The sequence below is a fragment of the Microbacterium karelineae genome (genome assembly GCF_009745985.1).
Lineage (GTDB): Bacteria > Actinomycetota > Actinomycetes > Actinomycetales > Microbacteriaceae > Microbacterium > Microbacterium karelineae.
The window spans coordinates 1-45,986 of sequence record NZ_WFIX01000189.1 but is presented as its reverse complement, the minus strand read 5'-3'; the positions used below and the strand labels follow the sequence as shown (position 1 = coordinate 45,986).

Below are 45,986 nucleotides of genomic sequence, written 5' to 3'. Positions count from 1 at the left end.
GAACCCCTCGCGCCGACGCCGGCGCCGTCCCTCCCCTCACGGAGGCGACGGCGCCGGCGTTCGCGGGTGCCGAACGGTCGTTCTGAGCGGCGGCAGCAGCCGTCCCGCACCCGCGAAACGAGTCCACGCGATCCATCGGTGCCGAACGGTCGTTCTCACGGGCGCAGGTGACCACCCGGCACCCGCGAGACGCGCAACGGGACGAGGCGGGCTTCACAGATCTCCGAAGCGGGTGCGGGGGACGTCGCGGAGCAGTGCGGCGCGTGAGCGCGCCGACACGACGCGCCGCAGGCCCTCGGCCGCATCGCCGAACACGTGCGGCGACGTCAGGTGGAGGTCCTGCCACCCGGCCTCGTGGAGCCGAGTCGTGCGGTCGATGTCATGCAGGAAGCGCTCCCTGTCACGATGGACCGCACCGTCGTACTCGATCGCGAGGCGCAGGTGCGGATACGCGAGGTCGCCGCAGGCCACGAACGCGCCGCGTGCGTCGAAGACGTCGTGGTCGAGCTCGGGCTCCGGGAGCCCTCCGTCGACGATGATGAGGCGCGTCCACGTCTCGGGACGCGACGATGCCCCGGTCCGCGCACGCTCGAGCGCGCGCCGCAGCAGCGGACCCCCGCGCCAGCGATTGGCCGCCAGGACGCGTTCGAGATCGGCACGTGTGGCGTAGGGCCGTGTGCGCGTGAGGCGGACGAGGCCTCCCGGGCTGCGGGGTATCCGCAGCAGGTGGTCGGTCGCCGCGACCATGTCGTACTCGCCGAGGTGCGGCGCGAGCGTCGCCCAGGTGGTCGCCGGATCCGCCAGGCGCAGCCCCGCCCGGAGGCTCGTCCCCGCGACGGAGAGATGTCGGCCGCGGAGACCCGGGCGACGCGGCGGCGTGCGCGGGTCGAGCACCCCGACGTGCAGCTCGTCGTGCAGGCCCGCCGGCAGCGGCACCCCGCCGATGAGGGCGGCCGTCGGCCCGACGAAGAACGCATGCTCCGGCATGACCGGGACGTAGGCGCGGATCCTCCGCCACGCGTCCGCCTCCTCGGCCTCCGCGGGCGCCAACGCACCGTCGCTCGGAATCGCAGTCGACCGCGCTCCCCGGAACGGCGCCGCGAGGTCCCCTCGTCGCAGGCGCGAGCGCCCGACTCCGGCGTGTCGGGCCTCCTCGACGGAGAAGTCCCCACCGAGCCCCTCCGGAAGCTCCCTCGGCGACCGCACGGCGATCACCGCCCCGCTCGCGGGTGTCGAACGGTCGGATTGCGAGGAGAGAACGACCACGCGGCACCCGCGGATCCAGCTCGGCAGCTCATGCGCACCATCGCGGGCGCCGAGCAGAGACCAGTTCCGTGATGGCCAGGGGGAACGGACAGCCGCTGTCGGTCCGTTCGGCCTCGGCGAGGTAGGCGAGCGCGACCGGACGCCTCCCCCGCGCCCACTGCAGCCACCCGATCGCGCAGAGCAGATGCGATCTCAGCTCGGGCGGAACGAGCGATGCCGCTCGCCGGAGGATCCGGATCGCGGTGCGCATGCGCTCGTCGTCCGGAGCTCGCCGCACCTCGCCGCGGAACATGCGCGCGGTGCGGTCGTGGGCGATGCGGCCCGTATCGGCGGCGTCGGCGATGTACTCGTCGACGCTGAGATTCCGCTGTCTCGCCCGCGCGAAGAGACGCTCGAGGTGGCGGACCATCTCCTCCCCGGCCCTCCGACCGAAGGCCGTCTGGATGACGACGATCTCGGGCACCGCCGGGTACTCGACCATGTGGACGATCTGGGCGCACGCGGCGAGAGGGAGCTCGTCGGGCGGGTCGTCCAGCAGCGATTCGAGAAACGGCACGATGTACGCCAGCGACTCGACATGCCCCATCGGTCCGCCGCTGTCGCCCTCGTCGGGCGCGACCGCCTCCGAGGCGGTCGCAGACCACATGTCGAAGAGGCGTTCCACCACCTCGTCGCGATCCGCGTCGGTCGCGAGAGGGAGATGCACCAGGCTCTCGTCGTCGAGGAATGTGTTCATGCCCCGAGTCAATCGCCGCGCCGCAGCCCGCGACGAAGATCCCCCAATCTGTGGATAACAGTCGGTTCGCGGGTGCGCCGCGGTCATTCTGAGATTCGCGGGTGCCGTGTGGTCGCTCCCCCTTCCGAGAACGACCATCCGGCACCCGCGGCGCGGCGTCAGCGGCGAGACGCGCGCAGCACGAGCGCCGCGTTGTGGCCGCCGAAGCCGAACGACGTCGAGAGGACCGCGCCGACGGTCGTCCGTCGCGGCGAGGCGACGAAGTCCCAACCGGGCTCGGGATCGTCGAGGTTGCGCGTCGGCGGGATGACGCCGCCATCGATCGTGAGGACCGAGACGATCGCGTCGAGTACGCCCGAGGCGCCGAGCAGATGCCCGGTCGACGACTTCGTCGCGGTGACCGGGATCCGTCGGACGCGCGCGCCGAGGGCGGCGTCGAGGGCCGCGAGCTCGGCGGCGTCGCCGATCGGAGTGCCCGTCGCGTGCGCGTTGACGTGATCGACGTCGTCCGGCCGGACGCCCGCGTCGACGAGGCAGGCACGGATGGCCCGTGCCGCACCCGCCCCGTCGGGGTGCGGCGACGCCGCGTGGTGGGCGTCGTTCGACGCACCGAAGCCGGCGACCTCTGCGATCGCGCGGGCGCCTCGATCCTGGGCGCCGTCCGAGGATTCCAGGAGCACCGCGGCAGCGCCCTGCGCCATGACGTAGCCCGTGCGCCCGCGGTCGAAGGGGCGCGAGGCCGCCGCGGGGTCGCCGGTTGCCGAGGCCAGCGCGCCGATGTTCGCGTTCGCCGCGAGGTTGACGGGGCCGAGCAGGTCGTCCATGCCGACGACGAGCACGGCGTCGGCGTAGCCGTGGCGGATCCGCCGCAGCCCGTCGCCGATGCCGATCGCGCCGCTCGCGCAGGCGGCCGAGACGCCGAGCGTCGCGCCCTCCCAGCCGTGCCGGCGCGCGACGAGCGTCGCGGCAGCGTCCGGCGAACCGTAGAGCGCGAGCGCCGCCGGCACGGCGCGCGGACCGCGCGCGTCGTGGGCCCGCGTCGCGTCCTGCATGACATCGACGGGCCCGGATCCGGTCGCCGCGATCACGTCGACGCGGCCCGGATCCCATGGCGACGCGACATGGTCAGGGTCCCGCACCGGCTCGCCGCCGGCCGCGCCCGCGTGCGCGAGTGCCTCGTCGGCCGCGGCGAGCGCCCACAGCAGCACGCGGCTGAGCCGACGGGCCTCCCGAGGATCGGCGACGCGGGAGGCGTCGAAGCCGCCGACCCGCGCGCCGATGCGCACGCGCTGGCCGTCGTACTCGGGGCCGTCCAGCCGGGCGACGGCGCTGCGCCCGCGCGAGATCGCGTCCCACGCCGACGGCACATCGAGCCCGCTCGGCGTCACGGCGCCGAGCCCCGTGACGACGACCCGGCGTTCGCCCGTCACGGCTGCTCCACCCCGCCGGCGGCGATCGGCGTCGTGACGGCGCTGGTCACCGCGCTCCGCCCTCGCCTCCCGCGCCGTTGGCCCCCGCCGCCCCGCGCGCGCACGCGCGGCCGATCGCATTCGGCTCCGGCGCGCGGCTCCCCCGTCACAGCCGCGTCCCGCCGGTCGGCGCGACGCGCTCGGCTGATGCGCTCGCTCCCCGTCACAGTCGCTCCGCCCCGCCCGCGGCGACGAGCTCAGCCGTCGCGCCGCGGCGGATCTTCCCGCCGACCGTGCGCGGCAACGCGGCCACGCGGTACCAGCGGCGGGGCGCGAACTGGGGCGCCAGGCCCGCGCGGGCGTGGGCGCGCAGCGCGTCCGCGGGCGCGGCGCCCTCGATCACGAGCGCGATGACCGACCCGAGCGCATCGTGGGGCTCGGCGATCGCGCAGGCCGCGCCGACCCCGCTGACGCCGTCGAACGCGCGCTCGACCTCGGCCAGCGAGACCTTGTGCCCGCCCGTCGCGACGACATCCCCCGCGCGACCGACGAGCTCGAGGCGGCCCGCGTGCATCCGGCCGACATCTCCGACCGTCGCCCACCCGTCAGCATCACGCAGCGCCGTGCCCGAGGCACCCGCCACGTCGATGGGCCGCGCCCCGCCGTCGGCGTCGGCGGACACCCCTCGTGCAGCCCCCGCGGCATCGCCGACTCGCACCTCGCTGTCAGCACCGGCCCCCGCAGCATCGCCGGCACGCGCCTCGCCAGCGGCATCGATCGGCGCTGCAGCCGCCCCTGCGAGATACCCCGCCGAACACGACGCCGCGCGCACCCACACCGTCCCGAGCGCGCCGTCGTGAACGACGGCTCCCGCGTCGTCGTGCACGCGGACCTCGACTCCCTCGTATGGGTCGATGAGCCCGTCCTCGCCGCGCCCGCCGATGAATCCGATCTCGGCGGCGCCGTAGTACTCGACGATACGGGCGGCGGGTGCCGCCCGCGCGAGGTCGGCCCGCAGCCCCGACGGCAACCGCGCGCCGCCCGCGACGACGAGGCCGAGCGATCGCAGCAGGCGGGGATCGCGGCGCCCCGCGTCCGCAAGCGCGCGGATCACCGCGGGCACGGCGACCAGCCGGTCGATCCGCTCGGCGCGGAGGATGCCGGGCGCGGCGCCCGTCTCGCCGAGGTGCACGGTTCCGCCCGTCGCGAGAGCCTCGACGGCGGCGTAGAGCGTGAGGCTGTAGGACGCGGTCCCCGGCGCGAGGGTCACCCTCCGGGGCTCGGCCCCGAGGTGCGCGCGTGAGACGCCGACGTTCGCGCGGTACTGACCGCGGGTCTTGACGAACGCCTTCGGCGCGGACGTCGTCCCCGAGGAGAACAGCAGCAGGAAGGGCTCGTCGGCCGACCTCGGCTCCGGCGGCGGCGCCGGGGTCGCGCGGCGCTCGGCGAGACGGAGCTCCTCCCACGAGACGAGAGCGCCCGTCCACCCCGCCTCCGCCAGCGCGTCCGCGAGCGCCGGGTCGTCGGCGACGACGACGCCCGCTCCCGCCGCGCGGATGGCGCGCACGCGATCCGCGAGCGGCCACAGCGGATCCAGGACCATCGCGATCGCGCGGTACCCAGCGAGCGCCGCGGCGATCCGCACCGTGTGGAACGGCGAAGCCAGGCTCACGGCGGTGATCGGGATCCCACTCGTCTCGGGCGCGGGGCGCGGCGGCGCGGCCTGATGCGCGTGCAGGTCGCCGATCGCGGAGAACGCCCGGCGGGCATCGGCGACGAGCTGACCGTAGGTGAGACGCTCGTCGTCGCCCGCGATCGCGAGGCGGAGCGGATGCCGTGCGGCGACGGAGAGGATCGTCGACGTGATCGGCATGCGCCCAGTCTAGGGAGCCCGCCCGCCACCCCACGGTGTGCGCCGTTGACACCGAATCTCTCACCATCTACGTTGTTTATAACGTGGAGAGGCGATGTTTTTCACATCCAGATCACACGATCGATGAGGAGAGACCATGACCGAGCAGCTGCGCATCGTCGTCGGGTCGGACGACGCCGGGTACACCTACAAGGAGGCCCTCAAGAAGGACCTCGAGAGCGATCCGCGCGTCGCCGAGGTCGTCGATGTCGGCGTCGACGCCGATCAGCACACGCCCTATCCGCGCGTGGGGATCCGCGCCGCGGAGATGGTGCGCGATGGAGGGGCCGACCGCGCCCTGCTCGTGTGCGGGACGGGCCTCGGCGTCGCCATCTCGGCCAACAAGGTGCCGGGGATCCGTGCCGTCACGGCCCACGACAGCTTCAGCGTCGAGCGGAGCGTGCTGAGCAACAACGCGCAGGTGCTGACGTTCGGGCAGCGGGTGGTCGGGCTCGAGCTCGCCCGCCGCCTCGCCCGCGAGTGGATCGGCTACACCTTCGACGCGCAGTCGGCGTCGGCGGACAAGGTCGCCGTCCTCGACGAGTACGAGCAGACGGGCAGCTGTGGCTGACGCGCCGACTGTCCTCGGTGTCAGCCTCAAGCTCTATCTGAGCGTCGCGGAGACCGCCGCGTGGGCGCGCTCCGTCGCGGAGATCGCCCGGACGCGCCCCGCAGTCACGGAGGGCCGCGTGCGGCTGTTCGCACTGCCGTCGCTCCCCGCCTTCCCCGCCGCGCGCGACGCCCTCGCCGGATCGCCCGTCGCCGTCGGCGCGCAGGATCTGCACGGCGACGACCGCGGCGCCTGCACCGGCGGCGTCAGCGGAGCCGACCTGCACGAGGTGGGGTGCCGCCTCGTCGAGGTGGGCCACGCCGAGAGGCGGCGCGTCTTCGGCGAAGATGACGGCGTCGCTCGCCGGAAGCTCGCCGCCGCGCTCCGCAACGACCTGGTCCCCGTGCTCTGCGTGGGCGAGCCGGATGAGGTGGCACCTGACGAGGCGGCGCGCGCCTGCGTCAGCCGGCTCGACGCGCTCCTCGACTGCGCCCGGCCGCCGACCCCCGGCCGCGAGCTCATCCTCGCCTACGAGCCCGAGTGGGCCATCGGCCGCGCGGATCCGGCCCCGCCCGCCCACATCGCGACCGTCGTCACCGCGCTGCGGCGCCGCCTGGAGCAGGTGCCGTGGATCGACTCCTCGCCCGTCATATACGGCGGCAGCGCCCAGCCGGGCAGCCTCACGGCGCTCGGCGGCGCCGTCGACGGGCTCTTCCTCGGGCGGTTCGCGCACGACCCCGACGCCCTCGCGCGCATGATCGACGAGGCCGACGGGATCCGCTGAGGTACGCCCTAGGCTGAGACGTCGGAGGAGGGATCGATGGGCGTGAACGACGACGGTGCAGACGGCCGGGCCGGATCGCGGCAGGGTCGACAGGCGGCGCGCCAGCGCGCGATCACGGAAGCCGTGATGGCGGAGGGCGCGGTGCGCATCGAGCAGCTCGCCGAGCGCTTCGACATCAGCGTCATGACGGTGCATCGTGATCTCGACGAGCTCGAAGCCCGCGGCCTCCTGCGCAAGAGCCGCGGCGTCGCGACCGCGATGTCGACGGCCCTCGTCGAGTCGAGCGATGTGTATCGCGCGAGCCGCCAGCTCGCCGAGAAGGACGCCATCGCGCGCGCCGCGCTCGAGTTCGTCGAGCCGGGGCAGGCGCTCATGCTCGACGACTCGACGACGACGCTCGCGCTCGTGCCGCACCTGCAGGCGAAGCGCCCCCTCACCGTCATCACGAACACGCTCACGATCATGGAGCAGCTGCGCGACGCGAGCGGCATCACGATGCTCGGCGTCGGCGGCCAGTACTACAACTGGTGCAGCGCGTTCATGGGCGGCATCGCGACGGCCGCGATCGAGGCGATGCGCGCGGATGTGCTCGTCATGTCGACCGCCGCGATCGTGGGAGACGTCGCGTTCCACCAGACCCTCGAGACGATCGACGTGAAGCGGGCGATGTTCGCGGCGTCGAGCCGGCGGATCCTGCTCGTCGACCACACGAAGTTCGAGCGGCGCGCCCTGCACGCCCTCATGCCGCTGACCGAGTTCGACACGGTGATCGTCGACGCCGCCACGAGCGCGACCGACGTCGAACGGCTGCGCGACAAGGGCGTCGAGGTCGTCGTCGCCCGCCGCTCCCCCGCGCGCTGACGCGCTCCCGCTGTCAGCGCCTCCGCGCGAACAAGACGTGCAGCAGCGGCAGGGCCGAGGTCGCCATCATGACGGTGCCGGGGACCTCCTCGGCCCCGCGGAGCACGGCGCCCGCGATGAGCAGGCCGGCGAACAGCACGGCCGAGACCGCACGGCGCACGCCGGCGTCGAGCCGCGACAGCCGGCGCTCGACCTCGGGAGACGACACGTCGACGGATCCGTCGTCGATCCGCCCGATGAGCGCGTCGAGCCTCCTCGGCAGGCGCCACGCGATCCCCGCGATCTCGACGGCCTCCTTCGCGACGTCGCCGAGGATGCCGGCGCTCTCGTCGCTCACGAGCTTCTCCGCGTACGGCTCGACCGAGTCCCAGATGTTGAAGCGCGGGTCGAGCGCCATGGCCACGCCCGAGGTCAGCGCGCTCGCGCGGAACACGAGCAGCAGGTTCTCGGGCAGCTGCACGGGCAGGGTGCGCACGGTGTCGCCGAACTCCTTCGCGAAGTCGCGGAACTCGCGCGGGTCGACGTCGCGCAGCTCTGCGAAGCCCATGCCGCCGAATCTGTCGAACAGCGCGGCCAGGGCGCGCTCGAGCTCACGGGTGTCGGCTGACGGCAGCAGCACGCCGATCTCGCGCGCCGCCGCGACGAGCCCGCGGCCGTCGCGCGCGGCCATCGCGATGACGAGCCGGCGCAGGCCCCGGCGGGTCGCGGCGGGGACCTCGCCCATCATCCCGAAGTCGACGAAGGTGAGCGTCCATGCGCCGCCCTCGCGCGGCGTGACGAAGATGTTCCCGGGGTGCGGATCCGCATGGAAGAAGCCGTGGGAGAACAGCTGATCGAACATGACGCCCGCGAAGGCGGGCGCGACCTCGGCGGGGTCGATGCCGGCGGCGCGGAGCCCGTCGACATCGGTGATCTTGATCGCCGCGACATCCTGGAGGGCGAGCACCCGGCGCGTCGTGCGCTCCCAGACGACGTCGGGCGCGGACACTCGCTCATCGCCGTCGAAGTCGGCGGCGAACCGCTCGCAGTCGGCGGCCTCGTGCAGATAGTCGATCTCGTCGTGGCAGATCTTCGCGAACTCGTCGACGAGCGCGGGGGCATCGACGCGCGATGCGACGAGGCGCACGCGGCTGAGCCAGCGCGCGACACGGCGCAGCGCCGCGAGGTCGACGTCGACGATCCGGCCGATGCCGGGCCGCTGGATCTTCACGACGACGCGCTCGAACCCCATCTCGGTGGCGATCTCGGGCGTGAGGCGCGCCCGGTGGGCCTGCCCGAGGGACGCGGCCGCGACGGGCGCGGAGTCGATCCACGCGAACGCGCGCGCGAGCGGGACGCCGAGCTCGGCCTCGGCGAGACCGCGGATGTCCTCGAACCGCTCCGCGGGCACCTCGTCCTGCAGGCCTTCGAGCTCCTTCGTCAGCTCGGGCGGCAGCACGTCGAGCCGCGACGACAGGAACTGGCCGACCTTGATCATGAGCCCGCCGAGGCCGATCGCCATCTCGCGGAACCCGCGCGCGAAGCGCATCATCCGGCGGGCGCGGGTGCGGTCGGCGATGCGCTTCAGGCCGATCCGCGGCAGCACGAGCTCGTGCCACCACTCGATCACGAACTGCCGCGCGGCGAAGCGCAGGATCCGCCGATACCGAGCGCGCTCGCGCGCGGACCCGCGGGGTGTGCGCGCCACCGGGCTCAGCCCTCGGCCAGGATCGCGTAGATCCGGCGGCGCGCATCGTCGAGCACCTCGACGGCGCGCTCGACCTGTTCCGGTGTGCCGGTCTGGGCGACCTGGCCGGCCGCGTGGGCGAGGTCCATACCGGCCTTCGGCAGGGCGGGGATCCGGCGCTCGCCGGATCCCACCTCCCCCCACGGCACGGACGCCTTCTCGGCCTCGGCGCGGCCTGCGTCGGTGAGGGCGTAGGTCTTGCGCCCGTTCGACTCCGAGGCCTCGACGAGGCCTTCATCCGCGAACAGCTGCAGCGTCGGGTAGACGGATCCCGCGCTCGGCGTCCACGTGCCGCCGCTGCGCGCGGAGATCTCGCGGATGATCTGATAGCCGTGCATCGGCTCCTCGGCGAGGAGGACGAGGACGGCGGCGCGCACGTCGCCGCGCGCCTTCCTCGTCCCGCCCCCGCGCCGGTCGAACGACCCGCGGATCTGATCCATGACCTGCCAGAGCCCGTCGCCGGGGAACGAACCGCTCATGATGCTCTCCTCACTCCTGCGAACGATACTCAACGATATGTCGTCGATCGATCGGAGGGAAGAGGGCGGAGCGGATCCGTCAGCCCTTCACACCCCCTGTCGCGAGGCCCGACTGCCAATAGCGCTGCAGGAAGAGGAAGGCGACCACGAGCGGGATGATCGAGACGAAGGATCCCGTGATCACGGTCGAGAACAGCGCCTGCGACCCGCCGCCCGCCGAGGCCGCCGACTGGATCTGCGCGAGCCCCACCGTGATCGGATACAGGTCGGAGGTGTTGAGCATGATGAGCGGCAGGAAGTAGTTGTTCCACGTCGCCACGAGCTGGAACAGGAACACCGTCACGAGCCCGGGGCCGAGCAGGCGCAGGCTCACCTGCCAGAAGATGCGGAACTCGCCCGCGCCGTCGACGCGCGCCGCCTCGATGAGGCCGTCCGGGATCGCGTCCGCCGCGTACACCCGCATGAGGTACACCCCGAACGGGCTCACGAGCGACGGCACGATGATCGCCCACAGGGTGTCGGTCAGGCCGGCCCGCGAGAACAGCAGGTATGTCGGCAGGGCGAGCGCCGTGAGCGGGATCATGATCGCCCCCAGCGTGATGCTGAACAGCGCGGCGCTTCCGGGGAATCGGTACTTCGCGAACGCGTATCCGGCCATCGTCGCGAGCAGCGTCGCACCGCCCGCCGAGACGACGGCATAGAGCACCGTGTTCGCCATCCAGCGCAGGAAGATGCCGCCGCGCAGCGCGAAGAGCTCGCGGAGGTTGTCCCACAGCGACACCTCTCCCCCGAACCACAGCCCGAAGCTCGCGAACAGGGTCGAGTTGTCCTTCGTCGCCGACACGAACAGCCACCACAGCGGCAGCACGAAGTACAGCACGCACACCCACAGCAGGATCGTCAGCAGCGTGCTGCGGCGCCTGTTCGGATCGTAGGCGCGCACACGGCGCAGACTCCGGCGGCGGCCCGACCTGGCCGTGTCGATCGTGATGGCGGCGCGGGTCTCGGCGGAGGTCATGCCGTCCCCCTCTCTCGGCGCTCGCGCCGCTGTTCGCTCAGCTGCACGACATACGACACGATCGCGATCACGAGCCCCAGGAGGAACGCGATCGCCGCCGCGTAGTTGAGCTCCTGATTGATGAAGGCGAGGTTGTACGCGTAGTAGTTCGGCGTGAACGCGTTCGTGATGGCGTCGGGCGCGATCGAGTTCAGCAGGCTCGGCTCGTTGAACAGCTGGAAGGTGCCGATGATCGAGAAGATCACCGTCAGCATGATCGCGGGCCGGATCGCGGGGATCTTGATGCTGAACGCGATGCGCGTCTGGCTCGCGCCGTCGATCTCGGCGGCCTCGTAGAGTTCCGAGGGGATCGAGCGCAGCGCGGCGTACAGGATGATCATGTTGTAGCCGACGAACTCCCACGTGACGATGTTCATCATCGAGCCGAGGATGTTCCCCGGGCTGAGGAACTCGGGGGTGCCGAGCCCGATCGTGCGGGCGATCTGCGCGATCGGCCCGAAGTCGGGTCCGTACAGGTACCCCCACATGAGGGTTGCCACGACGGCGGGAACGGCGTACGGCATGAAGATCAGCAGGCGTGCGCCCTTCGCCCAGTGCGCGCGACCGCTGTCGATCGCGAGGGCGAAGAAGAGCGCGAGGCCGAGCATGATCGGCACCTGCACGATGAGGAACAGCACCACGCGGCCGAGGCTGCCGAGGAACTGCGCATCCTGCAGGGCCCGCACGTAGTTCGCGATCCCCGCGAACACCTCGCCGCCGATGAGGCGGCTCTCGAACAGACTGAGGTACCCCGCGTAGACGAGCGGCACGACGAGCATCGTGACGAACACGACGAAGAACGGCAGCACGAACAGGTACGCGGTGAGTGTGAGCTTTCGCTGGGTGGCGCCACGGCGCGCGCGCCGGGCGGGTGGATCCGGGCGCGTGGACGCCCGGGCGGCGGTCTCGTTCACGATCACTCCTCGCTGTGGGGAGGACGTCCCGGCCGGGAGCCCGCGCCGTCGCGGGCGCCCGGCGAGGCGTCACTCGACGGTGAAGCCCTGGCTCTCGGCGTAGTCGACGAGCTGCTCCTGCCACGCGTCGAGCGCCGCGGAGATGTCGCCGGCATCGGCGATCACGGTCCCGACGGTCTCCTCGTAGCTCGAGTACACGAAGTCCATGAAGGGCAGCCACTGGAAGTCGGTGTCGACGGTCTCGGAGATGTCGGCGAACAGCGCGTTCACCTGCTGGCCGCCGTAGAACTCCGACTCGAAATCGGTGAAGGCGGGATCCTCGAGCACCGACAGCTGCGGCGGGTAGAGGAACTGCTGGGTGGCGAAGAGCATCGCCGACTCGGGATCGTGGTTGATGAACTTCGCGAGCTCGTATGCGGCGATCGGGTTCTCGCTCGTCGCAAGGACGGCGTCGGAGGATCCGCCCCAGTTTCCCGCGACGTTCTCGCCCTCGCTCCACTGCGGGAGGGGCGCCGCGCGCCACAGCCCGGACGTGCCCTCGGCCGTGCCCTGCAGGAACACGGGCCCCCACGCGGCGGTCAGCCATCCGGCGTACTTGCCGTTCGCGAGGCCCTGGTACCACTGATCGTTGAAGTCGACGTCCGTCGAGACGAGGTCGTCCTGGATCAGCGCCGTCCAGTAGTCGGCGACCTCCTTCGCACCGTCGCTGTTGACGTCGATCGACACCGTCTCGACCCCGTCATAGGCGAACGGCTTGACGCCGGCCTGCCAGAAGAAGCCGATCATCTGCCCCGCCTGGGTCGCGCCGAGGTTCGAGATGTACGCGCCCGTCTCCTCCTTGACGTCGGCGGCGGCCTCTGCGAACTCGTCCCACGTGGCGGGCGCCTCGTCGATGCCTGCCTCGCTCAGCAGGTCCTCGCGGTAGAGGTTGCCCATCGGGCCGACGTCCTGCGGGACCGCCCACACCTCGTCGCCCGGCGACACCTGGTTCCACGCCCAGCCGACATAGTCCGATTCGATGTCGTCTGCGCCGTACGGCCCGATGTCGAGGAGCGCGTCGGAGAGGACGAACGAGGGGATGTACTGGTACTCGATCTGCGCGACTTCGGGCGCGCCCTGCCCGGCCTCGAGCGCGCTGCGCAGCTTCTGATAGTGCTCCAGTCCCTGGCCGACGTTCTCGACCTTCACCTCGATATCGGGATAGGCGGCCTCGAACAGCGCGACCTCGTCCTCGATGTCGGGCACCCAGGTCCAGAACGTCAGCTCGGTGGGCGTCGACAGCGCCGCTTCGCGCTGCTCATCGGTGATCGACTCCACGGATCCGCCGCCGTCCGACTCGCTCGGCGTGCATCCGGTGAGGACCAGCGCCGCGGCGGCGGCGCCGGAGAGCAGCGCCAGTGCTGCTCGAGTGTGCTTCTGCATGTCCTTCTCCTGTTCGTGTCGTGTCGTGTCAGGCGCGGTCCGTCGCGGACCGGTCGATGAGGAGGGCGGATCCCCACGGGGGCAGCGGGAGCCCGGTGCCCGCCGCGAGCGCGTCGCCCGTGACGGCGTCGCGCACATCGCGCGCGATGCGCACCTCGACCGGATCCCCGCTCCAGTTGAAGACGAACCACGCCCGCTCGCCGGCCGCCAGCGTGCCCGACGAGACCGTGACGGGGCGGCCGCGTTCCGGCGCGAGCGCGTCCGCGATCCGCTCGGGCGCGGCCCACCGCACGATGTCGGCCGCAAGGGCGGGGTTCGGGACGGTGCCGACCGTCGTGATGCGGCCTGCGCCATGCGGGGTCGTCGCGATGGCGGGGAAGGCACCGAAGCGCGGATGCGCGTAGTCGGCGAGCGCCTCCGCCCCGTCGAGGATCAGGCCGTCCGCCCAGGCCCGTCCCGCGGCGTCGCCCGAGAGGCTCAGGTCCGCGCGCGCGGTCACGGCGATCTCGTCCTGCAGGTTCGAGAACTCCTCGTACCAGACGCCCGCCGCGCCCGCGAGCCGGCCCGGCGCGACATCGATGCGGGCGCGCGCCTCGTCGTCGCCGTACCCCGTGCGGATCCCGATGACGAGGTGTCCGCCCGCCGCGGCGTAGTCGCGCAGGAGGTCGAGATCCTCGTCGGCCGCGACGTAGAGGCCAGGGACGATGAGCACGGGGAAGCGGCGCGCGAGGGCCGCCGCCCCGATACCGCGTGCCTGACGCGCATGCAGGATCCGCGCCTGCGCGCCCGCGTCGACGACCCCCCGGTGGTACGCATCGAAGATCCGCTCGTAGGAGGCGGGATCCGGCTCGCCGTCCGCGCGAGCGAGCGGCGGGAAGAACTCCATCGCGTAGCGGCTGTCGTTCGACCAGAGGAGGGCGACGTCGGCGTCGGGCTCGAAGCCGTCAAGCGCGTCGCCGATGGTGCCCAGGCGGCGCCCGATCTCGGCGACCTCGCGGTACACGCGACCCGGGCGCAGGCTGTGTGGCAGGACGCCGCCCCAGTACGTCTCGGTGCCGTAGGGCAGCGTGTGCCAGTGCCAGTACTCGATCATGCGGGCGCCGCGCGAGATGAGGGCGAACGCCGACTGCGACAGCTGGCCCGGATACGGCGGCAGGTTGAAGGCCGAGCCGCCGATCGACTGCGCGTCGGTCTCGGTGACGAGGAACCGCCGCTGGTTCGACGAGAACAGGCGGTCGGCCTGTCGCAGCAGCCCGGCGACGCCGGAGGTCGTCCAGTGGGTCACGGGATCGGGCTCGCGGTTCGCGTCGAGGTGGTCCTGCATCGCGTAGTACGGGTTGCCCGCCGTCACGTCGAGGGCCTCGACGAGGGACTCGTCGTCGACCGCGGGCCGCGGGTACGCGATGCACGTCGTCACGAACTGCTCGGCGCTCGCGTACTCGCGCACGATCCCGGCCTGCCAGGCGATGAACTCGGTTGTGAGCTCGGCCTGATATCGGCGCCACGCGAGGTCGTACTGGGGCAGCGTGTTGCCGTCGGGGCGCCACAGCTCGGACCAGTCGGCCAGGCGATGCGACCAGTAGGTCAGGCCCCACTCGCGGTTCAGCGTGTCGACGTCGCCGTAGCGCGCCTTCAGCTGATCGACGAAGCGCCCGAAGACGTGCTCGTTGTGGAACAGGTGCAGGCCCGGCTCGTTGTCGACCTGGAAGCCGATGACGGCGGGGTGGTCGGCATAGCGCTCCACGACCCGCCGGATGATGCGCTCGGCATGGAACAGGAAGGCGGGGTGGGTGAAGTCGACCTCCTGGCGACCGCCCCACGGCTCGCGCTGGCCCGTGCGGGTCTCGGCCGCGATCTCGGGGTGCGCGACCTGCAGCCACGGCGGCACCGCGTATGTCGGGGTGCCGAGGATCACGGCGATGCCGCGCGCGTGCGCGCCGTCGAGCACCGGCCGCAGCCAGTCGAGCTCGAAGCACCCGTCCTCCGGCTCCCACGTCGACCACACGGACTCCCCGACGCGGATCACCGTGAAGCCGGCGTCCTTCATGAGGTCGAGATCGAGTTCTGTGCGCTCCTCGCCGTGGTACTCCGCGTAGTACGCGGCCCCGAAGAGGGTTCTCGCCGTCATCGAGTGATCGATCACATTCATACGCGCTGTGGACTCCTTCGTCGCACCGCCGGCCTCGTCGCGGGCGGTTGACCGAGAACCTACGCGTGTATGTGATCGATCACAATACGCCGTGATGAAACCGTGATCTCGGCGCCGGCGGGGCGGATCAGGACGGCGGCGGCGCCGTCGAGCTGCGCACGATCAGCTCGGCCCGCTCAGGCGGAACGTCGGCCGAATCCGGCCCGTCGAGCAGGAGCAGGAGCTGCGCGAACGCCCGCCTCCCCTGCTGCTCGAAGTCCTGCTGGATCGTTGTGAGCGGCGGACGGAAGTACGCCGACTCGGCGATTCCGTCGAAGCCGATGATGCTGATGTCGTCCGGCACACGCCGGCCCCGTTCCTCGAAGGCGAGGATCGCGCCGAGCGCCATCTGGTCGTTCGCCGCGATGACCGCCGTCGCGCCGCGCGGCACGGCGGCCGCCGCGGCGTAGCCCGATGCCGATGACCAGTCGCCCGGCGCCTCCCCCGCCGGTTCGAGGCCGTGCCGTGCGAGCTCGCGGCGATACGCGGCCGCGCGGTTCCGCGCGGAGCGCCAGCCGTCGGGGCCCGCGATGTGGAAGATGCGGCGGTGCCCGAGCTCGGCGAGGTGTGCGACCGCCGCCCGCAGGCCGATCGCCGGCGCCGTGATCGGCGCCTCTGGCCGCGGCTCGTCGTCCTCGGTCACGATGAACGCGGGCGCGTGGAAGCGCATGCCCGCGAATGCCTCGGCCACTTCGTCGGTCGCCGAGAGCGCGAGCACCCCCGCGAGGTCCTGGCGGGCGATGAGCTCGAGGGCATCGTCGACGGCCGTCCGATCCCGGAAGTCGAGCGAGACGAAGTCGAGGAGGTAGCCGGCCTCGCGCGCCGCGTTGCTGGCGCCCTGCGCCGTCTTGCTCGGGCCGACCTGGGCGATGTCGTGCGTCAGGGCGGCGATCCGATTCGATCGGCGCGTGCGCAGCGACCGCGCCGTGAGATTCATGCGGTAGTCGAGCGCCGCCATGGCGGCCTCGACGCGCTCGCGCGTCTGCGGGCGGATCCGGTCGTCGCCACGGATGAAGCGGCTCACGGTCTGGTGCGAGACCTCGGCGGCGCGCGCGACGTCGTAGATCGTCGCGGGCCGGCCGTCAGCCCGACGCTCCGGGCTCGTGGCGGGATCCGTCGCCCCCGTGGCCCCCATGGATCCCTCCTCCCGCGCGCATCCCTCGTCAGATGCGCGTAGGGCGACTCTAGTCCGAGCGCGACCCGATCCGGATCTCTCCCTGACCGCCCGCTGACCCCGATGCCGGATGCAGGCGGTAGCGTCGCGGGGGACCCCAACCGCTATCCGGAGGCCCGCATGTCGATCACGCGAAAGATCCTCGCCGCTTCTGTCGTCGCAGCCCTCGCCCTCACAGGCTGCAGCGTGAACGGCGAAGACGCGGACGAGACCCCCGCCCCCACGGCGTCCGCCGACGCCCAGTCCGGCGCGCCCGAGGCGGACCTCGACGGCCTCCCCGACGTCGTCGCCGTCGTCAACGGCGAGGAGATCGGGCTGGAGGAGTTCTCCACCGCCTACGAGACGCAGTTCCAGCAGGCCGCGATGAGCCAGCAGCAGACCGGCCAGGAGATCGATCAGGATCAGCTGAAGCAGCAGGTCGCCGAGCTGCTGATCAACAACCGGCTCCTCACGCAGGCCGCGACAGGTGCCGGGATCGAGCCGAGCGACGACGACATCGAGGCGATCCTGAAGGACGCGGCAGAGCAGAACGGCATGGGCTCCGTCGAGGAGGTCATCGAGGCGTTCGGCGAGCAGGGGGTCTCGGAGGAGCAGGTGCGTCGCGATGCCGCGAGCCAGTTCCAGATCGACGGCTACATCGAGGCCGAGACGGACATCGAGCCGCCGAGCGACGAGGAGCTGCGCGAGCAGTACGACGCGGTCGTCGAGCAGGCGACGTCGCAGGGCGACGGATCCGAGGAGGCGGGCGAGATCCCGCCGTTCAAGGACGTCAAGGATCAGCTCGCCCAGCAGGCGATGACGCAGAAGCAGAACGCGGCGATCGAGGAGATCCTCGGCGAGCTCCGCGAATCGGGCGAGGTCGAGATCAGGCTCTAGGCGCCCGCGCCGGGGAGGCCCGGCCGATGTGGCTCATCGTGACCCATACCGGCCATCCGATGAGCCAGACCGCCGCCACGATCCAGATGCGGGCCACCCACCCCAGCAGCTCGGCGGTTCGGGCCGAGTCGCCGACGAGGATCACGATCCCACCGAGCACGACGGTTGTGATCCCCGCGCACAGCAGCATGCGCAGCCATTGAGTCCATTCGAACCTGACCCGTCCTGGCCCGGCCTTCGGCGGCGTGTCCGGGACAGGCCCCCCGGCGAATCGATACGCGAACCAGGCGTCGACCCGCTGAATGATCTGATGCCCGAACGCGACGGTGAAGCCGAGGTAGACGGCGCCGAGACCGTGGGTGAAGTCGGCCGACGCACCGTTCGCGAGAAGATCCCACGTGATCAGCGACAGCAGCGCGACGTCGAGCAGTGGCACGCACAGCAACAGGACGCGCGAGACTCCAGGCATTCGCAGCGGGTACCGTGCGACGAGTCCGAGCGCGAGGACGACCCAGAAGCCGATCTCGCAGGCGATGATTCCGGCGACGATGTTCATCTGGCCACCTTCACCCAGATCGGATCGGCACGGATCCTGCGCAGGGCCGCCGCGCCTCCTCCGATCGGATGAGGCGCGGCGAGCGCCCGCTCGGGCAGGATGAGTTCCATGACGCGACGAGGACGGTCGGACCTCTGGCCCCGTCGGCTGAGCTCCCATCCGCGCGGACGCGATGCGATCGTCGCCGCGGTGATCCTGCTCATCGGCCTCGCGCTGCTGCAGTTCGGCCTGTTCCCGATGTCAGCACGCGCCGCCGTGCTCCCGCCGGACGGAACCGTCTTCCTGCTCACACTGGGAGGCATGACCGCCCTCGCAACGCAGCGGTCGACGCGGCCGATGCTCGTGCTCGCGCTCGGCAGCGCGATCACCGTCCTCGATCTTCTGCACGGCAGCAGTCCGGGCGTCGTGCTCGCCTTCACCGATGTCGTCTACTGCGCGATCAAATACGGGAGCGTTCGCGGGGTGCGCATCACGATCGGCATCGCCGTCGGTCTCGCGATCGCGGCGGGCGTCGCGATGTTCGTCCTGCGTCCCGACGGCCCCGTCACGGTGGTCGCATTGCAGTGGGCGCTCATCGTCCTCATCGGCGGGCTGTGGGGATGGAACGTCAGGAGCGAGCGCATGCGCACCCGAGCGGCGATGAGCGATCAGCACATGCGGTCGATGCTGCGCATGCGCCAACGCATCGCGCACGACCTGCATGACCTCGTCGCGAACCAGATCGCCGTCGCCGGGCTGCACGTCGAGGCGGCCCGGCTCCGAATCGAGAGCTCCGGAGCGTCGACCCCTGAGATCGAGCGCAGCCTCGACCAGGTCACGAGCGGAACCGAGCAGGCTCACCAGCAGCTGCGCCGACTCATCGCCGTCCTGACGACGGTCGACGACCTCGCGGAGCCCGCGCCGCCCCACGTCGCCGAGGCGCTGGCCGCGCTCGCTCGGCTCCCTCCCGCGGGGCGTTCCCTCGTCTGGACCGGCGCCGGCGCATACGGGGTCGCCGATGCGTGCGTCGGCCTCTCCCCTCGCGAGCGGGGAATCGTCACGCGCGCGCTGCAGGAGCTCGTCGCGAACGCCGTGAAGCACGGGATCGGCGATGTCACGGTCGACGTGTCGGCACCGTCCGACTCGGCGCCCCTGACGGTCACCGTCGAGAACGCCCTGGCGTCGGATCGTGCGCCTGCGGCGGGCAGCGGCATCGGCATCACCGGCGCCGCACTCCTGCTCCGGACGATCGGCGCATCGCTCGACGCGTCCGCCGACGCACTGAGAGGCCGCTGGCGTGCGCTCGCCACCATCCCGATGACACGCGATCGGGCCACACTTCCAGACGGAGAGGAACATGCATGAGCGAGAACGTGCGCGTGGCGATCGCCGACGACCACGAGGCGATCCGCAGCGGCGTCGCCGCGATCCTCGCTACGGATCCGTCGCTCGAGGTCGTCGGCGAGGCGGAGAACGGATTCGACGCGCTCGCGCTCTGCGTCCGGCATCGACCGGACGTCGTCCTCGTGGATCTGCGCATGCCGCACTCGGACGGCATCTGGGCGACAGAGCGGATCACGGCCGAGACCGCGACGCGGGTCATCGTGCTGACGACGTTCGACTCCGACGAACTCATCATGCGAGCGCTCGAGGCCGGCGCGCACGGCTATCTCCTGAAGACCACACGCGGCGGCGAACTGATCCAGGCCGTCCACCATGTCGCCGAGGAGCGCCATGTCATCGATCCCGCTGTCGCTGGCGGCCTCATCGAGCGGCTGAACGAAGCCGGTCGCTCGTGGTCGACGAGCGAGGAGAACGCCCTCGACCGCGCCGCTCTCACGGCACGCGAGGCGGAGGTCCTCGGCCTCATCGCTCAGGGCCTCTCCAATCAGGCGATCGCCGACCGGCTGGGCATCGGGATCACGACGGTGAAGACGCACGTCGGATCCCTTTATGCGAAGACGGGGACGACCTCGCGCGTGCAGCTGGGGCGGCTCGGCGCGGTCAGGTGAAGCGCTGTCCGGCTCCCTCGACGGGGCCATCCTCCACGTGCACGACGGTGAGGCGGATCTCCGGCTCGGGCCGCCCCGGCTCGTCGAGGACGGCGCGGATCGCGGCGCGAGCGGCGCGGACCACGTCGCCGGCGCCGTCGCCCGCGCGCACGCCGATGGCGGCCTCGACGCGCACGCCTGCGCCGTCGTCGACGCGCACGAGGGGTGCGTCGCCGTCGCGCACGCCGAGAAGGCGTGCCCCCGCATCGACGATCCGCGACGCGAGCGCTCCCGTCGGATAGACGTCCGCGACGCCGGGCACGGCGCGCACCGCAGCCTCGATCCGGGCGGGGATGCCCTGCCGGTCCTCTGCGCTCATCGGTCCTCCTCCTCGGACGACGGGAACAGCTGGATGTCGTGCACCGTCACGTCGACGCCATCGACGTTCAGATCGGTATGGCGGCGCAGGCGCTCTGCGATCTCGGCCCGCAGCCGGTCGGCCATCTCGGGGATCGGGAGGCCGTAGGGCACGCTCGCGTCCACGCGAACCCGCACGGGCTCGCCGGGCGCGGTGACATCGCCGTCGAGCCGGCAGCGCCCGATGAGCGCGCCGGGCACCGCGCCCTCGGCGGCCCGCACGATGCCACGCACGGCGCCCTCGGTGATGCCGAGATCACAGCTCTCGTCGGGGATGCCGAACGGGATCCGCCGTCCGGCTCGGGCGTCGATAGCGATGCCGGCGAGGATCCTCTTCACCCAGCCGTCGTCGGCCGCCGGTTCCGCCGATGCATCGCTCTCGATCAGGTCGGGCGCGAGCCCGTGCAGCCGCTCCAGCGCATCGAGCGCGATCCGGCAACCGGGCGAGTCCTCGATCGATGCGTCACGCGGTGCGCGCCCCGCCTCGAGATAGTCGGTGAGCTCCTCGATCGTGTGTCCGTCGAGGGCCGCGGGCTCGAGATCGAGCCCAGGGATGTCGGGGGTGTCGTGTTCGTCGGTCATCGCCACTGCTCCATCCGGACGAGGATGTACTTTCGTGCACGGGCGAGGAGCCCGCGCACGGTGGACGTCGGGATGTCGAGCTCACGGGCGATCTCCTCGTATGAGCACCCGCCGATCTCGCGGAGCACCCAGCACTGGCGCTGGTCATCGGGGAGTTCCCCGAGCGCGCGGCTCAGCGCCGCGACGCCCACGCGCGCCTCCACCACCCGCGGCGGCGCCGCGTGGGTCGGCGCCGCGACCTCGACGTCGTCGATGTCGGCACTGGGCCGGGCCGCCCGCATCCGATCGACGGCTCTGCGGCCCGCGATCCGCATGAGCCAGCTCTTCACCTTCGCCGGATCGTCGAGTCCCGGCAGGCGCTCCCACGCCGTGATGAAGGTGTCCTGCACCACGTCGTCCACATCGGCCGATCCGGAGAGGATCCTCCGGACGTAGGCGCGCATCATCGGCGTGTACCGGCGCACCAGCACGGCGAACGCCGCCGTGTCGCCATCGGCGGCGCGGCCGGCGACGATCCGGTCGTCTGCGGCCTCCAGCGCGCCACGATGTCGCTCGTCGCTCATCGCCCGGCCCCTCCTCCCCGGATCGCGTGCAGCCTCACCTGGTCGTGCGGCGTCCTGTGATCAGACCGTAGACGACGAGCACGATCAGCGAGCCGCCGATGGCGAGCAGCCAGGTCGACAGCGAGAAGAACGACCCGAGGTCGACGTCGAAGATCAGTCCGCCGAGCCATCCGCCGAGCATCGCGCCGACGACGCCGAGCAGGAGCGTGACGATCCATCCACCGCCCTGCTTGCCCGGCATGATGAGCTTCGCGATCGCGCCGGCGATCAGCCCGAGGACGAGAAAGCTGAAGAATCCCATGATGTGTCCTTGTCTGTTGTCGTGCGGGTTCCGGGGCGGGCTCTGAGCGAGCCCGCCCCGTAGCGGACTCACTTCTCGAAGGAGTCCTTGACGTCCTTCGCGGCGTCCTTCACCTCGCCGGCGGCCTCGCGGGCGTGGCCCTTGGCCTGGTCCGCCTTGCCCTCGGCGACGAGCCCCCGGTCGTCGGTCGCCTTGCCGGCGACCTCCTTGGCCTTGCCCTTCGCCTTGTCGGCAGCGGCCTTGATCTTGTCCTCAGCGCTCATGGCGTTGTCTCCTTCTCTTCGTCGCGCCCCGATCTCGGGGCGACTCGTCAGAGGCGCGGATGCGCCTCCGGGTCCTCGAACGCGCGTCGCCGAATGCCAGCCGTCGACCCATCGCGGGCCGGCGAGATGGACGAGGATCGGCACCTCCCGGCCCGCGAACGCGTCCCACTCCTCGATCGCATGCTCCGCGGCGCGCACGATCTGCGCCAGGTCCGCGCCCCGCCGTGCCCGGAGAGTGAGGCCGATCACCGGCGAGCGCCTCACCTCCGCGCTCGTCGTGCGCACGGAGAGCACGTCGGTCCTGTCACGCAGCGCACCGGCGATCACGGCGTCGGCGACGCTCCGGTCGACGCTCGTGCCGCCCTCGTCCCACGCCACGGTCGTCGTGTGCCCGCGGCCGCGCGTCGCGATGAACGCGATGATCCCGATCACCGCGACGAGCGCGACGGCTGCGGCGATGACCCCCGCCATCGGCACACGGACCCCCGACGCGACGTCCAGCGTCGGAGCCATCGCCGCCGCGGAGGCGTCCACGATCGCACCGCGCATCCCTCCGAATCTCTCCGGCGGAGCGCTGACGACGACGAGGGCGGCGCCGACGGACGCGAGCAGCGCACCGACCAGCAGAAGCAGACCGCGGTTGAGGGCGCGATTCGTGGCGTTCATGACACCACTCCTCTCTCGGCGAAACGCACCCTCACCGGTGACGGGAATCCCATCTCCTCGAGCGCGGCGGATGCCGCGCCCCTGACCGCGCCGTCGTCGATCGCCACGCCGCTCGTCGGCGTGACCCTGACGTCGCACCGGCGACGCGAGATCGTCGCCGAGACCTGAGAGCGTCCGATCCCGCATCGTCGCGCGACCCTGTCGGCGACGAGATCCGCGAGCACCCCGTCGTCGACGAGCACCGCCATCCGCTGCGTCGCGCGCCCGCGCCGGGCGCGTCGCCCCGGAAGCACCGCGAGCGCGATGAGGACGACGGCCGCGACGATCGCGCCGACACCGAGCGGGATCCCGATGGCCGCGGCGCTCTCGGCGGCGCGTTCTGCCGCCGCGCGGGCCGCCGGGTCCACGAGAATCCACCCACCCGCGGCGAGCGCCACGATGAGGATCAGCGCGCTGGCGACGGCGACGGCGACGGCCGGTGCCGTGCGCGCGCGGTGCGTCTCGCGCCGCAGCAGGCGGCGGTGCACACCGGTCGCGACCGTCATGTCACCCGCCTCCCCCGCGGGCGGTGCACGCCCGCATAGCGCACGGCGACGGGATCCACCTGCCGCGCGGCGAGCGCCGCCATCCCCGTCGTCACGGAGGCCCGCAGCGCGGCCCCGCGGTCCATGAGAGACCCGCCCGCGGGATCGCCCACGAACGCCGGCAGCGTGATGTCCGCGGCCAGGAGTCCCGCCTCGTCGCGGAGCGACACGTCGACGCGCGGCGCCGGGACGCGCGCGGCGTCCGCGACGATCGCGGTCGCGAGGCGTCCGAGAGCGCGCGCCGAGACCGTCGTGCGCCCCGGCACCCCCTCGACGCTCTGCACGACGCCGGTCATGATGACGAACGTCGCCCGCGCAGGGCGTCGCCGACGGCACGGACGTCGATGCTCCCGTCGAGGACCCGGCCGATGATCGCCCCCACGATCATCGCGACGCCGACGAGGACGAATGCCCAGAAGCCGAGCGCGATCCAGGTCACGACGAGGGTGGCTCCGACGGCGGCGCCGACGACGGTGCCGTTCATCGGACTCGCGCCTCCTGTGCGCCGTCCTCGTCGTCGTCCGACGGGATGTGGACGTCGTTGATCGTGACGTTGATCTCGGCGACGTCCATGCCGATGAGATCCCTCATCGCGCGGTACACCGACTCTCGCACGCCGTCGGCGACGTCCTGCAGCGCGACGGGGTACTCGGCGACGACGTTCACGTCGACCGCCACCTGCTTCTCCCCCACCTCGACGCTGATGCCCTGCGCGAGATCCGTGGTGTTCAGCGCGTCTCGGATGGCGCCCATGACTCGGGCGGCACCGCCGCCGAGGGCGTAGACCCCGGTCGCCTCGCGCGCCGCGATGCCGGCGACCTTGGCGACGACGCCGTCCTCGATCGTGGTCCTGCCGGTCGGGCCTTCGGCGCTCTGGCGTGGTTTGCCGTCCGGGGTGGTGTGGGAAGCGTTCGACATGGTGGACTCCTCGAATGGTCGCCGCGTGGATGACGCGGGTCGCGGAGAACTGCGACATGGATAGGACGTGCCGAGAACGGGGAACGTCACGAATTCATCCGATCGAGCCGATTCACGGCATGACTCCGGCGATCGCGGGCCGCGGGTCACCGCCCGCCTTCGCGCAGCAGCCCGGCCGGCACACGTCGTACCAGGGCCCGATCGCCGTCACGTTCGCGCGTGCGGTGACAGCCCGGCCGTCGGCCCGCTCTCGGACGAGATCGACGAGCGCGTCGACGAACGTCGGATGCACTCCGGGCGTCGCGACACGCGTGATCCACGTCCCCGCGCGCTCGGCCGTCTCGCGCGCCTCGCGATCGAGATCCCAGAGAACCTCCAGGTGGTCGCTCACGAATCCGATCGGCACGATCAGCACGGCGGTGCGATCCGAGAGCGAGATGATCGCGTCGTTGACGTCGGGTTCGAGCCACGGCGTCGACGGAGAGCCGGAGCGTGACTGGTAGACGAGCTGCCACGTCACGCCGGGCGCCGCGGCGGCCATGACGTACTCGGCCACCGCGCGGTGCTGGGCCTCGTACGCCCCGCCGGAGACACCGTCGAACGCGTCTCCGCCGGACAGCATGGCATCGGCGGAGGGGATGCTGTGCGTCGTGAAGAGGACCTCGATCGCTTCCGGTCGATGGCCGGCGCCCTCCGCCGCCGCTATGCCGTCTCGCACACCCTCGACGAACGGCTGCACGAATCCCGGGTGGGAGAAGAACTGGCGCACCTTGTCGATCTGAATCACGTCCTGCTGCTCGGCCGCCTCCAGCGCGTCCGCCCAGTCCTCCCGATACTGACGGCACGACGAGTACGAGGAGTACGCACTCGTCGGGATGGCGATCATGCGACGCACCCCGTCGCGTGCCGCCTCGGCGAGGACATCGTCGAGGTAGGGCTCCCAGTTGCGATTGCCCCAGTACACCGGAAGGTCGAGCCCCGCTGCGGCGAGCGCCGCCCGGAGTGCGTCGCGGAGTTCGCGGTTCTGGTCGTTGATCGGGCTGACGCCGCCGAACGCGCGATAGTGCTGCGCCACCTCCTCGAGCCGCTCGTCGGGGATGCCCCGTCCCCGTGTGACGTTGCGCAAGAAGGGCAGCACGTCGTCCTGTCCTTCCGGTCCGCCGAATCCCGACAGCAGCACCGCGTCGTAGGTCACAGGCTCCGTGACATGCGGCGGGCCGTGCTGCGCCGCCGCGGTCGCCGCCGCCACGACCGCTCCCGGCTCGACATGCAGGCCGCGGGCCTGCGGCGGCTTGGTCTCGCGGCGGAATGCCGCAGCATGTGCATCGGTCATACGTACCTCCGGAGGGTTGGGAAGGGTCACGATCGGGCGCTGCTCGAGGATCCGGGATCCGACTTCTCCCAGTCGGCGATCGGTCCGTCGACGACGGAGAAGATCGGATGGGGATCGGGCGCCGACAGGTCCCGCCAGCGTCCCCAGACATCGGGGCTGCGCCGGCGAAGCTTGCGCGTGAGGTGGGTCCACTCGTAGCCGAGCTGCCCCGTGGTGATGGTGAGCGGCGCGAGCGATCCCGTCTCGCGGATCTTGTCGCGGGCGAAGCGGTAGCCGCGCGCATCGGCCTCGTCGACGATGGCGAGGAGGAAGTCACCGATCGCACGCGCTGGCTCCTCGGCCTCGCGGAAGCGGATCAGCTGCGGATGGTGTGAGTAGCCGCGCTCCGGGTCTGCGATCACGGCCTGTGCGAGGAGCGCCTCGCGCCACGCGGCGACGAGGCCGATGCGATCGAGGTGGCGCGGGTGGAGGGACCAGAGCCTCATGCTCGCTCCTCGCCCGACCGTTCGGCCGCGTGCAGGATGCTCGCGACCATGCCCCCGAATATGATCCCGTGGAACGGCAGGAGAACCGCCCAGTACAGTCTCCCCGCGAGCCCCTTCGGAATGAACACCGCTCGCTGGCGGTACACGCTGCCGGTCTGGGCCGGCTCGACGCCGAGCTCGAGCCACCCCCGCCCCGGCATGCGCATCTCGGCCCGCAGACGAAGACGCCGCCCGCGGTCGATCGATTCGACGCGCCAGACGTCGATCACATCTCCCGTAGCGAGACGTGACGGGTGCCGCCGTCCGCGGCGCATGCCGACGCCGCCCGCGATCCGGTCGATCCACCCCCGCACCGCCCAGGCGATCGGGGACGAATACCATCCGTTCGCGCCGCCGATCGACTCGATGATCGCCCAGACCGACTCCGCGGATGCGCCGCTGCTCCGCTCGCGCTCGTCGATCCGGACCGCGTGTCCGGACCAGTCCGGGTCGCTCGGCAGCGGGTCGCTGGGGGCGCCGGGGACCGTCGCGCTCTGCCAGCTCGTCTCGACCTTGCCGTCGCGCTCGCGACGCAGTGCGAGCCGCACCGCCTCGCGATACGACAGCAGTCCCTCCGCCGGCGGCGGGATCACGCGGTCGATGTCGTGCTCGTCGGCGACGCAGTCATTCTGCAGCGACGCGATGATCGGAACGGCGATCCTGCGTGGGACCGGCGTGACGAGATTCACCCATTGCGAGGCGAGCCATGGCGTGAGCACGGGCAGCGCTGCGATCGGGCGCTGCCGGAGCCCAGCCTCCACGGCATAGCCGTTCATCATCTGGCCGTATCGCAGCACGTCCGGGCCGCCGATGTCAAAGGGGCGGTTGATGTCGCCCGCCAGGGTCACGGACGCCGTGAGGTAGCGGAGGACGTCGCGCACGGCGATCGGCTGGACGCGATGAAGCACCCAACGCGGCGCCGGCATGTACGGCAGCACCTCGGTGAGGTGACGGATCATCTCGAACGATGCGGAACCGGATCCGATCACGATGCCGGCCTGGAACACGACGGCGGGCACGGCTCCGTCCAGGAGCACCCGGCCGATCGCGGCCCGGGAGGCGAGATGGGGGGACAGACGGGCGCCGGCCGGGTGGAGTCCGCCGAGGTAGACGATCCGTCCGACGCCGGCATCCGCGGCCGCCGCGGAGAAGACCGTGGCATCGCGCTTCTCGGCCGCGCCGAAGTCCGTCCCGGCCCGCATCGAGTGCACGAGGTAGAACGCCACGTCGACGCCCGCCATCGCACGACGCACGGCATCGGCGTCGGACAGGTCTCCTTCCACGACGCGCACGCGATCCTCCCAGGGCACGTCGGTGAGCTTCCACGGTGAGCGCACCAGGCACGTGACCTCGTGCCCCGCCTCGAGCAGCTGGGGCACGAGACGGCCGCCGATGTAGCCGGTCGCGCCGGTGACGAGGACGCGGGTCATGAGAAGAGGCCTTCCGTCGCGCCGACGATGAGGAGGATGGTGACCGCGGCGCCGGCGGCGTAGTTGATCACGAGGAAACGGCGCCACGCTCGGTGCACGCTTCCCGACCGCTCGTCCGACACACGGATGTAGGGCAGAGCGCTCGCCACGTACGGCACCGCCACGGCCGCGACGAGCGCGGCCGGCCACGGCGTGAACAGCATGAGCGCTCCCGCCCCGGACCACAGGGCGACGGTGAGGCGCACGGTCGGCGCAGCGCCCAGCGCCGTCGCGATGGATCCGATGCCGGCTCGCCGGTCGGGCACGATGTCCTGCACAGCGCCGAAGGCATGACTCGCCATCCCCCACAGGAAGAACGCCGTGAGGGAGACGATGAGCGGCGTCGTGAGCGTCGTCCCGGCGAGCGCGATCGCGCAGAGCGCCGGCGTCACGAAGTGCGTGCTCGACGTGACCGAGTCGAGCAACGGGACCTCCTTGAACCGCAGCCCCGGTGCCGAGTACGCGATCACTGCAAACAAGCTCACGCCGAGCATCGCCCAGCTCTCTGGGCGCTCGGCACCGAGCCAAGCGAGCGCGACGACGAAGGGAGCGGTCAGTGCGGTGGCCGCGAAGAGCGTCGTGCGGTGAAGTCGCGGGGGCAGCATCGCGCCCTCCACGCCGCCTTTGCGGGGATTCGCGATGTCGGAGGCGTAGTCGAACACGTCGTTGACCCCGTACATGAGCAGGTTGTACGGCACGAGGAAGAACAGCGTGCCGACGACCGTCGTCACGTCGATGTCGCCCGTCGTGAGAATCATGACCGCTGCGAACGGATACGCCGTGTTGATCCAGCTCAGGGGGCGGGAGGCGACGATGAGAGCACGCGCCGCGGTCAGTACGCCCGTCATGCGCGCTCCCCTCGTCCGCGGCCGTCGAGCAGCTCGAGCGCACCTGCCAGGAGGAGAGACCCGACGGCCGGGTACAGGAGATCCTCAAGCGGGATGAGTCCCAGTCTTATGCCCGTGGTGTGACCGTCGCCGAAGTCGAAGAATCCGGCGGCCATCATCGCGTTGTCGAAGATCGCGGTGAGGATCAGCAGACATGCCGCCGCCCCGGCCCACCCTCGGAGGTACTGCGGAAGGTCGTGGCGGCGGGACGCGCGGACAGCGCCGAGCGCGAAGACGACCATGCCGACGGCGACGAACGGGACGGACATCAGCAGGTAGGTCATGCCCCGTCCTTCCGATGGTCGATCTGTCGCCATGCGCCGAGCAGCACGAGGGTGAGGTAGGTGAGGAACGTGACGAACATCACCTCCTCGAGCGGGAGCTGCGGTGCGACCATGATCCCCGTCGCCCACCGCGAGTCGAGGTGTCGGAAGACACCGAGTGCGATCCCGACGGCGTCCCACGCGAGGAAGAATGCGACGCCGATGCCGAGCAGCACGGCGGTGCGACGCGGCGCCCGGCCGAACGCGAGATGGAATCGCCGGTCGAGCACGGCGATACCCGTCGCGCTGAGCACGATCGCGATCGCGTACACGATGCTCACGGTTCCTCCAGCGGGCCCACGGAGCTGTCTCCGCGCACGTGCTTGAGGACGAGCTCCGCGCCGATCAGGCACATGGGCACGCCCACGCCGGGCACCGACGTCGCTCCCGTGTAGTAGAGGCCGGGGACCCGGCGCGACCGCGTCCGCCCGCGGAGGAAGGCGCTCTGGCGCAAGGTGTGCGCAGGACCCAGCGCGCTCCCTCGGTACGAGTGGAAGTCGTCGGCGAAGTCGCCGGGGCCGACGGTGCGCCGGACCACGATGCGCTCCGTGAGGTCCGGGATCCCCGCCCACGCGGAGAGCTGCTCGATGGCGCGGTCGGCGATCTTCGTGACCGCGGGATCGCCGTAGCCGCCGACACCGCCACGGCCGATCGTGACGTCCGGCGGGACGGGCACGAGGAGGAAGAGATTCTCGTGGCCCGACGGCGCGACCGCGTCGTCGGTCGCGCTCGGCATGCACACGTAGAAGGACGGCGTGTCGGGGACCCGTGGGGTGTCTCCGAAGATCGCATCGAAATTGTCGCGCCAGTCGTTCGAGAAGAGCAGTGTGTGGTGTCGCAGCTGGGGCAGCTCGTCCGCGACGCCGAGCATGACGAGCACCGCCCCAGGGCCGGTCACCTGGTTCCGCCAGCGGGCTTTCGGATAGGAACGGTCGCTCTCCGCGAGCAGAACGGTCTCGGTATGGTGCTCGTCGATCGCGGACACGACGATGTCCGCCTCGAGGACGCGACGGCCGCCGGACTGCTCGACGTCGACCCCGCGCACGTGCGACGCGTCCCGGCGGATCGCGACCGCCTCGCAGGCTGTCTCGATGGTGACGCCGTTCTCCCGCGCGATCTCGACGAGCGAGTCCGCGAATCGGCGGAACCCTCCGAGGGGGTATCGCACTCCGTCGACGAGATCCATGTGGCTCATCAGGTGGTAGAGGGCCGGCGCGTCGAACGGCGACGTCCCGAGGAACACGGCCGGATACCCGAGGATCTGACGGAGTCTCCGGTCCGCGAAACGACGCCGGATCATCGTCCAGAGCGAGCGGGACAGCAGCGGGAGGATCGCCGGTGCGTTCTTCAGCACGCTCGGGGCGAGAAACGTGCGCCACGAGGAGAACGGGTTGTACAGATATGACGTGCGCGCCGCCTCGTATGCCCGCGTCGCGGACCGGAGGTAGCGTCGGGCCCGCCGCCCCGCGCCCGGCTCGCGGCCTTCGAACAAAGCGGCGACGGCGTCCCGGCCCGCTCGTACATCGATCGCGTTGTCCGCCGCTCCCTCGCTCGGCTCACCGTAGACGCGGTATCCCGGGTCGAGATCGACGAGCCGGAGGTGCTCGGCCGTGGTGGAGCCGACCATCCGGTAGAAGTGCTCGAACACCTCGGGCATGAGGTACCAGGACGGGCCCGTGTCGAAGACGAAGCCGTCGCGCTCCCACGACCCCGCGCGCCCGCCGAGCACCGGACGGCGCTCGACGAGGGTGACCTCGTGGCCGTCCCGAGCGAGCAGGCTGGCCGTCGCGAGTCCGCTCACTCCTCCCCCGATGACCACCGCACGCGAGCGGGTCATCGCGCGGCCCTCCGCGCGAGGGCTCGGATGAGGATCCGCGCCTTGACGGAGTCGGGCACCCGCACCCGCTCACGCACGAGGGTCGAGACCGGCACGCGATCCACGCGATCGACGAGTTCGCCGAAGAGCGTGCGCGCGGCCCACACCGCCGCCCGTGCGGACGGGGCGATGAGCGGGATCGCGGCGTCCGCGCAGGCCAGATCGCGCCGGATGTCGCGCACCGTCGCTGCCTTCACGGCATCCGTGAGATCACGGTCGACGCCCGGCAGATAGCACCGACCGAGCTCATCGCGGTCGTCTGCGTAGTCGCGCAGGAAGTTGATCTTCTGAAAGGCGGCGCCGAGCCGTCGGGCCCCGTCCTCGAGCAGCGCGCGGTCGCGATCCGACCGCGTCCGACCATCTTCGAACACTGCCAGGCACATGAGCCCCACGACCTCGGCCGACCCGTGGATGTAGGCCGCCAGGGCGGTCTCGTCGAAGTCGACGGGCTCGATGTCGGCCCGCATCGACGCGAAGAACGGCGCCGCCAGCTCCGCCCCGAAGCCGTGCTCGCGCGCCGTGATCGCAAACGCGTGGACGACGAGGTTCGTGCTGTATCCCCGCTCGATGGCCCGCATCGTCTCGCGCTCCAGCGCGTCGAGGAGCGTGCGCCTCTCCGCCCGGCCGACGCCCGCCGCCTCGGCTGGGCCGTCGACGAGTTCGTCGGCGACCCGGACGAGCGCGTAGATGCGGGCGACGTGTGTGCGGACCCGGGGAGCCATCAGACGGCTCGCCCACGCGAACGATGTCGAGTACCGACGGACGACGATCGACGCGCTCTCGGTCGCGGCCCGGTCGTAGAGGTCCAGGTCGGTGGCGCTCAGAAGCGGCGCGCGCTGCACGATTCGCTCACCTCCGTCAGTCGGGAGACCAGCTCGGAGGGAAGATCCGACGCACGCAGGCGTGCGGTCACGGCGGCGCGTCGCTCGCCGATGAGCGCCTCCACGGCGGCGCGGGCGCCGGAGGTCTCGACGACGGTCCGCACGCGCTCGCCCTCGTCCGCCGTGAGACGTGCGTCTCCGACGTACGATGCCACTCCGGGCCAATCCGGGTGCGATCGCGCATACGAGATCAGGAGGGTCTCCTTGCCCTCGCGGAGATCGCTCAGCACCGATTTCCCGGTCTCGCTCTCGTCGCCGAAGGTGCCGAGGACGTCGTCGCGCAGCTGATAGATCACGCCGATGTCGCGCGCGACGCCGTCCAGCGCGTCGAGGGCGCCTCCCGTCGCTCCGGCGAGGAGCGCGCCGAGCAGAAGCGGCGCCCGGAAGGAGTAGGGCGCGGTCTTCTGTTCGGCGGTCGTCAGGATCTCGTCGGGCGAAGCCGTCCCCAGGTGCATGCTGAGCCGGACGTCGGAATGCTCGCCCGCGGCGCTCTCGAAGACCGTGTCGTCGAACACCGCCAGAGCGGCGGCGCGGCGAGGCGCATCCACGTCGAGTCCTGCGATGAGGCCATGCGCCGTGGTCAGGAGCAGATCGCCGGCGATGATCCCGGACGCATCACCCCAGGTCCGCGCCGCATGTCCGGAGGCGCCCGCCCGCCGCGCCCCGGCGCTGAATCGCCCCGCCACGTTCTCACGACCGCGTCGCGTGAGATCTCCGTCGATGACGTCGTCGTGCGTGATCAGCGCCGCGTGCAGGAGCTCCACAGCGCACGCGGCGTCGATCGCGGCGCTCTCGTCGCGTCCGCCCATCGCGCGGTACGCGTCGAAGAGCAACCGCGGTCGGATCCTCTTTCCGCCGCGCACGACCGACTCGATCGCGTTCCACAGTTCGAGGAACGATGGCGCGAAGCGGCGAGAACGCGCACGCGCGCCCGCGAGGATCTCGTCGAGCCGACGTTCGAAGGCCGTGTCGAGCGGTTCGTGACCAGCCGGGCGCGCCGCGCCGGTCAGGTGCGGCAGCACCGCCTCGAGATGTTCGACGAGCCACGGGCTGAACGCCCACGGCGCGGCACCGACACCCACGGAGAGCTCCCCTGGGTCGACCCATCGCGTCTCCGCGACCTCGTCGGGGTGGGGCGACGGCTCAGAGAGGGCGCGCGCGACGAACACCGGGCAGTGCTCGTTCTCCTCGATGCCTGAGGCGTCCCGGGCGACGTAGCCGAAGTCGGGCAAGGGGCACGACAGGATCTCGATCTCGAGGCCGAGCTCGAACGCGGCGCGCCGATGCACCGCTTCCTCGCGCGGCTCCCCCGGCTGCGGATGTCCGCAGAACGAGTTGGTCCAGACGCCAGGCCAGGTTCGCTTGCCGAGGGCGCGTCGGGTCATCAGGACCCGGCCGTCCTGGCCCACCACGTGGCAGGAGAACGCGAGATGACGAGGCGTCGACACGCCGTGGACGGTCGCCTTGGGGTGTGTGCCGACGGGCACTCCGTCCCCATCGACCAGGACGACTTCCTCCACGATCACACCCTTTTCGTTAGCTTGGCAAGAATTCAACCTAGCATAGAAAAGGTAGGATCGAGAGATGGTCGAAGATCAGCATCCGTCGATGGGCGCACGCCGCGCGTCGATCGACCCCGACCTCGTCGACCTGCACGGACTCGCCGAGGGCGACATCGCACAGGCGTTCGATGTGATGGAGGCGCTCGCAGATTGGCAGAGCGCAGCCCGAACGCTCGCGGAGCTCTCCGCCCGCTACATGCATCTCAACGAGACCGATATGCGGGCGATCCGCATGATCATGCGGGCGCAGCAGCGCGGAGAGATCGTCACCCCGAAGGACATCGCCCACGGTGTCGGCATCTCCAGCGCGTCGACGACGAAGCTCATCGACCGACTTGTCGACGGCGGACATCTCGTTCGCACGGCCCACCCATCAGATCGCCGCACGACCCGGATCCGCGTCACCGCGTCCACTCGGCGGGTCGCGCGAGAGACGGTCGGCCGGCAGCACGCACGCCGCTTCGCCGCCGCGGCCGCGCTGTCGGGCGGCGAGCGCGCCGCGGTCATCCGCTTCCTGAAGTCCCTGACCGAGGCCGACGCGCCGCAGGGACATCTCCTCGATCCGCCAGAGGGTTCCGGACGCTGAAGGCTCTAGCAACCGACCATCACGATCCGTCCAGCCGCGGGTACCTCACCGTCGAATGCCATGGAGACGGCGCACGCGGTCATCGGATCCGCTCCGCTCATCGCCTGTACGTGGAGGTGTGGCTCGGTGCTGTTTCCCGAGTTGCCGCACTCGGCGATGCGCTCGCCGGCCCGGACCACGTCTCCGCGCACCGGGAGCACGCTGCCACGTCGCAGGTGGCAGAGGGCGATCACCACCCCCGGATCAGTCGAGATGAGCACGTGGTTGCCGGCGAGCCCCTCCCATCCCTCGGTGAGGCGCCGTCCCTGGGTCAGCGCATATGACATCGATGTGAACCCGCGATACGCGGGATGATCCTCGAACGCGTCGACGGCCGACACGACGCGGCCGTCGACGGGCGCGACGATCGGACGCCCGAAGCCGGGGAACGATCCCGGGTCCTCGGTCCAGAACAGCGTCCGCACCGTGACCGGCGCCGAACGCCCGTCTGCGCCTACGGGCACGAAGTCGATCGCGTGGGCGGATCCGAATCGCGCGGTGCCGTGGCTCGGCACGCGATCGGCCGGACTGTTCTGAACAAGCCAGCGGCCCGAGAAAGGGTAGGAGACATCGATCGTGGTCGATGCCGCCCAGGAACCCGTCATGGCGCCAGCCTGCCGGACGCCGGGCGCCGCGTCGATGGGCTCACCCAGACTTCCGGCGTGCACCTCCCGGCTCAGCGCGTCGCGTGCCCCGTGATCGGGGTGCGGAGCGCGCCGAGGCGCTCGACCTCGACCTCGACGACGTCGCCGTCCCGCAGCAGCCACTCGGGGTCGCGCGCGTAGCCGACGCCCGAGGGGGTGCCCGTGCAGAGGATGTCTCCGGGGCGCAGCGTGAACGTCTGCGAGATGAGGGCGAGCGTCTCACCCGCCTCGTAGATCTGGCGGTCGGATGTCGACTCCTGCACGACCTCGCCGTTGACGCGCGTCGTGAGGCGCAGGCCGTCCCGCAGGTCCCCCGCCTCGTCGGCGGTGACGAGCGGGCCGATGGGGCCGGAGCGGTCGCCGTTCTTGCCGAGGATCCACTGCGATGTCAGCTTCTGAGCGATGCGCGAGGTGAGGTCGTTGAACGTCGAATAGCCGAGGATCGCGGCACGCGCCTCATCCGCCGTCGCTTCGCACAGGTCGGCGCCGACCCACGCGGCGATCTCGCCCTCCCAGTCGAGGCCGCGCTCGTTCGCGTTCGTCGGCGCGCTCACGCCGCCCGCGACGAGCGATCGGGTCCAGCGGGCGAAGAGAGTCGGATACGGCGGGTGCTCGACCTCCGCGAACGATCCCTCAGCGATGTGATCGCGGTAGTTCAGCCCGATGCAGATGACGCGCGCCTCGGGCAGCACGGGCGGCACGACGCGCGCTCCGTTCTCGCCGCCGACCTCGACTGCACGTCCGTCGGGCGCGGACATCGCGGCGCGCGGATCCGCCCAGAACACGCGCAGGGGCGCGATGAGCTCCGCCCGGCCGACGGTCGGCGTGTCGAGGCCTCCGACGGCCGCCGCCCACACGCCGTCTTCGATGCCGGCCGCGCCGACGAGATCCACTCCGATTACCCGCATGAGACCACCCTGTCGCTGAGGAGGCCCGCGCTGTTGCGCGGACAAAGTACTTAAACATTCATACCTTATGCGTCTATAGTGGGGCACATGACAGTGACGTCGCATCTCGATCAGCTCTCGGTCGCCGCGCCGCGCTCGCGCGCCGAGCAGCTCGCCGACACGCTCCTCGCCCACATCCAGGAGCGCTCCCTGCGCCCCGGCGACCGCCTCGGAACGCTCGACGAGATCCGCGACGAGGTCGGCTTCGCCCGCACGACGGTCAGCGAGGCGGTGCGCCTGCTGCGTGAGCGCGGGATGCTCGAGATCCGTCCCGGCCGCGGCGGCGGCCTCTTCATCGCCGCCGAGACCCCCGTCGTGCGGATGCGCCACACACTCCTGACGGCGCGCGGATCCGCCGACGCGGTGCGCGACGCGATCCAGCTGCGCGAGGCGCTCGAGGAGCCGATCGCGCTCGGCGCCGCCGAGCGCTGCCGCGAAGCCGACGCCGCCTCTCTCCGCGCGGCCGTGCGGGCGATGGCCGAGCCCGGCATCGGGTACGAGGAGTTCCTCCGCCGCAACTGGCACTTGCACGAGCTCATCGCGGAGCTGGCCCCGAACGCGATGATGAGCGCCGTCTACATCAGCTGCCTCGGGTATCTCGAACGCAGCGAGCCGGCGTACGGCGACTCGGATCTCGAGGCGGCGTACATCGCGGACCGCGCGGCCGTGCACCGCGATCTCGTCGAGGCGATCGCGGACGGTGACGCCGCCGCGATCCGCCGGGCCGTGCGCTCGCACGACCACCGCGACGAGGACGCGCGATGAGCTTCCGCGACCACCTCTTCCCCGCGGACCACCCACGGATCGCCGAGCTGCGCGGGCTCGACGCCTACGCGTATGCCCCCGTCGCGCGCCACGACGACTTCACGGGCGACCTCATCGCAGGCTGGAAGGCCCTCTACGACGAGCCGTTCTCGGGCGTCACCTCGGACGGCGCGCTCATCCCCGGCCTCTACGAGCTGCGACACCCGAACCCCGGGGACGCCGCCCCGGACGCCGCCATGGTGGCGGCCGCCGAGCGGCTGCTCGCCCTGCTCGACGACGACGCCCGCGCGCGGATCCTCCACCCGATCGACTCGCGCGAGTGGCAGCACTGGGCCAACCCCGAATTCCTGCAGTTCGACACGGGGCTCCGGCTCGAGTTCCAGCCGCCGGCGGTCCGCGAGGCGTTCCTCGATCTCGTCGACGCGAGCCTCAGCACCCGCGGCGCCGACGATGTGCGCACCATGATGCGCATCAACGGCTTCCTCGGCGACGTCGTCGGCCTCCCGGGCATCATGAACGAGTTCTCGTACAACGTGTCGCTCTACGGCACGCCGGGACACGAGGATCCCTGGGGATGGCAGCTGTTCGGGCACCACTGCGCCGTGAACTGCGTCGTGATCGGCGGCCAGATGGTCGTCTCGCCCGTCTTCCTCGGCGCCGAGCCGAACGAGATCGACGAGGGACCGCACGCCGGGACCGTCGCCTTCACGGAGCGGATCGCCCTCGGCCGGCGCGTCATGGCCGAGCTGACCGACGCGCAGCGCGCGGACGCCGTCGTGCACGAGAGCATGACGGACCTGCCCGCGGGCCGGCTGCACCCGGGCGACGAGCGGCACCTCGCCGGCGCCTTCCAGGACAACCGCGTCATCCCGTATGAGGGCGTGCGCGCCGATGAGATGTCGGCCACGGCGCGCGACGCCGTCCTCGCCCTCGTCGCGGACTTCGTGTCCATCCTCCCCGACGGGCCGGCGCGGCTGCGCATGGCCGAGATCCGCGCCCACCTCGACGAGACCTGGTTCTCCTGGATCGGCGGGACAGGCGAGACGGATCCGTTCTACTGCCGGGTGCAGAGCCCCGTCGTGATCGTCGAGATCGACCACCACTGCGGCGTGTTCCTCGCGAACGATCAGCCTCAGCCATTCCACATCCACACGGTCATTCGCACGCCGAACGGCAACGACTACGGTCGCGAGCTCGTGCGCCAGGCCGGACACGCGCACTAGCGCACGAGAGAAGGGCTCGACGTTGAGCACTCCGCACACCACCTCCGCCGCGACGACGAAGCGGTCGTCGCTCGGCATCTTCCTGCTCTGCTGGCTCGCGATCGTGGGCGACGGCTACGACCTCGCGGTCTACGGCGCCACGCTCCCCGGGTTCCTCGGCCCCGACAACTGGGGCGTCACGCCGCAGCAGGCGGGGCTGGTCGGATCCATCGCTCTCGTCGGCATGCTCGTCGGCTCGCTCGGATCCGGCATGCTGTCCGACCGGATCGGGCGCCGGCGCGTGCTCGCCGCCTCGGTCATCACCTTCTCGGTGTTCATGCTCGCGTGCGCCGTCGCGCCCGACTTCACGTGGTTCGCGGTGTTCCGCCTGCTCGCCTGTCTCGGCATCGGCGGCCTGCTGCCCGTGGCCGTCTCTGTCGCCAACGAGTTCGCCCGCCCCGAGCGGAAGTCGATCGCCGTCGGGCTCGTCCTCACGGCGCCGGCCGTCGGACTCCTGCTCGCCGCGACCGCCTCGATGAACCTGCTGCCCGAGTTCGGCGTGCGCCCGGTCTACGCGCTCGGCGGCCTCGCGCTGGTTCTCGTGCCGTTCCTGCTGAAGGCGATCCCCGAGTCGCCGACCTTCCTGCGCGCACAGGGGCGCACCGACGAGGCCGCGCGGATCGCCGAGGCGTACGGCCTCCCCGCCGACGCGCAGTCCACCCGCACGATCCGCACGGCCGATCGCGGGCGCATGTCGGAACGCGTGGCCGCGCTCTTCGGCGGCGGCATGGGCGGGGCGACCGTGCTCATCTGGGCCGCCTGCATCATCAGCCTGCTGACGATCTTCGGCCTGACGACCTGGCTGCCGCAGATCATGCGCGAGTCCGGCTTCGGCACGAGCGCCGCGATCGCCTTCCTGCTCTGGTACTCACTCGGCGCGATCGTGGGCACCATCATCGGATCGATCGTCAGCCAGCGCACGTCGCCGAAGCTCGTCATGGGGCTCGGCTTCCTGTCCGCGACGATCGCGCTCGGCGCCCTCCTGCTCGGGGTGACGGGGTGGCCGCTCATCGTCGCGGTCGTCCTCGCCGGCTTCGGCGGCATGGGCACCCAGAACATGATCAACGACCACGTCGCGCAGTACTACCCGGGTGACATGCGGGCGACGGGCCTCGGCTGGGCGCTCGGCATCGGCCGCATCGGCGCGATCGCGGGGCCCTACTACGGCTCGCTCGTGATCGGATCCGAGGGCGCGATCGCCTCGGCCGCCATCGCCTTCGGCATCCCCGCTGCGGTCGGCGTCGTCATCACCCTCCTCCTCCCCCGACGTCGAAAGGCCCCGCGCGCGTGAACGCCTCCCCCACGGAATCCCCCCTCGCGGCGCTCCCCCGCGAGATCCCCGTCCTGATCGCGGGCGGCGGGCCGTCCGGTCTCATGATGGCTCTCGACCTCGCGCGGCGCGGCGTGCGCTCGCTCGTGGTCGAGCCGCGCGTCGACGTGGATCCGTTCCGCCCGCGCGCGAAGACGACGAACGCCCGCACCATGACGCTGCTGCGCGGGCTCGGGCTCGCCGACCGGCTGCGTGCCGTGGCGCCGCTCGACGCGGAGTACTCGGAGGACGTCGCCTTCTGCACGGGCCTCGACGGCTACGAGCTGCGGCGTTTCCGGCACGCCTTCCAGCTGTACCGCGACGGCTTCGCGCACTCGCCGGAGACCGGCCAGCAGGTGCCTCAGCCGACCGTCGAGCGCGTGCTGCGTGAGGCGGTCGACGAGGATCCGCTCGTCACCGTCGCATACGGCCTGCGGGTGCGCGAGGTCGAGGACCCGGACGCGCCCGTCGCGATCATCGAGGAAGCGGGCGCCGAGACGGGCGCCCCCTCCCGCCGTGTGCGCGCCGAGTTCCTCGTCGGCGCAGACGGAGGCGCCTCGGCCGTGCGCCGATCCCTCGGCATCCGCCTCGACGGCACGTCGGCGCCGCGGCCGAACTTCAACGTCGTGTTCCGCTCGCGCGCCCTCGTCGAACGCGTCACGATCGCGCCCGCCGTGCAGTTCTGGGTCGTCGGCGAGGTGTCGGGCATGATCGGCCAGCTCGACCGCGACGAGCTGTGGTGGACGATCGTGCAGGGCGTCGACCCGGACGAGTGCACGGATCCCGAGGGGCTCGTGCGCCGCCTCGCCGGAGTCGGCGACGACATCGACGTCGAGGTGCTCGGCACGGATCCGTGGACGGCGCGCATGCTGCTCGCCGACGCGTACGACGCGGGGCGCGTGTTCCTCGTCGGCGACGCCGCGCACCTCAACCCGCCCTTCGGCGGACACGGATTCAACACCTGCGTGCTCGACGCCCTCAACCTCTCGTGGAAGCTCGCGGCCGTGCTCGGCGGCTGGGCGGGCGGGGAGCTCCTCGACTCGTACGAGGCGGAGCGTCGCCCCGCGGCGCGCCGCATGCTCGACGTCGCCGCGCACAACACGCGGCACCTCGCGTATACGTTCGCGGCCCCCGACCTCGCCTCCCCCGGCGCCGAGGGCGACGCGGCCAGGGCCAGGGCGCACGAGAGCCTGGCGGTCAAGGCGGCTGAGTTCCATGCCGAGGGGCTCGTGCTCGGATACAGCTACCCGGACAGCCCGCTGCACCAGCGGGGCGACGCGGGCGCGGAGCCCGACGCGGTCGCCTACCGGCCGTCGGCCGCGCCGGGTCACCTGCTGCCGCACCTCTGGCTCGACGACGGACGCGCGGTCTACGACGCGCTCGGCCCGGACTTCACGCTCCTGACGCTCGGCCTCCCGGCGCCGGCCGGGCCGGGCGCCGCGCACCTGCGCACCGTCGAGATCGACGGCGACGCCCGCGAGCGCGCGCGGGAGCTGTGGGGCGCGGGCTGCGTGCTCGTGCGCCCCGACCAGATGGTCGCCTGGCGCGGCGAGGATCCGAACGAGGCATACGATGCGCTCAGCAGGGCGCTGCGGACGATGGAAGAGGTGGCGTGATGGACAGAGGATCGCTGGACGGTGTGCTGGTCGTGGACCTGTCGCGGGCGCTCGCCGGCCCGCACGCGGGCCAGATGCTCGGCGACCTCGGGGCGCGCGTGATCAAGGTGGAGGCGCCGGGATCCGGCGACGACACCCGCTCATGGGGGCCGCCGTTCGTCGAGGGATCCGACGGGGCCGAGCACTCGACGTACTTCCTGTCGTGCAATCGCAACAAGGAGTCGATCGCCCTCGACCTGAAGTCGGACGACGGCCGCGCCGTGCTGACGGAGCTGCTCGCGCGCGCTGATGTCGTGATCGAGAACTTCCGCACGGGCGTCATGGACCGCCTCGACTTCGGCGCCGCGGCGCTCGCCGAGCTGAACCCGCGCCTCGTGCAGCTGTCGATCACGGGATTCGGCCACGACGGCCCCGAGGGCGGTCGCGCCGGGTATGACCAGATCGTGCAGGGCGAGGCCGGGCTCATGTCGCTGACGGGATCCGCGCCCGACGATCCGCAGCGCGTCGGCACGCCGATCGCCGATCTGCTCGGCGGGATCCACGGTGTCGTCGGCGTGCTCGCGGCGCTGTACGAGCGCGAACACACCGGTCGGGGGCGCGTCGTGCGCACCTCGCTGCTCTCGTCGATCGTCGGCGTGCACGCGTTCCAGGGAACCCGCGCGACCGTCGCGGGCGAGACGCCGCAGGCGCAGGGCAACCACCACCCGTCGATCGCGCCGTACGGCCTGTTCCGCTGCCGCGACGGCGCCGTGCAGATCAGCGTCGGCAGCGACCGCCTGTGGCAGGCCTTCTGCGCCGAGTTCGGGCTCGACGCGGCGGCTCCCGGCCTCGCGACGAACGCGGAGCGCGTGGCCCACCGCGGCGAGACGATCGCGTTCGTCGAGGCGGCGTTCGCGGATCACGACGCCGAGCCCCTGCTCGCGCGCCTCGCGGGCGCGGGGATCCCCGCGGGCAAGGTCCGCGGACTCGACGAGGTGTACGCGTGGGATCAGGTGCGCTCTCAGGGGCTCCTCGTCGACGTCGACCACGCGGCTCTCGGCGAGATCAGCCTGCCGGGGCCCGTGCTGCGCTTCTTCGACGGCGACGGCGGGAACGAGCGCGTGCGGAGCGAGCATCTGGCGCCGCCTGTGCTGGATCAGCACGGCGACGCGATCCGCTCGTGGCTGGCAGAGGGCGAGGCGGCGCGATGAGCGCCCCGCGGCGCACCTCGGCCGCCGAGCTCATCGCGCTGATCGCCGACGCCGGAACCCACCGCTCGTGGGACACGGCGCCGGCCGAGCCGGATCTCGGCGACGCGTACCGCGCGGAGCTCGCGGCGGCGGCGGAGAAGGCGGGCGTCGACGAATCGATCGTCACGGGCGAGGCGCTCGTCGACGGCCGCCGCGTCGCGCTCATCGCCTGCGAGTTCGCGTTCCTCGCCGGATCCGTCGGGATCGCGGCGGCGGAGCGCTTCGTGGCCGCGATGGAGCGCGCGACCGCCGAGGGCCTCCCCGTGCTGGCGTCGACGGCGTCGGGCGGCACGCGCATGCAGGAGGGAACGGTCGCTTTCGTCGCGATGGTGAAGATCGCGGCGGCCGTCGCCGCCCATCAGGACGCGGGGCTGCCGTATCTGACCTATCTTCGGCACCCGTCGACGGGTGGGGCGCTCGCGTCATTCGGATCACTCGGGCAGGTGACGGTCGCCGAGCCCGGCGCCCTGGTCGGCTTCCTCGGGCCGCGCGTGTACGAGGCGCTGTACGGCGAGCGGTTCCCGGAGGGAGTGCAGTCGTCGGAGAACCTCGCCGCGCACGGCGTCATCGACGGCGTGCTGCCGCCCGAGGGTCTGCGCGACGTGGTGCGGCGCACGCTGCGGCTGCTCGAGCGGCCGACGCACGCCGAGCTGACGGCGCGGGCGGCGGATCCGGGATCCGCGGGCGAGGATCCGCCCGGCGCGACGGACGCGTGGGCGGCGATCACCCGCACGCGCGACCGGCGCCGGCCGGGCCTGCGGCAGCTGCTGCGCCACGCCGCGACGGACGTCGTGCCGCTGTCGGGAACGGGGCAGGGCGAACGCGATCCGGGCCTCGCGCTGTGCCTCGCGCGCTTCGGCGGGATCCCGTGCGTCGTCGTCGGGCAGGATCGCCGCACGCAGCGGGCGCACGCTCCGCTCGGGCCCGGGGGCCTGCGGGCGGCGCGGCGCGCCATGCACCTCTCGGAGGAGCTCAAGCTCCCGCTCGTCACGGTGATCGACACCCCGGGGGCGGCGCTCTCGCAGGAGGCGGAGGAGGGCGGCCTCGCGAGCGAGATCGCGCACTGCCTCGCCGACCTCGCGACGCATCGGGGCGCGACCCTCTCGGTCCTGCTCGGCGAGGGAACGGGCGGCGGGGCGCTCGCGATCCTGCCGGCCGATCGCACGCTCGCGGCTGAGCACGCCTGGCTGTCTCCCCTGCCTCCCGAGGGCGCGTCGGCGATCGTCCACCGCGACACGGCGCACGCACCCGAGCTCGCCGAGCAGCAGGGCGTTGCATCGGCGCGGCTGCGCGCGGCGGGCATCGTCGACCGGATCGTCGCAGAGCGCCCCGACGCGTCCGCCGAGCGCGAAGCGTTCTGCGTGCGGATGGGCGACGCGATCGCCCAGGAGCTCGCCGCGCTGCAGCTGATGCAGCCCGACCGCCGCCGCGTCCTCCGCCACGAGAGGTATCGGCGGCTGGGATAGCGCGCACCAGACGCCGTCCGGTATCCCGGATCCTTGACGCCGCGTGTGGAAATCGATACGTTTCAACCCGTTGGTCGATCCATCGTGTGGATGCGTTCGCGCGATCCGGCCGCGCTCGGATTCGACGACGAAGTTGAATCGTTCTATCGATACACGAGGCTCGAGGAGGAGCATCAGTGATCCGATCCATCATGCGCAGAATGGCCGCCGCGGCGGCGGTCCTGCTGACCATCGGCACGATCCAGGCGGTCGGCGCGTCGCCCGCGACGGCGGCCACATGCGGCGGGGGCGATGCCGTCGTGACGGGCAGCCAGTCGTCCGGCTTCACGACGACCTATCACGGCCAGACCGTCTACGCGGGCGATCTGTACATCGTCGCGATCTGGGAGGCGATCGGCGCGCTCGACCCGAACCGGACCAGCCAGGAGAAGGTCTCGGTGATGGCGAGCGGGTGGATCGGCGACAACGCGATCGACCTGCCGAGCCGCACCGCGTTCGAGGTGTGCGGCACGATGGGCGTCGGCTACAGGGCCGGGAAGGGCGCCGTGCAGGCGATCGGGGTGACGGATGTCTCGGTGCCGCACATGAACATGACGGGCAACCCCTACTTCGGCATGCGCATCGCCGATGCGCACGGCCTGCACCTCGGCGACGTGGACATGAATCTCGACAGCGGGCTCGGGATCCGCTTCGAGCGCGACCTGCCCGGCAGCACGGACGTGACGATGGACGACATCTATGTCGAGGGCGCGAGCAGCCACGCAGTCGAGACGTGGAACATCGATGGCTTCAGCATCGCGCGTGTGACGGCGCGGGACGTCGGCGAGTCGGGCCTGCTGATCCAGAACTCGACGAACGGCTGGGTCGGCACGGTCGACGGTGAGAACGTCGGCACGGGGACGGGATATGCGACATTCCGTATGGCGAACAACAATGGCCAGGAGGCCGACGGCGGGTACGACACGAACATCTGGGTCGACAACGTCATCTCCCGCGGCGGTGGGCGCGGCGTGTTCTGCGTCTCGCAGTCGGGCGGCGTGGTCATCAAGAACGTCGACCTGGCGAACAACGGCAGCAACGCGATCCTCATCGAGAACTGCTACAACGTCTCGATCCGCGGCGGCACCGTGAACGGCGGCGGCGAGGTGCGGGTCGCGGCGCGCAGCGAGTTCCCCAACACGCGCGATGTGTGGGTCTGGCTGCGCGTCGACAACACGTCGGTGCGCGAGTCGCCCTGCGGTGTGAACGTGAACTGGAGCATCACCGGCAACGCGTCGGTGAACGTCTGCTGAGTCGCGTCAGGGGCCGTCTCCGCGTGCGGGGGCGGCCCCTCCAGCACCCTCAGTTGATCGGCCGGCGGGCGAGGGACTGCTGGAATCGGAGGAGGTAGCCGTCGGGGTCTGCCACGAGGAACTGCCGGACGCCCGCCTCTTCGCCATCGCTGACGCGGTACCACTTCTCCTCCGGCGCCATGAACAGCGGGTGGCGTGCTCCTCGCAGTGCTGCGAGGATCGGGGCGATGTCGGGAACGCTGATCTGGAAGTTGATCCCCCGGCCGAGCGGCGGACCCAGGGGCGCCGTGATCCAGTTGCGACCGACCCCGTGCTTCTCCAACATGACGTGCGCGGAACCGCGGGTGAGGTACGCGAACCCCTCGTCGGGTCGCTCGTAGGCGATCTCGAACCCGCAGACCCCGCACCAGAAGGCGATGCTCCGTGAGACATCGCTGACGAGCAGCTCGGGCACCAGCGCAGGGTCTGTGTCGGGAGAGGTCATCGTCCCAGCGTGGCATGGCAGGCGCGGCACACGGCACGTCAGGCGCGGCGCGGGCACGGCGGCGCGGGCACGGCGGGGCCGGGGCGCGGGCACGGCGGGCGGGCGCGGCGCGGGCACGGCGGGGCGCGGCACAGCGCGGCGCGGCGGGCGCGTAGCGCGGGCGCCTGAGGCCCGCGAGGCACGGACGCAATGGGCGACACATGCGAGGGCGCCGGTCATGGCCGCTCGAACCACGCGGGCTCGTCCAGCTGGTCCCACCATCCCGCGGCGGGGTCGGTGATCTTCCCGCTGGCGATCGCCTCGCCGAAGGCGAGCTCGTGGAGCTCGTCCTCCGTGAGATCGTTCATCAGCGCCTCCATCCGGGCATCGTCGCGCTCCTCGTCATCGTCGCGCCTGTCCTGCGCCCGGGCCTGCCGGAGCTTCCGATTCCGATCATCGCGACCGGCATCTTCGACGCGCTTGGCCGCGAACGCCTCCGCCACGCGGGCCCGCGCGGTGATCGAGCGCATCATGTCCCGCCACGGATCACCGGCCGGCACGTCCCCGGTCGCCTCGTCGACGTGCGCGTCGCCAGGCTGCGTGTCGCCGTCCTGCGTGTCGCTGGGCTCCACATCATCAGGCTGCGCGGCGCGATCTCGCACGGCGTTCCCGTCCGGAATGGGATCCTCCGCCGCGCCGTGCGCGCCCTCGCCGCCCGGAACGCTCTCAGGGATGTCCTGGAAGAACACCCGCCCCAACGGCTCGTCGCGATACACCCGCCCGGCAGGACTGGTCCACTCCAACACCCCGCCCTCCACCTGTCTCAGACCCCACCCCGAGTTGTGCTTCATCACGTGATGCGGCTCACACAGATGCGCCATATTCGAGATCTCCGTCAGCCCACCGCGGGCGTACTCCCGCGAATGATCGATATCCGCCCTCCGCGCGGGCGTGGTGCACCCCGGGAACCGGCACGTCACATCCCGCCCGATCAACGCCCGTCTCTGCGCCGGTGACGGCCGATACCTGTCCACCGCGATGACCCGTCCCGACTCCGGCCGGACGAACAGCCTGTCCCACCCGGAGGCCCCGCCCGCCACGCGCCGCGCCGCGTCGGGGGCGATGATCCCGCCCTCATCGACCCTCGCCGTCCCGGCATCCGGATCGAGGATCTGCGAGGCCGGGATCGTCACCTGCACCGCCGCCTGGATCCGGTCCAGCCCCACCCCGGTCCCGGAAGCATGCAGCTCGTGCCCCGTCGGCGCCGAGGTGAGGAGGATGTCGGCGAGGATGTCCACCCGCAGCTGATCCATCGACCGCAGATCCGTGGCCGCCACCA

At 71.6% G+C, this 45,986-nt stretch carries 48 protein-coding genes; 14 read left to right on the top strand and 34 right to left on the bottom strand.

Features of this window, described 5'->3' with window-relative positions; translation table 11 throughout:
- Positions 1-213 precede the first annotated feature (213 nt).
- From GB932_RS13210 to GB932_RS13195, 4 genes are all read right to left on the bottom strand, one after another.
- Positions 214-1,266: a putative endonuclease domain-containing protein gene (locus GB932_RS13210; protein WP_197517484.1), complete on the bottom strand. Its 1,053-nt coding sequence runs from the start codon at positions 1,264-1,266 to the stop codon at positions 214-216.
- Positions 1,267-1,294: 28 nt separating this feature from the next.
- Positions 1,295-2,002: a hypothetical protein gene (locus tag GB932_RS13205; RefSeq protein ID WP_156761163.1), complete on the bottom strand. Its 708-nt coding sequence runs from the start codon at positions 2,000-2,002 to the stop codon at positions 1,295-1,297.
- Between the two features lie 158 nt (positions 2,003-2,160).
- Complete coding sequence (locus GB932_RS13200) at positions 2,161-3,432, bottom strand: beta-ketoacyl-[acyl-carrier-protein] synthase family protein (protein ID WP_231916194.1); 1,272 nt, start codon at positions 3,430-3,432, stop codon at positions 2,161-2,163.
- Between the two features lie 202 nt (positions 3,433-3,634).
- A complete protein-coding gene (locus tag GB932_RS13195) occupies positions 3,635-5,284 on the bottom strand; it encodes a class I adenylate-forming enzyme family protein (RefSeq protein ID WP_156761161.1) in 1,650 nt (549 codons plus the stop codon).
- Between the two features lie 136 nt (positions 5,285-5,420).
- Here GB932_RS13195 and GB932_RS13190 point away from each other — a divergent pair, with 136 nt between their 5' ends.
- Genes GB932_RS13190 through GB932_RS13180 form a run of 3 tightly spaced genes read left to right on the top strand, consistent with a single transcriptional unit; the run spans position 5,421 to position 7,518 of the window.
- Positions 5,421-5,894 carry a ribose-5-phosphate isomerase gene (locus tag GB932_RS13190; protein ID WP_156761160.1) on the top strand — a complete coding sequence of 158 codons (474 nt, stop codon included), beginning with the start codon at positions 5,421-5,423 and terminating at the stop codon, positions 5,892-5,894.
- On the top strand, positions 5,887-6,657 hold the full coding sequence (locus GB932_RS13185) for a triose-phosphate isomerase family protein (RefSeq protein ID WP_156761159.1): 771 nt from the start codon (positions 5,887-5,889) through the stop codon (positions 6,655-6,657). Before GB932_RS13190 ends, GB932_RS13185 begins: the two co-directional genes overlap by 8 nt.
- Before the next feature lie 36 nt (positions 6,658-6,693).
- Positions 6,694-7,518 (top strand): DeoR/GlpR family DNA-binding transcription regulator, encoded by an 825-nt coding sequence (locus tag GB932_RS13180; protein WP_156761158.1) that lies wholly within the window; start codon positions 6,694-6,696, stop codon positions 7,516-7,518.
- 13 nt (positions 7,519-7,531) lie between these two features.
- Here the strand turns inward: GB932_RS13180 and GB932_RS13175 are convergent, their stop codons facing one another.
- The 7 genes from GB932_RS13175 to GB932_RS13145 all read right to left on the bottom strand — a co-directional run bounded on the left by GB932_RS13175 (position 7,532) and on the right by GB932_RS13145 (position 16,439).
- A complete protein-coding gene (locus tag GB932_RS13175) occupies positions 7,532-9,205 on the bottom strand; it encodes an ABC1 kinase family protein (protein ID WP_231916193.1) in 1,674 nt (557 codons plus the stop codon).
- 5 nt (positions 9,206-9,210) lie between these two features.
- The gene (locus GB932_RS13170) at positions 9,211-9,723 is read right to left on the bottom strand and encodes a PadR family transcriptional regulator (RefSeq protein ID WP_156761157.1); all 513 of its coding nucleotides are present in this window, start codon (positions 9,721-9,723) and stop codon (positions 9,211-9,213) included.
- Between the two features lie 79 nt (positions 9,724-9,802).
- Positions 9,803-10,741 (bottom strand): carbohydrate ABC transporter permease, encoded by a 939-nt coding sequence (locus GB932_RS13165; protein ID WP_156761156.1) that lies wholly within the window; start codon positions 10,739-10,741, stop codon positions 9,803-9,805.
- A complete protein-coding gene (locus GB932_RS13160; protein WP_438616716.1) occupies positions 10,738-11,700 on the bottom strand; it encodes a carbohydrate ABC transporter permease in 963 nt (320 codons plus the stop codon). The genes GB932_RS13165 and GB932_RS13160 overlap by 4 nt, the downstream gene beginning before the upstream one ends.
- 63 nt (positions 11,701-11,763) lie before the next feature.
- Positions 11,764-13,116, bottom strand: coding sequence for an ABC transporter substrate-binding protein (locus GB932_RS13155; protein ID WP_231916190.1), 1,353 nt, complete (start codon positions 13,114-13,116; stop codon positions 11,764-11,766).
- Between the two features lie 28 nt (positions 13,117-13,144).
- Entirely contained in the window at positions 13,145-15,244 is a 2,100-nt protein-coding gene (locus tag GB932_RS13150) for a beta-galactosidase (protein ID WP_231916189.1), read from the bottom strand.
- Positions 15,245-15,392: 148 nt separating this feature from the next.
- Positions 15,393-16,439 (bottom strand): LacI family DNA-binding transcriptional regulator, encoded by a 1,047-nt coding sequence (locus GB932_RS13145; RefSeq protein ID WP_156761154.1) that lies wholly within the window; start codon positions 16,437-16,439, stop codon positions 15,393-15,395.
- A gap of 159 nt (positions 16,440-16,598) precedes the next feature.
- On the opposite strand from GB932_RS13145, the gene GB932_RS13140 reads away from it, so the two are divergent.
- Positions 16,599-17,354, top strand: a complete 756-nt coding sequence (locus GB932_RS13140; protein WP_156761153.1) for a SurA N-terminal domain-containing protein — start codon at positions 16,599-16,601, stop codon at positions 17,352-17,354.
- Here GB932_RS13140 and GB932_RS13135 read toward each other — a convergent pair.
- Positions 17,344-17,910 carry a hypothetical protein gene (locus GB932_RS13135; RefSeq protein WP_156761152.1) on the bottom strand — a complete coding sequence of 189 codons (567 nt, stop codon included), beginning with the start codon at positions 17,908-17,910 and terminating at the stop codon, positions 17,344-17,346. The two genes, GB932_RS13140 and GB932_RS13135, sit on opposite strands and share 11 nt — an antisense overlap.
- Before the next feature lie 108 nt (positions 17,911-18,018).
- On the opposite strand from GB932_RS13135, the gene GB932_RS13130 reads away from it, so the two are divergent.
- Both GB932_RS13130 and GB932_RS13125 read left to right on the top strand, forming a co-directional pair.
- A complete protein-coding gene (locus GB932_RS13130) occupies positions 18,019-19,254 on the top strand; it encodes a sensor histidine kinase (protein WP_197517483.1) in 1,236 nt (411 codons plus the stop codon).
- Positions 19,251-19,901 carry a response regulator gene (locus GB932_RS13125; protein ID WP_156761150.1) on the top strand — a complete coding sequence of 217 codons (651 nt, stop codon included), beginning with the start codon at positions 19,251-19,253 and terminating at the stop codon, positions 19,899-19,901. The genes GB932_RS13130 and GB932_RS13125 overlap by 4 nt, the downstream gene beginning before the upstream one ends.
- Here GB932_RS13125 and GB932_RS13120 read toward each other — a convergent pair.
- The 18 genes from GB932_RS13120 to idi all read right to left on the bottom strand — a co-directional run bounded on the left by GB932_RS13120 (position 19,894) and on the right by idi (position 32,987).
- Positions 19,894-20,259, bottom strand: coding sequence for a hypothetical protein (locus GB932_RS13120; RefSeq protein WP_156761149.1), 366 nt, complete (start codon positions 20,257-20,259; stop codon positions 19,894-19,896). The two genes, GB932_RS13125 and GB932_RS13120, sit on opposite strands and share 8 nt — an antisense overlap.
- A complete protein-coding gene (locus GB932_RS13115; protein ID WP_156761148.1) occupies positions 20,256-20,879 on the bottom strand; it encodes an Asp23/Gls24 family envelope stress response protein in 624 nt (207 codons plus the stop codon). The genes GB932_RS13120 and GB932_RS13115 overlap by 4 nt, the downstream gene beginning before the upstream one ends.
- Positions 20,876-21,442 (bottom strand): RNA polymerase sigma factor, encoded by a 567-nt coding sequence (locus GB932_RS13110; protein ID WP_156761147.1) that lies wholly within the window; start codon positions 21,440-21,442, stop codon positions 20,876-20,878. Before GB932_RS13110 ends, GB932_RS13115 begins: the two co-directional genes overlap by 4 nt.
- A gap of 34 nt (positions 21,443-21,476) precedes the next feature.
- Positions 21,477-21,743 (bottom strand): GlsB/YeaQ/YmgE family stress response membrane protein, encoded by a 267-nt coding sequence (locus GB932_RS13105; RefSeq protein ID WP_156761146.1) that lies wholly within the window; start codon positions 21,741-21,743, stop codon positions 21,477-21,479.
- A 68-nt stretch (positions 21,744-21,811) separates the two neighbouring features.
- Positions 21,812-22,672 carry a CsbD family protein gene (locus GB932_RS19655; protein ID WP_306769961.1) on the bottom strand — a complete coding sequence of 287 codons (861 nt, stop codon included), beginning with the start codon at positions 22,670-22,672 and terminating at the stop codon, positions 21,812-21,814.
- The gene (locus tag GB932_RS13095; RefSeq protein WP_156761145.1) at positions 22,669-23,217 is read right to left on the bottom strand and encodes a hypothetical protein; all 549 of its coding nucleotides are present in this window, start codon (positions 23,215-23,217) and stop codon (positions 22,669-22,671) included. Before GB932_RS13095 ends, GB932_RS19655 begins: the two co-directional genes overlap by 4 nt.
- Positions 23,214-23,552: a hypothetical protein gene (locus GB932_RS13090; protein WP_156761144.1), complete on the bottom strand. Its 339-nt coding sequence runs from the start codon at positions 23,550-23,552 to the stop codon at positions 23,214-23,216. Before GB932_RS13090 ends, GB932_RS13095 begins: the two co-directional genes overlap by 4 nt.
- Positions 23,549-23,740: a hypothetical protein gene (locus GB932_RS13085; RefSeq protein WP_156761143.1), complete on the bottom strand. Its 192-nt coding sequence runs from the start codon at positions 23,738-23,740 to the stop codon at positions 23,549-23,551. The genes GB932_RS13090 and GB932_RS13085 overlap by 4 nt, the downstream gene beginning before the upstream one ends.
- The gene (locus tag GB932_RS13080) at positions 23,737-24,174 is read right to left on the bottom strand and encodes an Asp23/Gls24 family envelope stress response protein (protein WP_156761142.1); all 438 of its coding nucleotides are present in this window, start codon (positions 24,172-24,174) and stop codon (positions 23,737-23,739) included. The genes GB932_RS13085 and GB932_RS13080 overlap by 4 nt, the downstream gene beginning before the upstream one ends.
- A gap of 112 nt (positions 24,175-24,286) precedes the next feature.
- Complete coding sequence (locus tag GB932_RS13075; RefSeq protein WP_156761141.1) at positions 24,287-25,507, bottom strand: ferrochelatase; 1,221 nt, start codon at positions 25,505-25,507, stop codon at positions 24,287-24,289.
- Positions 25,508-25,533: 26 nt separating this feature from the next.
- Positions 25,534-25,992, bottom strand: coding sequence for a pyrimidine dimer DNA glycosylase/endonuclease V (locus tag GB932_RS13070; RefSeq protein WP_156761140.1), 459 nt, complete (start codon positions 25,990-25,992; stop codon positions 25,534-25,536).
- Positions 25,989-27,461 (bottom strand): SDR family oxidoreductase, encoded by a 1,473-nt coding sequence (locus tag GB932_RS13065; protein WP_156761139.1) that lies wholly within the window; start codon positions 27,459-27,461, stop codon positions 25,989-25,991. Before GB932_RS13065 ends, GB932_RS13070 begins: the two co-directional genes overlap by 4 nt.
- On the bottom strand, positions 27,458-28,348 hold the full coding sequence (locus tag GB932_RS13060) for a prenyltransferase (protein ID WP_156761138.1): 891 nt from the start codon (positions 28,346-28,348) through the stop codon (positions 27,458-27,460). Before GB932_RS13060 ends, GB932_RS13065 begins: the two co-directional genes overlap by 4 nt.
- On the bottom strand, positions 28,345-28,671 hold the full coding sequence (locus GB932_RS13055; protein WP_197517482.1) for a lycopene cyclase domain-containing protein: 327 nt from the start codon (positions 28,669-28,671) through the stop codon (positions 28,345-28,347). Before GB932_RS13055 ends, GB932_RS13060 begins: the two co-directional genes overlap by 4 nt.
- Positions 28,668-28,991 (bottom strand): lycopene cyclase domain-containing protein, encoded by a 324-nt coding sequence (locus tag GB932_RS13050; RefSeq protein WP_156761136.1) that lies wholly within the window; start codon positions 28,989-28,991, stop codon positions 28,668-28,670. The genes GB932_RS13055 and GB932_RS13050 overlap by 4 nt, the downstream gene beginning before the upstream one ends.
- Positions 28,988-30,547: a phytoene desaturase family protein gene (gene crtI, locus GB932_RS19280; RefSeq protein WP_197517481.1), complete on the bottom strand. Its 1,560-nt coding sequence runs from the start codon at positions 30,545-30,547 to the stop codon at positions 28,988-28,990. The genes GB932_RS13050 and crtI overlap by 4 nt, the downstream gene beginning before the upstream one ends.
- Positions 30,544-31,428: a phytoene/squalene synthase family protein gene (locus tag GB932_RS19275; protein ID WP_197517480.1), complete on the bottom strand. Its 885-nt coding sequence runs from the start codon at positions 31,426-31,428 to the stop codon at positions 30,544-30,546. The genes crtI and GB932_RS19275 overlap by 4 nt, the downstream gene beginning before the upstream one ends.
- On the bottom strand, positions 31,407-32,987 hold the full coding sequence (gene idi, locus GB932_RS19650; RefSeq protein WP_306769960.1) for an isopentenyl-diphosphate Delta-isomerase: 1,581 nt from the start codon (positions 32,985-32,987) through the stop codon (positions 31,407-31,409). The genes GB932_RS19275 and idi overlap by 22 nt, the downstream gene beginning before the upstream one ends.
- Positions 32,988-33,051: 64 nt before the next feature.
- Here idi and GB932_RS13035 point away from each other — a divergent pair, with 64 nt between their 5' ends.
- Positions 33,052-33,615 (top strand): MarR family winged helix-turn-helix transcriptional regulator, encoded by a 564-nt coding sequence (locus GB932_RS13035; RefSeq protein ID WP_231916187.1) that lies wholly within the window; start codon positions 33,052-33,054, stop codon positions 33,613-33,615.
- Positions 33,616-33,620: 5 nt separating this feature from the next.
- On the opposite strand, the gene GB932_RS13030 is transcribed toward GB932_RS13035, so the two are convergent.
- The gene (locus tag GB932_RS13030) at positions 33,621-34,259 is read right to left on the bottom strand and encodes a M23 family metallopeptidase (RefSeq protein ID WP_156761135.1); all 639 of its coding nucleotides are present in this window, start codon (positions 34,257-34,259) and stop codon (positions 33,621-33,623) included.
- 71 nt (positions 34,260-34,330) lie between these two features.
- Complete coding sequence (locus GB932_RS13025; RefSeq protein WP_156761134.1) at positions 34,331-35,206, bottom strand: fumarylacetoacetate hydrolase family protein; 876 nt, start codon at positions 35,204-35,206, stop codon at positions 34,331-34,333.
- 87 nt (positions 35,207-35,293) lie between these two features.
- On the opposite strand from GB932_RS13025, the gene GB932_RS13020 reads away from it, so the two are divergent.
- The 7 genes from GB932_RS13020 to GB932_RS12990 all read left to right on the top strand — a co-directional run bounded on the left by GB932_RS13020 (position 35,294) and on the right by GB932_RS12990 (position 44,184).
- Complete coding sequence (locus GB932_RS13020) at positions 35,294-36,010, top strand: FadR/GntR family transcriptional regulator (protein WP_156761133.1); 717 nt, start codon at positions 35,294-35,296, stop codon at positions 36,008-36,010.
- Positions 36,007-37,233 (top strand): DUF3500 domain-containing protein, encoded by a 1,227-nt coding sequence (locus GB932_RS13015; RefSeq protein WP_156761132.1) that lies wholly within the window; start codon positions 36,007-36,009, stop codon positions 37,231-37,233. The genes GB932_RS13020 and GB932_RS13015 overlap by 4 nt, the downstream gene beginning before the upstream one ends.
- A 22-nt stretch (positions 37,234-37,255) precedes the next feature.
- Positions 37,256-38,563 (top strand): MFS transporter, encoded by a 1,308-nt coding sequence (locus GB932_RS13010; RefSeq protein ID WP_156761131.1) that lies wholly within the window; start codon positions 37,256-37,258, stop codon positions 38,561-38,563.
- Positions 38,560-40,197, top strand: coding sequence for an FAD-dependent monooxygenase (locus GB932_RS13005; RefSeq protein ID WP_197517478.1), 1,638 nt, complete (start codon positions 38,560-38,562; stop codon positions 40,195-40,197). Before GB932_RS13010 ends, GB932_RS13005 begins: the two co-directional genes overlap by 4 nt.
- Positions 40,197-41,387: a CaiB/BaiF CoA transferase family protein gene (locus GB932_RS13000; RefSeq protein ID WP_156761130.1), complete on the top strand. Its 1,191-nt coding sequence runs from the start codon at positions 40,197-40,199 to the stop codon at positions 41,385-41,387. The genes GB932_RS13005 and GB932_RS13000 overlap by 1 nt, the downstream gene beginning before the upstream one ends.
- The gene (locus tag GB932_RS12995) at positions 41,384-42,892 is read left to right on the top strand and encodes a carboxyl transferase domain-containing protein (RefSeq protein ID WP_156761129.1); all 1,509 of its coding nucleotides are present in this window, start codon (positions 41,384-41,386) and stop codon (positions 42,890-42,892) included. Before GB932_RS13000 ends, GB932_RS12995 begins: the two co-directional genes overlap by 4 nt.
- Positions 42,893-43,068: 176 nt before the next feature.
- Positions 43,069-44,184: a right-handed parallel beta-helix repeat-containing protein gene (locus GB932_RS12990; RefSeq protein WP_197517477.1), complete on the top strand. Its 1,116-nt coding sequence runs from the start codon at positions 43,069-43,071 to the stop codon at positions 44,182-44,184.
- A 49-nt stretch (positions 44,185-44,233) separates the two neighbouring features.
- Here GB932_RS12990 and GB932_RS12985 read toward each other — a convergent pair whose 3' ends face one another.
- Both GB932_RS12985 and GB932_RS19265 read right to left on the bottom strand, forming a co-directional pair.
- A complete protein-coding gene (locus tag GB932_RS12985; RefSeq protein ID WP_156761128.1) occupies positions 44,234-44,668 on the bottom strand; it encodes a bleomycin resistance protein in 435 nt (144 codons plus the stop codon).
- A gap of 215 nt (positions 44,669-44,883) precedes the next feature.
- A partial coding sequence (locus tag GB932_RS19265) for an HNH endonuclease signature motif containing protein (RefSeq protein ID WP_197517476.1) occupies positions 44,884-45,986 on the bottom strand: 1,103 nt, incomplete at its 5' end.

Bases quoted from the DNA above. Each gene is read 5' to 3' on its own strand.
- GB932_RS13205 (WP_156761163.1), bottom strand. From the start codon at position 2,002: ATGAACACATTCCTCGACGACGAGAGCCTGGTGCATCTCCCTCTCGCG.
- GB932_RS13195 (WP_156761161.1), bottom strand. From the start codon at position 5,284: ATGCCGATCACGTCGACGATCCTCTCCGTCGCCGCACGGCATCCGCTC.
- GB932_RS13190 (WP_156761160.1), top strand. From the start codon at position 5,421: ATGACCGAGCAGCTGCGCATCGTCGTCGGGTCGGACGACGCCGGGTAC.
- GB932_RS13180 (WP_156761158.1), top strand. From the start codon at position 6,694: ATGGGCGTGAACGACGACGGTGCAGACGGCCGGGCCGGATCGCGGCAG.
- GB932_RS13170 (WP_156761157.1), bottom strand. From the start codon at position 9,723: ATGAGCGGTTCGTTCCCCGGCGACGGGCTCTGGCAGGTCATGGATCAG.
- GB932_RS13165 (WP_156761156.1), bottom strand. From the start codon at position 10,741: ATGACCTCCGCCGAGACCCGCGCCGCCATCACGATCGACACGGCCAGG.
- GB932_RS13155 (WP_231916190.1), bottom strand. From the start codon at position 13,116: ATGCAGAAGCACACTCGAGCAGCACTGGCGCTGCTCTCCGGCGCCGCC.
- GB932_RS13150 (WP_231916189.1), bottom strand. From the start codon at position 15,244: ATGACGGCGAGAACCCTCTTCGGGGCCGCGTACTACGCGGAGTACCAC.
- GB932_RS13145 (WP_156761154.1), bottom strand. From the start codon at position 16,439: ATGGGGGCCACGGGGGCGACGGATCCCGCCACGAGCCCGGAGCGTCGG.
- GB932_RS13140 (WP_156761153.1), top strand. From the start codon at position 16,599: ATGTCGATCACGCGAAAGATCCTCGCCGCTTCTGTCGTCGCAGCCCTC.
- GB932_RS13135 (WP_156761152.1), bottom strand. From the start codon at position 17,910: ATGAACATCGTCGCCGGAATCATCGCCTGCGAGATCGGCTTCTGGGTC.
- GB932_RS13130 (WP_197517483.1), top strand. From the start codon at position 18,019: ATGACGCGACGAGGACGGTCGGACCTCTGGCCCCGTCGGCTGAGCTCC.
- GB932_RS13125 (WP_156761150.1), top strand. From the start codon at position 19,251: ATGAGCGAGAACGTGCGCGTGGCGATCGCCGACGACCACGAGGCGATC.
- GB932_RS13120 (WP_156761149.1), bottom strand. From the start codon at position 20,259: ATGAGCGCAGAGGACCGGCAGGGCATCCCCGCCCGGATCGAGGCTGCG.
- GB932_RS13115 (WP_156761148.1), bottom strand. From the start codon at position 20,879: ATGACCGACGAACACGACACCCCCGACATCCCTGGGCTCGATCTCGAG.
- GB932_RS13110 (WP_156761147.1), bottom strand. From the start codon at position 21,442: ATGAGCGACGAGCGACATCGTGGCGCGCTGGAGGCCGCAGACGACCGG.
- GB932_RS13105 (WP_156761146.1), bottom strand. From the start codon at position 21,743: ATGGGATTCTTCAGCTTTCTCGTCCTCGGGCTGATCGCCGGCGCGATC.
- GB932_RS19655 (WP_306769961.1), bottom strand. From the start codon at position 22,672: ATGAACGCCACGAATCGCGCCCTCAACCGCGGTCTGCTTCTGCTGGTC.
- GB932_RS13095 (WP_156761145.1), bottom strand. From the start codon at position 23,217: ATGACGGTCGCGACCGGTGTGCACCGCCGCCTGCTGCGGCGCGAGACG.
- GB932_RS13090 (WP_156761144.1), bottom strand. From the start codon at position 23,552: ATGACCGGCGTCGTGCAGAGCGTCGAGGGGGTGCCGGGGCGCACGACG.
- GB932_RS13085 (WP_156761143.1), bottom strand. From the start codon at position 23,740: ATGAACGGCACCGTCGTCGGCGCCGCCGTCGGAGCCACCCTCGTCGTG.
- GB932_RS13080 (WP_156761142.1), bottom strand. From the start codon at position 24,174: ATGTCGAACGCTTCCCACACCACCCCGGACGGCAAACCACGCCAGAGC.
- GB932_RS13075 (WP_156761141.1), bottom strand. From the start codon at position 25,507: ATGACCGATGCACATGCTGCGGCATTCCGCCGCGAGACCAAGCCGCCG.
- GB932_RS13070 (WP_156761140.1), bottom strand. From the start codon at position 25,992: ATGAGGCTCTGGTCCCTCCACCCGCGCCACCTCGATCGCATCGGCCTC.
- GB932_RS13065 (WP_156761139.1), bottom strand. From the start codon at position 27,461: ATGACCCGCGTCCTCGTCACCGGCGCGACCGGCTACATCGGCGGCCGT.
- GB932_RS13060 (WP_156761138.1), bottom strand. From the start codon at position 28,348: ATGACGGGCGTACTGACCGCGGCGCGTGCTCTCATCGTCGCCTCCCGC.
- GB932_RS13055 (WP_197517482.1), bottom strand. From the start codon at position 28,671: ATGACCTACCTGCTGATGTCCGTCCCGTTCGTCGCCGTCGGCATGGTC.
- crtI (WP_197517481.1), bottom strand. From the start codon at position 30,547: ATGACCCGCTCGCGTGCGGTGGTCATCGGGGGAGGAGTGAGCGGACTC.
- GB932_RS13035 (WP_231916187.1), top strand. From the start codon at position 33,052: ATGGTCGAAGATCAGCATCCGTCGATGGGCGCACGCCGCGCGTCGATC.
- GB932_RS13030 (WP_156761135.1), bottom strand. From the start codon at position 34,259: ATGACGGGTTCCTGGGCGGCATCGACCACGATCGATGTCTCCTACCCT.
- GB932_RS13025 (WP_156761134.1), bottom strand. From the start codon at position 35,206: ATGCGGGTAATCGGAGTGGATCTCGTCGGCGCGGCCGGCATCGAAGAC.
- GB932_RS13020 (WP_156761133.1), top strand. From the start codon at position 35,294: ATGACAGTGACGTCGCATCTCGATCAGCTCTCGGTCGCCGCGCCGCGC.
- GB932_RS13015 (WP_156761132.1), top strand. From the start codon at position 36,007: ATGAGCTTCCGCGACCACCTCTTCCCCGCGGACCACCCACGGATCGCC.
- GB932_RS13000 (WP_156761130.1), top strand. From the start codon at position 40,197: ATGGACAGAGGATCGCTGGACGGTGTGCTGGTCGTGGACCTGTCGCGG.
- GB932_RS12995 (WP_156761129.1), top strand. From the start codon at position 41,384: ATGAGCGCCCCGCGGCGCACCTCGGCCGCCGAGCTCATCGCGCTGATC.
- GB932_RS12985 (WP_156761128.1), bottom strand. From the start codon at position 44,668: ATGACCTCTCCCGACACAGACCCTGCGCTGGTGCCCGAGCTGCTCGTC.